This window comes from Cetobacterium somerae ATCC BAA-474, from assembly GCF_000479045.1.
Lineage (GTDB): Bacteria > Fusobacteriota > Fusobacteriia > Fusobacteriales > Fusobacteriaceae > Cetobacterium_A > Cetobacterium_A somerae.
The window spans coordinates 1-47,428 of the sequence record NZ_KI518181.1; the positions used below are offsets into that span (position 1 = coordinate 1).

37 protein-coding genes, 1 pseudogene and 1 riboswitch are annotated in these 47,428 nt (G+C 28.2%); of the genes and pseudogenes, 13 read left to right on the forward strand and 25 right to left on the reverse strand.

Annotation, left to right across the window (positions count from 1 at the left end):
- Window positions 1–272: pseudogene (locus HMPREF0202_RS09640) on the forward strand (mechanosensitive ion channel domain-containing protein); the annotation flags it as partial.
- Window positions 273–314: 42 nt separating this feature from the next.
- Here the strand turns inward: HMPREF0202_RS09640 and HMPREF0202_RS09645 are convergent.
- From HMPREF0202_RS09645 to HMPREF0202_RS09660, 4 genes are read right to left on the reverse strand one after another with little or no spacing between them, the layout of a single operon-like run.
- Window positions 315–1,562 (reverse strand): TolC family protein, encoded by a 1,248-nt coding sequence (locus HMPREF0202_RS09645; protein ID WP_023050623.1) that lies wholly within the window; start codon window positions 1,560–1,562, stop codon window positions 315–317.
- A 16-nt stretch (window positions 1,563–1,578) separates the two neighbouring features.
- Window positions 1,579–2,703 carry an ABC transporter permease gene (locus tag HMPREF0202_RS09650; RefSeq protein WP_023050624.1) on the reverse strand — a complete coding sequence of 375 codons (1,125 nt, stop codon included), beginning with the start codon at window positions 2,701–2,703 and terminating at the stop codon, window positions 1,579–1,581.
- Window positions 2,700–3,521 carry an ABC transporter ATP-binding protein gene (locus HMPREF0202_RS09655; RefSeq protein WP_023050625.1) on the reverse strand — a complete coding sequence of 274 codons (822 nt, stop codon included), beginning with the start codon at window positions 3,519–3,521 and terminating at the stop codon, window positions 2,700–2,702. Before HMPREF0202_RS09655 ends, HMPREF0202_RS09650 begins: the two co-directional genes overlap by 4 nt.
- Window positions 3,518–4,648 carry an HlyD family secretion protein gene (locus tag HMPREF0202_RS09660; protein ID WP_051364156.1) on the reverse strand — a complete coding sequence of 377 codons (1,131 nt, stop codon included), beginning with the start codon at window positions 4,646–4,648 and terminating at the stop codon, window positions 3,518–3,520. Before HMPREF0202_RS09660 ends, HMPREF0202_RS09655 begins: the two co-directional genes overlap by 4 nt.
- Before the next feature lie 203 nt (window positions 4,649–4,851).
- Between HMPREF0202_RS09660 and HMPREF0202_RS09665 the strand changes: the two genes are divergently transcribed.
- The 3 genes from HMPREF0202_RS09665 to HMPREF0202_RS09675 are packed head-to-tail and all read left to right on the forward strand — an operon-like array spanning window position 4,852 to window position 7,950.
- The gene (locus HMPREF0202_RS09665; protein ID WP_023050627.1) at window positions 4,852–6,039 is read left to right on the forward strand and encodes an efflux RND transporter periplasmic adaptor subunit; all 1,188 of its coding nucleotides are present in this window, start codon (window positions 4,852–4,854) and stop codon (window positions 6,037–6,039) included.
- A gap of 29 nt (window positions 6,040–6,068) precedes the next feature.
- Window positions 6,069–7,265, forward strand: a complete 1,197-nt coding sequence (locus tag HMPREF0202_RS09670; RefSeq protein WP_040407148.1) for an ABC transporter permease — start codon at window positions 6,069–6,071, stop codon at window positions 7,263–7,265.
- On the forward strand, window positions 7,258–7,950 hold the full coding sequence (locus HMPREF0202_RS09675; RefSeq protein ID WP_023050629.1) for an ABC transporter ATP-binding protein: 693 nt from the start codon (window positions 7,258–7,260) through the stop codon (window positions 7,948–7,950). Before HMPREF0202_RS09670 ends, HMPREF0202_RS09675 begins: the two co-directional genes overlap by 8 nt.
- Before the next feature lie 44 nt (window positions 7,951–7,994).
- Here the strand turns inward: HMPREF0202_RS09675 and HMPREF0202_RS09680 are convergent, their stop codons facing one another.
- Window positions 7,995–8,690 carry a hypothetical protein gene (locus HMPREF0202_RS09680; protein ID WP_040407149.1) on the reverse strand — a complete coding sequence of 232 codons (696 nt, stop codon included), beginning with the start codon at window positions 8,688–8,690 and terminating at the stop codon, window positions 7,995–7,997.
- A 289-nt stretch (window positions 8,691–8,979) separates the two neighbouring features.
- Window positions 8,980–10,125, reverse strand: coding sequence for a cyclically-permuted mutarotase family protein (locus tag HMPREF0202_RS09685; protein ID WP_023050631.1), 1,146 nt, complete (start codon window positions 10,123–10,125; stop codon window positions 8,980–8,982).
- 164 nt (window positions 10,126–10,289) lie between these two features.
- Between HMPREF0202_RS09685 and HMPREF0202_RS09690 the strand changes: the two genes are divergently transcribed.
- The gene (locus HMPREF0202_RS09690) at window positions 10,290–11,096 is read left to right on the forward strand and encodes a hypothetical protein (protein WP_023050632.1); all 807 of its coding nucleotides are present in this window, start codon (window positions 10,290–10,292) and stop codon (window positions 11,094–11,096) included.
- A 26-nt stretch (window positions 11,097–11,122) separates the two neighbouring features.
- Here HMPREF0202_RS09690 and HMPREF0202_RS09695 read toward each other — a convergent pair whose 3' ends face one another.
- The 9 genes from HMPREF0202_RS09695 to HMPREF0202_RS09735 all read right to left on the reverse strand — a co-directional run bounded on the left by HMPREF0202_RS09695 (window position 11,123) and on the right by HMPREF0202_RS09735 (window position 22,815).
- A complete protein-coding gene (locus HMPREF0202_RS09695; RefSeq protein ID WP_040407151.1) occupies window positions 11,123–12,523 on the reverse strand; it encodes a helix-turn-helix domain-containing protein in 1,401 nt (466 codons plus the stop codon).
- 30 nt (window positions 12,524–12,553) lie between these two features.
- Window positions 12,554–13,942 carry a BglG family transcription antiterminator gene (locus HMPREF0202_RS09700; RefSeq protein ID WP_040407153.1) on the reverse strand — a complete coding sequence of 463 codons (1,389 nt, stop codon included), beginning with the start codon at window positions 13,940–13,942 and terminating at the stop codon, window positions 12,554–12,556.
- Window positions 13,943–14,092: 150 nt separating this feature from the next.
- Complete coding sequence (locus tag HMPREF0202_RS09705; RefSeq protein WP_023050635.1) at window positions 14,093–14,917, reverse strand: Mrp/NBP35 family ATP-binding protein; 825 nt, start codon at window positions 14,915–14,917, stop codon at window positions 14,093–14,095.
- 96 nt (window positions 14,918–15,013) lie between these two features.
- Window positions 15,014–17,836 (reverse strand): DEAD/DEAH box helicase, encoded by a 2,823-nt coding sequence (locus HMPREF0202_RS09710; RefSeq protein ID WP_023050636.1) that lies wholly within the window; start codon window positions 17,834–17,836, stop codon window positions 15,014–15,016.
- Between the two features lie 64 nt (window positions 17,837–17,900).
- The gene (locus HMPREF0202_RS09715; RefSeq protein ID WP_040407155.1) at window positions 17,901–19,439 is read right to left on the reverse strand and encodes an AbgT family transporter; all 1,539 of its coding nucleotides are present in this window, start codon (window positions 19,437–19,439) and stop codon (window positions 17,901–17,903) included.
- Between the two features lie 81 nt (window positions 19,440–19,520).
- Window positions 19,521–19,997 (reverse strand): nucleoside recognition domain-containing protein, encoded by a 477-nt coding sequence (locus tag HMPREF0202_RS09720; RefSeq protein ID WP_040407157.1) that lies wholly within the window; start codon window positions 19,995–19,997, stop codon window positions 19,521–19,523.
- A gap of 14 nt (window positions 19,998–20,011) precedes the next feature.
- Window positions 20,012–20,644 (reverse strand): nucleoside recognition domain-containing protein, encoded by a 633-nt coding sequence (locus HMPREF0202_RS09725; RefSeq protein ID WP_023050639.1) that lies wholly within the window; start codon window positions 20,642–20,644, stop codon window positions 20,012–20,014.
- Between the two features lies 1 nt (window position 20,645).
- Window positions 20,646–21,833, reverse strand: a complete 1,188-nt coding sequence (locus tag HMPREF0202_RS09730; protein WP_023050640.1) for a M20/M25/M40 family metallo-hydrolase — start codon at window positions 21,831–21,833, stop codon at window positions 20,646–20,648.
- 34 nt (window positions 21,834–21,867) lie between these two features.
- On the reverse strand, window positions 21,868–22,815 hold the full coding sequence (locus HMPREF0202_RS09735) for a methyltransferase domain-containing protein (RefSeq protein WP_023050641.1): 948 nt from the start codon (window positions 22,813–22,815) through the stop codon (window positions 21,868–21,870).
- A 384-nt stretch (window positions 22,816–23,199) separates the two neighbouring features.
- Here HMPREF0202_RS09735 and HMPREF0202_RS09740 point away from each other — a divergent pair, with 384 nt between their 5' ends.
- Window positions 23,200–23,793: a sigma-70 family RNA polymerase sigma factor gene (locus tag HMPREF0202_RS09740; protein ID WP_040407159.1), complete on the forward strand. Its 594-nt coding sequence runs from the start codon at window positions 23,200–23,202 to the stop codon at window positions 23,791–23,793.
- Between the two features lie 47 nt (window positions 23,794–23,840).
- On the opposite strand, the gene HMPREF0202_RS09745 is transcribed toward HMPREF0202_RS09740, so the two are convergent.
- Genes HMPREF0202_RS09745 through ppk1 form a run of 3 tightly spaced genes read right to left on the reverse strand, consistent with a single transcriptional unit; the run spans window position 23,841 to window position 29,692 of the window.
- Window positions 23,841–26,297: a plasma-membrane proton-efflux P-type ATPase gene (locus tag HMPREF0202_RS09745; protein ID WP_023050643.1), complete on the reverse strand. Its 2,457-nt coding sequence runs from the start codon at window positions 26,295–26,297 to the stop codon at window positions 23,841–23,843.
- Window positions 26,298–26,309: 12 nt separating this feature from the next.
- On the reverse strand, window positions 26,310–27,689 hold the full coding sequence (locus HMPREF0202_RS09750) for a sugar porter family MFS transporter (RefSeq protein ID WP_040407161.1): 1,380 nt from the start codon (window positions 27,687–27,689) through the stop codon (window positions 26,310–26,312).
- Between the two features lie 17 nt (window positions 27,690–27,706).
- Window positions 27,707–29,692: a polyphosphate kinase 1 gene (gene ppk1, locus HMPREF0202_RS09755; protein WP_023050645.1), complete on the reverse strand. Its 1,986-nt coding sequence runs from the start codon at window positions 29,690–29,692 to the stop codon at window positions 27,707–27,709.
- Between the two features lie 332 nt (window positions 29,693–30,024).
- Here ppk1 and HMPREF0202_RS09760 point away from each other — a divergent pair, with 332 nt between their 5' ends.
- From HMPREF0202_RS09760 to HMPREF0202_RS09780, 5 genes are all read left to right on the forward strand, one after another.
- On the forward strand, window positions 30,025–30,504 hold the full coding sequence (locus HMPREF0202_RS09760) for a nucleoside deaminase (RefSeq protein WP_040407163.1): 480 nt from the start codon (window positions 30,025–30,027) through the stop codon (window positions 30,502–30,504).
- A riboswitch (purine riboswitch) is annotated at window positions 30,491–30,590 on the forward strand. It overlaps the preceding gene by 14 nt.
- 7 nt (window positions 30,591–30,597) lie before the next feature.
- Entirely contained in the window at window positions 30,598–31,929 is a 1,332-nt protein-coding gene (locus HMPREF0202_RS09765) for an NCS2 family permease (protein ID WP_051364157.1), read from the forward strand.
- 95 nt (window positions 31,930–32,024) lie between these two features.
- The gene (locus HMPREF0202_RS09770) at window positions 32,025–33,776 is read left to right on the forward strand and encodes an ABC transporter ATP-binding protein (protein ID WP_023050648.1); all 1,752 of its coding nucleotides are present in this window, start codon (window positions 32,025–32,027) and stop codon (window positions 33,774–33,776) included.
- A complete protein-coding gene (locus tag HMPREF0202_RS09775; protein WP_023050649.1) occupies window positions 33,760–35,502 on the forward strand; it encodes an ABC transporter ATP-binding protein in 1,743 nt (580 codons plus the stop codon). Before HMPREF0202_RS09770 ends, HMPREF0202_RS09775 begins: the two co-directional genes overlap by 17 nt.
- Window positions 35,503–35,648: 146 nt before the next feature.
- Window positions 35,649–36,863, forward strand: coding sequence for a dicarboxylate/amino acid:cation symporter (locus HMPREF0202_RS09780; RefSeq protein WP_023050650.1), 1,215 nt, complete (start codon window positions 35,649–35,651; stop codon window positions 36,861–36,863).
- Between the two features lie 9 nt (window positions 36,864–36,872).
- Here HMPREF0202_RS09780 and HMPREF0202_RS09785 read toward each other — a convergent pair whose 3' ends face one another.
- Together HMPREF0202_RS09785 and HMPREF0202_RS09790 are read right to left on the reverse strand one after the other, a co-directional pair.
- Window positions 36,873–38,555: a cation:proton antiporter domain-containing protein gene (locus HMPREF0202_RS09785; protein ID WP_023050651.1), complete on the reverse strand. Its 1,683-nt coding sequence runs from the start codon at window positions 38,553–38,555 to the stop codon at window positions 36,873–36,875.
- A gap of 10 nt (window positions 38,556–38,565) precedes the next feature.
- The gene (locus HMPREF0202_RS09790) at window positions 38,566–39,309 is read right to left on the reverse strand and encodes a hypothetical protein (RefSeq protein ID WP_023050652.1); all 744 of its coding nucleotides are present in this window, start codon (window positions 39,307–39,309) and stop codon (window positions 38,566–38,568) included.
- 176 nt (window positions 39,310–39,485) lie between these two features.
- Between HMPREF0202_RS09790 and HMPREF0202_RS09795 the strand changes: the two genes are divergently transcribed.
- A complete protein-coding gene (locus HMPREF0202_RS09795) occupies window positions 39,486–41,039 on the forward strand; it encodes a Na/Pi cotransporter family protein (RefSeq protein WP_023050653.1) in 1,554 nt (517 codons plus the stop codon).
- Between the two features lie 57 nt (window positions 41,040–41,096).
- Here HMPREF0202_RS09795 and HMPREF0202_RS15640 read toward each other — a convergent pair whose 3' ends face one another.
- From HMPREF0202_RS15640 to HMPREF0202_RS09805, 3 genes are read right to left on the reverse strand one after another with little or no spacing between them, the layout of a single operon-like run.
- Complete coding sequence (locus HMPREF0202_RS15640) at window positions 41,097–41,225, reverse strand: hypothetical protein (RefSeq protein ID WP_023050654.1); 129 nt, start codon at window positions 41,223–41,225, stop codon at window positions 41,097–41,099.
- A gap of 39 nt (window positions 41,226–41,264) precedes the next feature.
- Complete coding sequence (gshAB, locus tag HMPREF0202_RS09800; RefSeq protein ID WP_023050655.1) at window positions 41,265–43,592, reverse strand: bifunctional glutamate--cysteine ligase GshA/glutathione synthetase GshB; 2,328 nt, start codon at window positions 43,590–43,592, stop codon at window positions 41,265–41,267.
- The gene (locus HMPREF0202_RS09805; protein ID WP_245576459.1) at window positions 43,589–45,004 is read right to left on the reverse strand and encodes an MATE family efflux transporter; all 1,416 of its coding nucleotides are present in this window, start codon (window positions 45,002–45,004) and stop codon (window positions 43,589–43,591) included. Before HMPREF0202_RS09805 ends, gshAB begins: the two co-directional genes overlap by 4 nt.
- A gap of 32 nt (window positions 45,005–45,036) precedes the next feature.
- On the opposite strand from HMPREF0202_RS09805, the gene HMPREF0202_RS09810 reads away from it, so the two are divergent.
- Entirely contained in the window at window positions 45,037–46,062 is a 1,026-nt protein-coding gene (locus HMPREF0202_RS09810; RefSeq protein WP_023050657.1) for an IS6 family transposase, read from the forward strand.
- 245 nt (window positions 46,063–46,307) lie between these two features.
- Here the strand turns inward: HMPREF0202_RS09810 and HMPREF0202_RS09815 are convergent, their stop codons facing one another.
- Both HMPREF0202_RS09815 and HMPREF0202_RS15350 read right to left on the reverse strand, forming a co-directional pair.
- A complete protein-coding gene (locus HMPREF0202_RS09815; RefSeq protein ID WP_023050658.1) occupies window positions 46,308–47,000 on the reverse strand; it encodes a TIGR00266 family protein in 693 nt (230 codons plus the stop codon).
- 147 nt (window positions 47,001–47,147) lie between these two features.
- Window positions 47,148–47,428: hypothetical protein (locus HMPREF0202_RS15350; protein WP_023050659.1), on the reverse strand; the 281-nt coding region annotated here is incomplete at its 5' end.

The following is a 47,428-nucleotide window of genomic DNA, read 5'->3' on the forward strand; positions in this document are numbered from 1 at the left end:
CATATGACACATCTATTGATCAAGTTAAAGAACTATTAACTGATATAGCTAAAAACCATGCTCTAATTCTTAAAGATAAAGATATCTTTGTAAGACTTAGTAAGCATAACTCAAGCTCTTTAGACTTCACAATGAGAGTTTGGACTAAAAAAGAGAACTACTGGGATGTTTTCTTTGATTTACAAGAACTTGTTAAAAAGAGATTCGATCAAGAAGGAATTGAGATTCCATACAACAAACTTGATGTTTATTGTAAAACAACTGGTGAATAATAATATTTTAATAAAAAAACACAGGATAAAACCTGTGTTTTTTTATATTAATAGCGATCTATATCTCTCTAAAGAGTTATATAAAGTTAGCCTTATATTTTCATACTTTACTCTTGATGTTGTCAAAACTTCTTGAGAAATAAGAAAATCCAAAATAGATATCATCCCTTTTTGAAATTTAATTTTATCTCTATTATAATTCTCCTCTGCTTCCTCTAAAGCTTTAAAATAAACTCGCTCTAATTTTGTTAGCTTTACCATATCTAAATATGCTGATCTCACATTTACTCTAATATCATTTTGGGCTAATCTCTCCTGAGATTTTGATTTTTCTACACCTATATGTGCAGCTTCATAATTATCATAATCCTTTCCAAACTGAAATATATTCCAATTTACAATTACTCCACCACCCCAAGAGTTCTCAGTTCTGTGGTCTTCAGTGACATACTCCTTTCCTACAAACCCCTTTACATGGGGTAACATCTCAGATCTTGCTAACATCTTCTCAATATCAGCTTCACTTACATTTAACTGAGCAAAATTTGCTGCTATCCCTGATGTTAAAGCTTGATTTAAATCACTGTCATAATCTATATTTTTTAATATATTTCCATCTATATAGAAGTTCTCCACATCTATACTCTCAGAGTTTGAAAGATTTAGCTTTTGTTTTAATGTTAAAAGTCCAATCTCTATCTGGTTATGAACCTCTAAAATAGATGCTTCCATATCTAAAAGTTGATATTCAGCCTTTAAAAGATCAGCCTTTGTTGTTTTTCCAACTTTCTCCTTCTCTTTCTCATATTTTAAAGCCTCATCTAACTGCTCTTTTGAGATATTATAAGCCTCTAAACTATTTTTAGCTGAAAGTATCCCTGTATATATAGATATCACTTCTAATCTTGTATCTCTTATATTTTTTAAAAGAGCTAATGCTGCCCTTCTCTCCTCTATTTTAGCTTTTTTTATCTTTGCTGTTATAGCTCCCCCTTGAAATATAGGTTGAGATAGACCAATAAAATTAACATATCCACTTTTAGCTGTTTGTATAGGTGTGTTCTCTAAAAATGCACCATCTGTTTTTAAATAACCACCTACATAAAAAAGATTTGGCAGTGCTGTTTTAAATGCAGAGTTTAACTCCTTTTGAGATATATTCAAACTTTTTGCAGATATACTTACCTCCTCTCCCTGTTTTATAGCTAAATCTATAGCTTTATCTATTGTTATAACTTTAGCAAAAAGAGAGATTGTCATTGTAAACATCATCAATATTTTTAACTTCATTATGCTTTTCCTCCCATTAATCTAGTGTCTTTTTAAACTTCTTTATTGAGACTATAATTATTACAATAATCAAACCCATAAGAGCTGCTATTGGTTGAAGAAGTTCTTTAAACCCAACACCTTTTAAAATTATCCCTCTCAATATCTCATTAAAATATGTTAATGGAATAAAGCAACTTATAAAATATATTATTTTTGGCATAGCTTCCCTTGGAAACACAAAACCTGATAATATAACGCTTGGTAAAAGATAAGCTAGTGAAAGATGCATAGCCTCAAGCTGGGTATTTGATACTGTTGAGATAAAAATACCTATTGCTAAAGATGATGTTAAAAATATTGTTCCTAAAGTTATAAGTAGCGTTAAACTTCCCTTTATATCCACGCCAAATATTATTTTTCCAAGAATTAAAGTCATATCTAGTTCAAAAAAAGCTATAAAAACATATGGAATTATCTTTCCAATTACAAGTTCTAAAGGAGTTATTGGAGTCATAATAAGTTGCTCCATAGTTCCCTTTTCCTTCTCTCTAACAATGGAAAAGGCAGTGAGCATTATTGTTATATTTTGTAAAATCAACCCTATTATTCCTGGAATATTAAACTTACTACTCTCTAAAGTTGGATTATATAGTAATAGATTAAATGGCTTTATGCCTTGTCCTTTCTCCTTTGGTTTTATCACATTCTTTTGTAGCTCTTGAGAGTGATGATTTACAATAAGAGCTGAATATGATGACGCAGTTTTAGCAATATATGGATCTGAACCATCTATTAAAAACTGCACATCTGTAGGCTCTCCTCTTCGTAACCTAGTTGTAAAATAGTCTGGGATAATAACACCTATTTTTGTTCTTCCATAATCTAAACTTTTTTCAACTGCATCTGGAGTATCAACATACTCATAAACTTTCAAATACGTTGAGTTATTTAAACTACTAATAAGCTCTCTACTTTCAATACTTTTACTTCCATCATAAACTGATAGTTTTAAATTATCCACATCTGAGCTAACTGCAAATCCAAATAGTAATAGTAAAAAAATGGGAAGTATTAAGGCTATTACAAGACTAGCTCTATCTCTTTTAATATGTATTATCTCTTTTTTGGCAATAGTTAGAGTCCTATTTACATTAATCATAGTTTCCCCTCCTTTTTCCCACTATCTTTTTTCAATTGATCAAAGGATGAGATAACCTCTTTGTGTGAAAGCTCTTTTACATATATTATAAATACATCTTCAAGATTATCTGTATTATATTTTTTATATAAGTTTGCAGGAGTATCTATTGTAACTAGTTTTCCCTCAAAAATAAAACCGATTATATCACAAACAGAAGCCTCATCCATATAGTGAGTTGTTGCTAAAACTGTTATATCTCCATCTTTTATCAAATCTTTTATAGTTGTCCAAAACTCCCTTCTTGCCACAGGGTCAACTCCAGCTGTTGGTTCATCTAATATAAGTAACTCAGGTTTATGAATTATTGCACACCCTAGTGCTAATCTTTGCTTCCAACCACCAGAAAGATTTTTAGATAAAACTTTTCTTTTTTCATTTAAATTTAACATAACTATAATCTCTTCTATTCTATCCTTTAAACGCTCCTTTGGAATAGAGTATATCTCCCCATAAAAAGTTAGATTCTCCTCTATTGTTAAATCCTCATAAAGACTAAACTTTTGAGACATATACCCAATTTTAGATTTTATCTTTTCTGGATTGCTTTTTAAATCATATCCCAGTACTTTTCCCTCTCCAGAAGTTGGAGTTAAAACACCACATATCATTCTAATAGTTGTTGATTTTCCACTACCATTTGGTCCTAAAAAACCAAATATAACTCCCTTAGGTATTGAAAATGAAAGATTATCAACAGCTACATATTTATCAAACTTCTTAGTTAACCCCTTTATCTCTATAGAGTATTCATCTTTATTTACCTCTTCCTTATTCATAGTCCTAAGTCCACCCCCACAAGCATTCCACTTTTTAATCCACCATCATTATTTAAAACTTTTACTTTTATCTCATAAACTAATTTCATTCTATCTTTTTTAGTAACTATATTCATTGGTGTAAACTCTGAATCTGAAGCTATATAAACTATCTCTCCCTCATAGTCTTTATCTATAAAATCACTTTTAACTGTAACTTTTTGATTTAACTTTATTAAAGGTAGAATTTTCTCAGGAACATATATCTTTGTCCAAAGATTATTCATATCTAACATTGTCACAACTGCAATTCCTGGATTAACAACCTCTCCAATTTTTAAATTTACACTTTCAACTAATCCGTCAATTGGTGATACAAGTTTATTTTTATCTGCATATACCTTAGCTAACTCCAATCCTTTTTCAGATGATTGAATTTTAAGTTTATCTGATTCAACATCTCTTTTAGAAAAACCATTTACCATATATCTTAAATTTTCATCTGCTGCCTTTTTCTGTGCTTCATACCCCAATAGAGCCTCTTTTCCATTTTCTAAACTATTTTGAGCTGTAATAAATTGGTTTTGAGCATTTTCATAGTTTAATCTAGCTACATCTAGGTTATACTGACTTTCAAATTTTTTATTAAAAAGATCTTTTGTGTCACTATATATCTTCTTTTTATTTTCTAAATTTGAAACTGCAAATTTAAAACTACTTGTTAAAGTAACTAAGTTTTTTCTTCCTTGATCTACTTGAGTTTCTAACTGCTTAACAACCTCTCTTTGAGCAGCTATCTGCTCCTCTCTTGTTCCATCTAAAGTTTTTTGTAATTGATTTTCTGAAGACTTTAAGTTTATCTCACTATTCTCTACCTTTAATCTGTTCTCTTTATCATCTATTGCCACAAGTTCCTGTCCCTTTTTTACCACATATCCATCATCAACATACAGAACCTCTATCTTTCCAGGAATTTCAGAAGAAACGTTTATCTTATCCATCTCTAAAACACCATAATATATCTTATCCTCTCTCTTAGCAACTATATAATCAACTATAAAATATAATAAAATAGCAATAAGAACACCTATACCTACATACTTCACATCAACTGTTTTAAATTTTTCCATTACTTTTTCCTTTTCCACTGCTCTCACCTCATGTTTTTTTATTCTAGAACTAATACTTTATTTACTTGGCTTTTCTTTTACTCTCATTTACTACTTGCCGTTCTTTTTTCCTGTTTTTATAACAAAATAGTTATTTGACTTTAATATTTCCTCTGGGAAAAAATGAAAGAGTTATTGTTCACCGTATTTACTAAATAATAACTACAGATTGGAGGAATAAAGTGAAAAAGAAATGGATTATGTATCTCACAGTTTCAACTATTTTAATACTAGTGTTTCTATACTTTTACTTTAGAAGCACTAAAATAGATGCTGTAAAAGCAAAAAAACAAGATTATACTGAAAAAATACTTGTTACTGGAACTATACAAGCTAAAAACTTCTCCGTTCTTACCTCTGGTATCAATGGAGTTATTGAAAAAATATATATCCGTGAAGGACAACCAGTAACAAAAGGAAGTATTATAGCTAAACTTAATACTCAAGAGATTGAAGCTGATATAGCTAAAGCCAAGGCACTTTATGAAAAATCTAAGTATGATTTAGAAGTAGTTAGTAGTGTATCTTTAGAAAATGCAAAGGCTCAATTAAAGTCAGCTCAAATTAACTATGATATTAGTAAACGTGAGTTTTTAGACCATGAAAAACTTTATCAAAAGAAATATATAAGTCGATTGGAGTTTGATTCAAAAAAACAGGAGTTTATTAACTCTGAAAAAACCCTAAAAGATGCTCAAATTAATTTTAATACCTTTCAAAATGAGGGTGCTTCTTATAAAAGTGCACTAGAAAATACAAATTCAGCTGAAAGTAACTTAAAATCTTTAGAAAATAACCTTTCAAAATACTATATATCTGCTCCTTATGATGGTTTTATAACTGTTAGAAATGTTGAAGTTGGTCAAACTGTTGCTCCATATACAAGTATGTTTCAAATTTCATCTAATGATGAAAAAGTTGTTAGTATAAACTTAGATGAAAAATATATAAATAAAGTTACCCTTGGTTCACCTATTAAAATATATCCCTATGCTGATACAACTAAATTTTCCTCTGGAAACATCTACTATATAGGTATTAATGTAGATGAAACAAATGGCACTCTTGAAATTAGAGGGGATATTGATAAAACTCTACCTGAATTTCTTTTTAATAGTACCGTTAATACAATAATTCAAGGGGAAAGCTTTAAAGATGCCGTTCTTTTACAAGGGGTATACACTATACAGAAAAAAAATAAAACCTATGTATATCTATTAAAAAATGGTAAATCTAAACTAGTTGAAGTTCAAGGAGTTCCTGTAATTGATGGATTTATTGTTATAAGTGGTTTAGAAAATGATGATATTGTTTTATCACCTAAAAATATAACTGAAAATATTCGAGTAACTCCAATTTTTGAATCTTAAATAAATATAAACTTAAGGAGTGATGAAAAGTGAGATATGAATTTAGAGTTAGTATAAATTTTATGACTCACAATAAAGGGCAATCTCTTTTTATAATCTCCGCTATTGCCCTTGGAGTTGCCATACAGATTTTTATAGCTTCTCTTATAACCTCTTTACAGGCTAGTCTTATACAAAGAATTCTTGGAGATTCTCCACATATCTATATTGATGATGGAAATATGAGAGATAAACTTCTCCTTATAGAGGATAGCCCAATTGTTTATGGGAACTTTCCAACGACTAAAAATAAGATTGAAGAGTTTCAAGGGATTATTGATTACCTTAGTACTTTTGAAAAGATTAAAGTTATTGTTCCAACTATTGAGGGAAATGCTCTTTACACTAGAGATGGAAAAACTACCTCACTTATGATAAAGGGAATGGATTTAAACTCTGGAGATAGACTTTATAATATAATCGGAAGGGTTACATCTGGTTCACCAGTAATTGACTCTGACAATATTTTAATTGGAACTCGTTTAGCTAAAAACTATGAACTTCAAGCTGGGGATGTTATGCAACTTACTCTTCCCAATGGAAAGTTAGAAACCGTTCGAATCTCTGGAATCTTTGATTTGGAAAATGTAGGCTCAAATACCTCTCTTGTTATAATGGACTTTAATAAAGCTCAAAGGATTTTTAATAAAAAAGGAAATGTTACAAATATAAATATTCAAATAGATGATGTTTTTGATGCTCCCAATCTAGGAGAGATTATCCAAAAGCAGTATCCAAACCTTGAAGTTGTCCCTTGGACTAGAGATGCTGACAATATTTTAAAAGCTTTAAAAGCTCAAAGTAGTACAAGTTTTATAATTCAAGTTGTTGTTACACTTGCTACATCTATGAGTATTGCTAGTGTACTTTTAGTCACTGTTTTACAAAAGATGAAAGAGATTGGTATTCTTAAAGCCATGGGAGCTTTAGACCGCTCAACTGGTTATCTCTTTATTATTCAAGGAGCTTTAATCGGTTTTTTAGGTTCTATTTTAGGTCTCTTTTTTGGTTTAGGTGTAATAGAGTTCTATGTTAATTTAGCACAGCCTAACTTCAATATTATTGTCCAACCTGAAAAACTTGTGCTAATAATATTTATTTCAACGCTCTCTGGTATAATCTCAGGTATTATTCCAGCACGAAAATGTATGAAACTTAGTCCTATAGAGGTGATTAAAGATGAATAGAGAGGTTTTACAACTTATAAACATCGATAAATCTTATGGTGAAAAAATAGTTACTAAAGTTCTTAATAATATAAATTTAACATTTTATGAAGGTGAGTTTACTGCAATAATAGGTCAAAGTGGTAGTGGAAAAAGTACTCTATTAAATATAATAGGGTCTCTTGATAAACCCACTTCTGGAGATATACTTTTTAGAGGAGATAATATCTCACACTTTACTAATAATGAAATGGCTAACTTTAGAAATAGATCTATTGGTTTTATATTTCAGTTTCACTTTCTACTTCCTGAATTTACTGTTTTAGAAAATGTTTTAATGCCCACTTGGGTAAAATATGGTTATGACACTGAAAAGGATAAAGAGAGAGCCCTTGAACTTCTTGAATATGTTGGACTAAAAGATTTTATAAATAGAAACTCTAGTAATCTCTCTGGGGGTCAGCAGCAAAGGGTGGCTATTGCCCGTGCTCTTATGAATAACTCTGATATTATTTTAGCAGATGAACCCACAGGAAATCTAGATTCTGAAAGTAGTAAACAGATTTATAAACTTCTTAGAGAAATAAATCTTAAATTTAAAACAACTTTTATTATTGTAACTCATGACTCACGTATTTCTGATATGTGTGATCGTGTTATAGAGATTATGGATGGTAGAATTATTAGAGATGAAAATAAAAAGTAAATAAAAAATGGTAAAATTTTCTTTTACCATTTTTTTATTTTCTATTATTTTACAAGATACTTTTTCTCATAATCATCATATATATCTTTTAAAGTTTTTATCTCCTCTTGAGAGTAACCAGATTCTACTAATCTGTCAAGAATATCATGGTTTAACTCATCCATATAACAGATTGTTTTTTCGTTTAATATATTTATAACCTTTCTATACTTTGAGTAAATTTTTGTAATTTTCTCACCTTTTAATAGATTAGTTTTTAATTCCCAATTCATAATCCCATTTAGAAAGTTTTTATATCTTTTTAAAATCTCACTTCTTAACTTCTCATCTTCAACTAAACTTTCTATTATATAGTCATTTAAGCACTGAACATAAAGCACTCCATTTAGCTTTAAATTATTTACTGATTCTGAAAATCTAATTTCAGATAAAAATTTTTCTATTTTAATAAGGTAGTGATTTTCTACACAGTCTATAGATAGTATTTTATTTATTTTTTCCAACTCTTTTTTCAGAGCTATGTTCTCCTCATGATACTTCTTTAGTTCATCTCCCATTTTTTCCCAATCATAAACTTTTTTACCAGCTTTTTCCTTAGAGATAAACAAATCATTTTTACATTTTAAAAAACCATCTTTTTTTACAATCTCTAAAGATAACCTTTTTATCTCTTTCTCCATAATCTTTTGATCTTTTTCAGCTTCAACAACCTTTTTGCTTTTAAATAATGAACTAATCATAGTATCTCCCCCTCCCATTTAAATTCTTAATAGTTACTACTGACTGTGGTTCTTTTTTCCTGTTTTTTATTAATAAATATTAAAAAATAAATAAGCAGGTACTGGGAATGTACCTGCTTATCTAAATTAGAAAATTTTTTCATCAATTTGAGAGAAAATTGATGAGCATTAAAAGTTCAGTAATTGAATTATATATTAAATCCCTTATTTTGTCGAACTTTTAACTGCTCAACTTATGTTCGTTATTTGATTATTTTTTATATTTTTCTTAACTTTTGTATACTTTTTACTAGTCTTTAATTATAGTTCCTTGATAAATTCTTTCACTTCTAACACCTGGTTTTATCTCTCCATTTATTGAGTAGATTGTCTCTCCAATTTTTACAAGACCTTCTCCACATGGAGCCATAAATGGTACTTGACCTATTGATTTCCAAGTGTTATTAGTTGCATCATATACTAACATCTCTTTATTCCAATTAAAATCTTGTGGATCCATAGTAAAATAGTTATGTCTGTATTTTTCTAGCTCTTTACCTTTTAATGACCCTAACTTAAGGTTTGCATCATCCCAAACATCCTTATTAAATCCACCAATTACTAACATCTCATTACTATTTAATTTTACAGAGTTAGCACCTAAAAGAGATATCCCTTTATTTTTTAACTCTACATTTTTTACTTTTACCCATGTATCTTTAGCAAAGTTATATGCATAACCATCTGTAAATGCTACACCTGTTCCTCCACCAAATACATATAAAAGATCCTCTGAACCATTATTTAGAATTTGTCCAACTGGCTGACTTCTTTCTGTTCCCGGGAACATTTTTAAAGCTGTTGTTTTCCCAGTTGTTAAATTATATTTATAAAAATTCTTACTATCTTTTCCATCCTGCTTTCCACTTACAATATATATATCATCACCACGTAATACTGCTACTCCACTATGATAATTAAATGGTAACGTTCCTATTGTTTTAACTACAACATCTGTTTTATCAGCATTTAAAGTTATAAATAAAACTTCATTTGATATCCCACTTTGATATGTTCCTCCAACATAGTAGATTCCCTTATCTGTAGATATTGCTGTTCCATATCCAATCTCTTTTGGTAGTTGAGTATGCTTAACTAACTCTAAACCATTTTTTACTTTTTTCATTAAATATAAATCTGAATAAACTACCTTTGGTCCACCCTCAAGAACTGATTTATGTGGGAAATTTGCTCCACCAGCTACAACTACATAGTCACCTATGTTTCCAGCTAAAGGTCCCGCTACCCCTTTTTGTACCTCATAACCTTTTGGAACTGGTAAATCTTTAATATATCTCCAAGCTACATCTGTGTTTCCACTAGTTTTTGTTGAAGCTCCAGAGCATCCCGTTAATATTAAAGTTGCCATTGATAAACCTAATATGATTTTTTTCATAATACCCCTCCTCGTTATTAGTTTCAATTCTTTTATATACTTTATCCTTTTTATTTTGTCAAATTTTTTCTAGATGTTTTTATATTTATCTTGGTTTTTTTATATTTTTATACTATAATTTGAGATAGTATTTAAAAAATTTAACACGATTCTAGGAGAGTTTAATGAATTATTTTTTACATAAAGATTTTATAATTTCTGAAAAGAATAAAATTAGAACATATAAATATTTTCAAAGTATAAAAACTATTGAAACTGTTGTTTTCTTAAAAAACAAGGAGTATAAAGCTATTGTTGATGTTGAAAGTTTTCTTCACTTAACAAATTTTGACTGTTTCAATTGTTTAACTAACTGCTGTGTACAGTTCCCATATGAGTTTAATAAGAGATCTAGGAAAGTTATAGTAGAAAATTTAAAAGAGTATGACAATTTAACCAAAGCTGTTTCTATATTAAAGGCTGAAGGGTTAATAGAAAGTGAGATTGTTTCCTCAATAAAAAAGGACAGAATGCTTATTCCAGAAGAGCATGTAAATACAACTTTTGATAGATGTACTTGCTCATGTGTTCATGTTGATAGACATCTTTGTGCTATTCACAAAATATGTATTGACAAAAACTTCTCTTTAGAAGAGATTATTGATACAAAACCTTTATGGTGTTCTATATATCCATTAGAAATTATTCAAGAAGAGGATACACTTTATATTTTTGTTCCAACTAAAAAGAATAACTACTTAGCTATGAACGACTCAGATTTTCCATGTATGGATATTGAAAAATCTACTTCTCCATACTTTAGAAGAGAAAATCCCATTGGATTTGAACTTCATGACTATAAACCTTTTTTAGTATCTTACTACTCTATTTTAAAATATGTTTTAGGAGATACTTTTATTAAAGACCTTATGGTAAATCTTAACTTAAAAGATTCTAAATCAAATGAATTACAATATATACAAAAAATATAGTGAGGCTGACCATAAAGGTCAGCCTCTTATATATTTTCTAAAAATGGTTTTAACTTTAATTTATCATATTTTGTTATAGGAAAATTAAATTCAACTAATCTATCCTCTATATTATACTTAGAAAAATCTATATCTTCAAAAGCTATTACTACCTTAGGATTATTTTTCATTAAATACTCTTCAAAATCAAAAGTAGAAATTAACTTATACATTTGTTCATCTCTTTTAAGCCCAATATCCTCACATAAATCTATTATCATATCTCTATGTAAGAAATTATAAACTATAGCTATATCTTTAACTTTTTCAATCTTATTTTGATTATCTAAATAGATATTTGTTAAAAAAGTCATAGCTAAACTAGCCAAATCAAAACTATCTATCTCTTCAAAGTATTCTTTTAAAAGCTCTGATATCTTTTTATATGGAATTAGATAAGCTTTTCCTATAGCATTATTAAATATATAAAACTCATTTATATTAAACTCTATTTTATAATCTCTAACTATAATTATTAACATTATCCTTGCTAAAAGTTCTTTTGTAATTTTAATGTCTGTTTTCGTACTTTCACCAATAAATCTAATTAATTTCTCAGCCTCTATAGTTTTCTCTGGGTACAGATTCATTAAATTGCCTTTATACTGTTTTCTAGAAGTTTCTATTATCAAATTAATCTCAAAGTTTGTATAAAGTTTTGTTTTTTTTAAAAACTCTCTAAACTTCCTATCCTCTTCAACCTCTTCAATTTTTATATCAGTACTAAAATCTTGATACTCTTTTCTTAGTATAGAGATATATGATTTTAATTCTAAGTTTAAAAAAGCAAAAGTATTATCTTGAATATTCATAAAAGTAAGCATCTCTTTTACAATATTATAGACATTATACTCTTTTTTTAATTCCTGAAACTTTTGAAAGATTCCATCAAAAGCCTTTGGCAAATATTTTTGTTCTATAGATATTTTTATTAGATATAGATTAAAAAAACTTCTTTTATCACTCTCTTTACCCTCTAAAATAATTCCATATCTAGTTAGATTTTTAATCTCTAAATGAAATTTTTCTAAAATCTCCTTTAATTCATTTAAATCATTTGTTAGAGTTCTTCTTGTTACACCAATCTCTTCACTTATTTGACTTAAATTTATTATATCTGCTTTTAAAAACTTTAAAATTACATACATCTGTCTCTCTTCTGGAGTGAAACTCTGTTTTTTTCTTAATTTTTCTATTATTTTAGGTACTTTGTTAATCTTATTATGAATGTTTTCTATAGATTCCTCTTCAAATAAGCATTCTAAATCTTTTAAGTATCTTTTAGCTTTAAATTCAGAAATATTTAAAATTTGCGCCAACTCACTTGTTGAGTAAACATTTCTTCTTAAGCAATACATGATTTTAAAGTGTATTGATGTTACATTCATAACTTCACCCTCTTTTCTTATACCTAAATATTAAACCAAGTTATTTAAACCTTTTTCTATCGCTTTTTTATCTATTTTTTCTAAAACCTTCAGATAGTTAAACGACGATATTTTTTCAACATTTAAGTCTTGAGTTATCTCATCACTTAATATTAAATCATAGTGATTAACACAGTTTAAATAGTTAAATTTCAAATGGAAAGATGGCATAATATCTATATTTATATGCGGTATCTGCTTTTGTAAGTTCTCTTTTAAATATAGATCATGAGGTAGTATTATCTCGTTAAAAAGAAGTAAAATATTACCTATATCTTTTCTATTTTTCTCTATTATGATTTTTTTCAATATACCCAAAATGACAACTTTATCATAAAAATATATCTTAAGCCCTGTTTTCAATAAAGTTTCATCAAGTATTTTTAACAATCTTTTATCATCATTATTAAGTTTAGAAGAATACACCTTTAAAATGTTGTTTTCATATTTAAATAGAGACATATAAAGCTTTTTCAATAAAAGTTCTTTAAATCCTTTTTCAATATTTTCAATATTTAACTGTTTTTTTAACTCTTTCATCAATAATTTCGCACGCTCTATTATTCCCTGCTCAAAAAAGTTCTCTTTATTTTTTAAATTTAATAAAAATGAGAAAATCTGTTGTTTATAGTCTTTTGAATAACTTTCCAACTCTTTTTCTACTAGTTTTTTTATTTCAGCATACTGCTCTAATTTATCATAATCATCAGCAAATTCAAAACCATTAAAAGTATCTACACAAATTTTTAAAGCCAAAGAAAACGCTACAATAAACTTTGTCGCTGAAACTTCTGAAAAAGTAAATATTTTATAAAGTTTTTCTGAAAGTTCATTAACTTGAGAGTCTTTAAAAAGATTGTAATAAATTGTTGATGGGGATATTATAAAATCACATTTTACAAATAGTTTTATAAGTTTTTTACAAAATAGATTTTTATCTTGAAGAGACAAGTGAATTAATCTTAGTCCTTTAGCATTTTCATATTTATAGCTACTATTGTTTTCTGCTAACATATTTTTTACTACTAAAAAATATCTATTTATAGAACTTCTTGAAATTTGAAACTCATTTTTCTCTGATTCCAAATTTATAAAACCTTTAAAAATAAATTTTATATATAAATAATCTATAATATCCTCTGAGCTCATAAACTCTTTAGCATTTAAAATATAACTCCATTGATCCTTTTCTAAATTTAATTGATGTTTTCCATCTCTTACTTCTATCAAATTTAAACCTAAATCATTTAGACTACTATTTAATTGAGATATATTTTTAACCAAAGTTTTACTGTCTACATCTAAGTATAAAGCTAAGTCATTTTGGGAAAAACGCCCATGGTATAATAAATTTAGTATTCCTACATTTGTAGAATTCAAAACAATCACCTCCTTAGTGTAAATTTTAACACAGTTAATATAAAAAAAATATATGAAAAATTTAAATATTTATAACACAAAAACTTCTACATAGAACATATTTTGTACTTTTTTTGTAAAAAAAAAGAGTCTAAATAGACTCTTTTTCACTTAGATTTTATTTAATACATTCTTAGTAATTGGACTAAAAATTTTGTTTATCTCCTCTTTATTTGCATCATATCCCTCAACTGAAAGATTACAAATACTTGATATCATAGGTAGTTCTCCTAATAAATCTAATCCGTTCTCTTTTAAGAAGCTATCTGTTGACTCTCCATTGAACAGCTTGATCTTAGTTTCACAACCTGGGCAAACTACATAACTCATATTTTCAACTACTCCAACTACCTCTACATTCATTTGATTTGCCATTTTAACAGCTTTTGCAACAATCATAGATATCATATCTTGAGGTACTGAAACCATCACTATTCCATTTAATGGAATAGATTGCATAACAGTTAAAGCTACATCTCCTGTTCCTGGAGGCATATCTATTACTAAATAATCAAGCTCTCCCCAGATAACATCTTCCCAAAACTGTTTTACAGCTCTTCCCACTATTGGTCCTCTCCATAATACTGGATCGTTTTCATTTTCAACTAAGAAATTTAAAGAGATTACTTTTATTCCATCTTTTGTTACCACTGGATATATATCATTACCTTTTCCTCCAGCTCTCTCTCCACTTAACCCTAATAATCTTGGTATACTTGGTCCTGTTATATCAGCATCCATAATACCTACTTTATATCCTTGATCAGCTAACTGTTTTACTAATAAAGTTGAAACTGTAGACTTCCCTACTCCACCTTTTCCACTCATAACACCTATTACTTTTTTTATTTTATTTGCAGGATTATTAACAATTCCACAACTTGTAGATTCCTTTGAGCATGACCCTTGAGATGGGCATGAATTACAACTTGACATTTTTGTGTCCTCCTTTTAAGTACATAGATTAAGAAAAATTACATTTTCTTATATATGCACATTTTAGTATAGTTTAATTCATTTGTCAATTTCATTTTATAAATTAAAATAGCTAAATAAATTTGAATCTATCTCATATTTTAACTTTAGTTCATACTCTACTAAAGGTTCTCCTTTTTTTCCTACACTCTCTTTAAAACTTAAGACTTTTTCAACCTCTCCTAAATAGAAGAAATTTTCTCCTGATTTTTTCTTTAAAAATACCTCTATTGTGTAACAGTTGTTTGCAATCTTTCCCTCTCCTGTTAAAACACCATTTCTATTAATACATCTATTGCTCTTAGAAAACCAAGTGAATCGTTGCTGATCATAAAATACATTATCATATGCTACAAATGGTAAGGAATCATCTAAAGTTATAAATATTATTACTTTTTTTTGCTCTTCAAATATTGTATAACCACTTACTTGATAACCATTATTAAAATCTAAGTTCAAATTCCAAAAAGCTTGTTGCTTTGTGTACTCTTTATATTTTAATATTGTCTCTTTTGTACTTTGCTTATAATTTTTTAAAACATAATTTAAATTATAATCAATAAGATCATCTATTAACATTTTAAAATAACTATTTTTTTCATAGCTACTTTTAAAGCTCTTTTTTAAACTATATTTTTTTTCTAATTCAATTATAGGTTCAAACTCCTTTATTGTAGATAAGCTTGTAAAAATATCTTTAGATAGATGCTTCATAGCATTTTCAATATTTTCTCTTTGTTCTACTAAAGAGTAATCTCTTTTTAAAATAATTTCTATATCCTCTATAGACACATCTTTATTTAATAATAATGTTTTTAAAATAACCATCTCATGAACTCTTTTACTTGGAGTAAAAATACTTGATAAAAATGTTAGATAATTTTTTTCAACTTTTGAAAGTTCTCCTAAAAATAGTTTAGGTCTCAATGTCTTTAAAATCTCATCATAATCTTTTCTAAACTTTAATATAACACTAGGCTCTATCATATCTCTTTGGAAAAAATCATTAAGTAGAGGTATTCTTCCCAACTGTTTTTCCAAAAGATTAAAATCATGCTCTATATTTTTTTTAGTTGAAAAATTTGTTTTATTTATATTTTCAAAAATTCTTTCTTTTACAATAGTCTCAAATGTTATACTACTCTCCCCTGGAATCATATTTGTTCCATTTATTAGAAATCTTTTCATAAAATCTCTATCAAAACTATTGTTTTGTGATATAGCTGTTGGTATTAAAAAGTTTTTCTCATAGTTTCCTATAAAATCTAATATTACCACATACTCTTTATTTTCACTTTTTCTAAGACCTCTACCAAGCTGTTGAATATATACTATTGAAGACTCAGTTGGTCTTAAAAAAATAACTTGATTTACACATGGTATATCTACACCTTCATTGAATATATCTACAGTTACTATATACTCAAGCTCTCCCTTTTCTAAGCTCTCTATTGTGCTCTCTCTTTCTAAATCGCTACTTTTTCCACTTAAAGCTTTGCTCTTTATACCCTTTTCATTTAATTTTTCTGCTAAAGCCATAGCCTCTTCAACTTTTGATGCAAATATAAGTCCATGAAGTTTATCACCACTATAACCATAATATCTACTTTTTTCAACTATATGATTTACTCTTTCATCTATCACTAAGTTTTTTACTGATGTTTTTTCATCAATCTCTTTACCATCTATAGATATATCTGAGATTCCAAAGTAATGAAAGGGAGATAATAACTCCTCTTTTAAAGCATCATGAAGTCTAATCTCATAAGCTATATTGTGATCAAACAAAGCGTATATATCAAAATCATCACTTCTTTCTGGAGTAGCAGTCATACCTAATAAAAATTTAGGTTTAAAATAGTTTAAGATTTTCTGGTAACTTTTAGCTCCACTATGATGCACTTCATCTACAACTATGTAATCAAACTCTTCTTTTGAAAATAACTCTAAATGTTTATCCTTACTCAATGTTTGAACCATTGCGAAAACTATATCTTTATCTATTAATATATCTTCACCATATATACACATGTTTTTATCTTTCATTATAAGTTCAAAGCTTTTTTTAGATTTTTCAAGTATTGTTTTTCTATGTGCTAAAAATAAAATTTTTTTAGGGTTTGCTGCTTTTACATCAAAAGCACTTAAATATGTTTTTCCTGTTCCCGTAGCACTTATTAGTAATCCTTTATTTTTGTTTTCTCTTAAGAGTTTAAAAGCTTTTAAAGCTTCTATTTGCATTAAGTTAGGTTTAATCTCTATATTTTTTATGGCTCTTTCTTTTTGAAGTTTTACCATCTTTCTATTTAACTCGTATATCTCTTCATACTCTTTAACCATATCTAAAGTCAATTTAGGTAGAGTATTAAAAGTTCTATTAAACTCATCTAGTATCTCATTGGCAATTTTTCCCTTTTCTAAAGAACTCACTTTTAAATTCCATTCAAAATTTACAGTTAAAGCTGTTTGAGTTAAGTTACTACTTCCTACAATTAGTGTCCAAATATCATTTTTTCTAAAAAAGTATCCTTTAGCATGAAACTTTTCATTGCTTAAAAGTTTTACTTCTATATTATTATATGAAAGTAGTTTTTTTAAAGCTTTTGGTTGGGTAAAGTTTAGATAATCCCCTGTTAAAACTTTTCCTTTAACTCCTCTTTTCTCTAACTCCTTTAGCTGCTCTAATATTAAGGAAATCCCTCCCTCTGTTATAAAAGCTACTGAAATTATAAATTCATCACAATTTTCAAGTTCTTTTCTTATATCTGTAACTATCTTTTTCTCTTTATTTGATAAAAGTTTATGTTGATATTCACTTTTTGACTCTATTCCAAAATTAATAGAGCTCGTTTTTAAACTTTCTACTAAGTATTTTTCCATCTCTCACCTTTTATTACATTTAATTTGTATAGTATATTATAACATATTTTTTAAATACAACAATTTAATAAATTCCAGGTCCTATTGGAAGTTCTAAGTGATACCAAATTGTTAATAAAATTATCAATGAAAATAATATAACTATTGAATATGGTAATGTCAGTGAGAATACACTACCAAATCCTGATCCTTCCTCTCCATCTATTTTATCCTTTTCTTGATATTGGTAAAGTAATCCAAGTACAACTGGTAATGCTGGTTGTAATGGTGAGATTATATTAGTTGCTGAATCTCCTATTCTAAAAGCTAATTGAGCATATGCTGGTGAGATTCCTAAAATACTAAACATTGGAACTACCATTGGTGCTAATAAAACCCATTTAGTTGATCCTGAAGTCATTATTGGATTTATCAATGTTGTTATTAAAATTACCATAATTAATAACAAATAGGAATTCATATTTAAATCTTTTAACTGCATCGCTCCTTTTATTGATAACACCTTAAAAATATTAGATTTATTTAAAAGATATATAAAAATAGAAGATGATAATAAAGTTACCATTAATGGAGCAGCTTGAATTACTCCCTCTTGAAATAATTTCGCCACATCCTTTGACGTTTTTATAGCACCTTTTCCTACACCATATGTTATCCCAATAATTGAAAATAGAAAAAATATTATTGTTGTTATTGACGTCATTAATGGAGATGTTGGTAAAAACAATCCTTGAGGATTTCTAAAAAAGCTATTTTGTGGAACCGTTAAAAAAATCATTATTAGAAAAAATATTATTATTGAATAAAAAGAATATTTCAATCCTCTTTCTTCATCTATATTTAACTTAAATTTAGATAAACTATCTAAATCTTCAAATCTTACATCTCTATCTACATATTTTACAATAAATTTTTCTGTAAAAAGTGTTAAAGTTATCGTTAAAACTACTGTAGAAGCAACCATAAAATAGTAGTTGCATAATGGATTTATAACCTCTTCTTTTCCAATGGTTAATAGTGCTTCTTGAGTTATTCCTGCAAGTAAAGCATCTGTTCCCGCTACAAATATATTTGCTGTAAATCCCCCACTAGCTGCAGCAAATCCAACTATTATCCCCAATTTTGGACTTCTTCCAACAGATGAAAACAATATCCCACCCATTGTTATTGCAAAAATTGTTCCTGCATCTGACATAACATTAGCATTAATTGCAGTAAATATTAAAGCTGCTGTTAAATAACTTTTAGGTACTCCTAATAAATATTTTCTCATAAGAGCATTAAAAAAACCTACTTTTTCTACCAATCCTATCGCCATCATCATTAAAAGAACTATTTTTAAAGAAGGAAATCTTATGTATATATCTGGTATTTTTTCGATTAGCTCTCTTAGATGATTGAAACTTAATAAGTTTTCTACTAATATATATTTATTAGACATTAACGTGTCATCTACACCAAACCCAATTTTATTTAAAACATTCGATAATAATAGTATAATTAGTATAAAAATTCCAAATAAGACAAAAGGATGAGGCAATCTATTACCCCATTTTTCAACTATTTTTATTAAACTAAACTCTTTATCTCTCTTACTTATCAATTTTTTTCTCCTTTTTCTACTTAGCAAAAAAAGTTGTATGAGTTATCTCATACAACTTATAATAAGTATACTTTTTTTATTTTATCTTGATATTTGCAGTATTATTCTTGTTACAAACATGGCCAATGCAGCATCTACTAAAGGAACCATTAACAATAATTTATAATACTTTTTTGAAACACCTGATATTATAACTATTCTAGCATAATGTCCAACAAGTGTCCCCATTAAAATAACTGCTGGATATAATATTGTTGCTTGTTCTTGAGTTAATACCCCCTCCTGAAACAGCATCAAACCTGTTGCCGCTCCTGCAGCTTTAGCAAAGAAGGCTGCTATTATAACCAATGCAGCTTCTCCCGGAAGACCGAATACTCCCATAACTGGAGTTAAAATTTTTGCTATAACATCCATTAATCCTGTTGTTCTTAAAAAAACAATTAACGCATATGCTAAAACCATTGCTGGAGCTATTTGCTCTAAAGTTATATTCAGACCTTTTTTGGCTCCTTTCATAAATATCTCTACAACACTTTGCTTATTTTTTACCTGTTCCACTTTTCTTCCCCCTATTATGCCACACATTCAACATTTTTTCTGCTTCTTTTTACAATTAATCTAACTAAATTAGCTCCTACTATTTTCATCACAAACTGAATCATAATAATTCCTCCTAAAGGAAGTAATGAAATTCCTAAAAGTGGTCCTCCAGCTGATATTGTATTTGTTACAACTCCAGATGATGCATATTGGTAAGCTACAAATATTGCTCTTTCTTCCTCTGTTATATATTTATCATCATATAACTCTCTTGTCATTATTGCTCCTACATCTGAAGAAGTAAAAGAACTTACAAAGGCCAACCCAGCACTTCCTGGAATTCCCATTAACGGTCTTAATATTGGACTAAAAAACTTAGATGCTGCATCTAATGCCCCTAACTCTTGAGCTACTGTTATAAGTCCAGATGATAACATTAATGAAGGAGCTAGTGTTAACGCCACTAAAAATCCTTGTCTTGTCCCATCTCCACCTTTTCCTGTAAAGTTAACTTTATCTGTTATTGTTCCAAACTTACCTAAAAGATAGCTAAAGTCAAAAGCTCTTAATGTTTCATGGTCTTTTAATAATCCTGAAAACATAACCATTAATATAAAAAGTGATGTCCATCCTGTTATCGATTTTTTTTGCTCTGCTGTTAACATTTTAATTTTCCCCCTCAAAATTTTCTGGTAATGTTAATATAGTTTTTACAATTAGTTTTGCTCTTTCAACTAGAGAACTTAATACTGCTCTTTCTCTTATTGTATGATTTTCATATCCTTTTACTCCCATTCCACAAAGAGTTGGAATTCCTAATGTAACACTATGAGCTGCATCTGAGCCTCCTCCTAAATAACAAGAATACGGTGTTCCAAATCCTAATTCTTCTGAATTTTTCTTTAATATTTCAAATAATTTTATATTTTTTTCTGTTTGTTCCATTGGATCAGATAACGATATTTGAGTTATTTCTGCAGTTGTTCCTTCAACAAAAGATGTATTTGTTATTTCTGTTAGAAAATTTTTAATTTTTTCTAAATCACTTAACTTTCTAAATCTAACATTAACAGTTAAAGTACAAAATTCAGGTATTGTATTTTGGCTAGTTCCACCTTCTATCACTCCCACATTATAATGTATTGAATTAAAGTCATTATTTTTTTCTATATTGATTGTCTTATATGCAGCTTCCTTTATTGCACTAATTCCATTTTGCGGTTCATTTCCTGAATGAGCTGCTTTTCCCCTTATAGCAATTTTGAAATTTGTAGTCCCTTTTCTTCCTACAACAACTCTCCCGTCAACAAATCCTGTTTCACAATCAATACATGCTTTAAACCCTTTTAACTCATCTAAAAAGAATTGTTTCCCCTCTCCTAATGTATATCTATGGCCTACCTCTTCATCTCCTGAAAAAGCTAACTTAATCATTTTGTCATATCCTATAGAATTTAAAGCACGTGCAACTAAAGTTCCTACTATTACTCCTCCTTTACAATCTAAAACTCCTGGTCCATAAATCATATCATTTTCTATATCTACTTTAACAACCTCTTCTCCAAATAACCCTTTTTTATGTACTGTATCAAGATGCCCTAAAATTGCCATCTCTTTTTCAGTACTTCCATTATTAAAATAAGCTGTTATACTATTTGGACCTTGACTAAATTTATGAATCTTTGTTTCCATCCCATACCCATTTAGCTTTTCCCCTAAAAACTCTACAGCCTGATTTACTCCTTCTGTATCAATTGATGGACTCTCTACTTTACAAAGGTCTATCCATACCTGCTGCATCTCTTTTTCGTTCTCTTCAATAAATTTAAATGCTTTTTCTAAATTGTACTTCATTGTTCCTCCCGTGATATTTTTTATAAAGTGTGTTTTATTTTATATTTATAACTTTTATTAAAACCATTTTTTGTTTAAATGTTAATTTTAAATCTTTATATTCTAAATCTAATCCCAACTTTGGGCCATTTATTGCAAAATATTTCATTAAATTAAAAAGTACTTCTCCTTCATCTTTATACTTTGCTAATTTTATCCAATCCTTAAAAACTCTTTCTTCTTTCCAGATATCAATTTCTACATTGTAAAAATTCTCCTCTTTTATACTTTTTTTCAATTCATTTAACTTCAAAAATTTATTGTGTGAAAAATCTCTTATTTTATCGAAACTATTTTGCAACTCAGCTTCATCATCTTTTTCAGAAGTAATAATATCCACAATAATTAATTCACCAAAATTCTTTAAAACTCTTTTTATCTCTTTTAAAGCTTTTTTTACATCTTTTAAATGATGAAAAGTTAATCTAGTTATAACTGTATCAAAAAAATTATCTTCAAATTTTAAATTATGTGCATCTCCTTTAACTGGAATCACATTTTTTAGATTATTTTCTTGATTTAATATTTCTATTTTTTTTATCATCAAGTCACTTATGTCTACTGCATATACTTCTTTTGCAAACTTTGAAATCTCTCTTGAGACAAATCCAGTTCCTGCACCTAAATCTAAAACTCTTTTTTCTTTATATGGATATCCTTTATTTATAAGTTGAAGAACACTATTTTTCTGATTTATATACTTTGATTCTTCATACTCCTCTGCTTGTTTATCAAAAGACATTTTATTTCGTTCATTATTTATATTACAATAATTTATAAAATCTATATCCAAAGCTTCTAATATTTTTTTCTCAGAATCAAAACTTATTTTTATTCCATTTTCATAACGATTTATAGTTTTTATACTAACTCCTGACATTTTTGCTAATTCTTTTTGAGTTAACTTCTTTTCTTTTCTTACTTGTATAGTTTTTTCATACATATCTTTCTCTTCTCCATCTTTATTGTTATTATTTTAACAATTAAATTTATGATATTGTTCACTTTAGGATATTGTCAACTTTTTTTTACAACACCTTTATTTTCCTTGAATATTTACAATATTATTTTTTTACTGTCGTATAACTGACCTATTTATTATCTCTTAATTTCAAAGAAATTACTATTTTTTTCCTTTTGCAATAAATACCAAAATAGTAGTTATTTAGTTCGCCTTGCAAACACTAGCTTTCCGATTTTCAAAAAATGTGTTTATATATCAAAAAATAAATAAAAAAAGAAAAATTTGGAATATTTATTTTCTTTTACTTTTTTGATATCATTACAGAGTAAGAAACATATCAAAGAAAGTCGGGGGACGAAAGCCATGATAGAAATTAGAGACATTAAATTAGCACAACAAGGAGACGAGGAAGCTACTGAAAAGATTTTCCACGAGTATCAATCTTCAATCTTAAGAAACAATCGTAAATTTTTCTTAAAAGGTGCAGAATCAGACGATTTACTACAAGAAGGTTATATCGGCCTTATGAAAGCGATTAAATCTTATGATGAAACAAAAAACGCATGTTTTAACACTTTTGCAAATCTATGTATTAGAAGACAGATTATAACAGCTGTAAAAACACATAGTTCTGCTAAATATCAAAACTTAAACTCTGCTGTTATGGGAGAAGAGTATGTTGGATTTGAAGAAGTTACTAAGTATAACGCTCCATCTATAAACTTCTATAATCCTGAAGAGATTGTTTTAGGAAAAGAGTTAGTTAAACTTTTAGAAAATTTCTTAGTTGAAAATTTAAGTGATTTAGAGAAAAAAGTGTTCTATTATTTATGTAAAGAGTATTCATATATTGAAATTGCTGAAACATTAGATGAAACTCCAAAGAAAATAGACAACACTATTCAAAGAATTAAAAAGAAAATACTAAACTATTTAGGAACTTATGTTGAAAAATAGTTATTAAAATAAAAAAGCGGCTCACAATAAAAGTGAGCTGCTTTTTTTTACTTTATCTTTTTTAAAATTATTGAAATAAAAGATAATGGGAACATCCATAAAATGTTATAACCCCAAACATATAAAATATCTCTTATAGTTATTGATTCAACTAGCCAGCCAAAATATGTCATAAATACAACAAAAATTTGGGTTAAAACTATTGCTGAAAATAATTTCCATTGAGGAAATGGCTTTGTAAAAAACCACCCTGAACGTCTTGTTATAAATAGTAATAGATGTCCCCCAACAACTAATTGTAAAAATACTAATGTTTGTAATTGACTAAAACTTGTTATCTGACTCCACCCTTTATCAGCCCATACAACAAGAGCAATACTTTGAACAACAGATATAATTCCTAAAACAAAACTAACTGTGAAAACTCTCTTTTTATTCCAAATAGATGGACCTGAACTTATCTCTGCATTATCATAAGCTATTGTCATTATTGGGATATCATCTAATAAAGCTAAAGATACAAGCATTATTGCTGTTAATGGAAAAAAAGAATCTCCATCTGTTGGAACAACTCTATGAATTAGATACTTTCCAATTAGTGTTACAATAACGGAAAATATCATAATATTAATTGTCATTGCTATACGATAATATATGTAGCTCATCATTCTTGAAAATATTTTCTTAGCTTCATTTACAGCGTTCTCTATTACACTTAATCCTGGATTAGTTAAAATTAGTGCTGCTGCAGCTCTAGCTGCATCTGTCGCTCCTGAAACAGCAATTCCACAATCAGCTTGTTTAAGTGCTGGTGAATCATTAACACCATCACCTGTCATTGCACAAATATGACCTTTAGACTGCAAAACTTTTACAATTTCATATTTATGCTGTGGAAATACCTCTGCAAATCCGCTAGCTTCCTCTACTTGCTTTTGCATCTTTGACGTTATTGTCATATTTTTATCATCTGTTCCAAAAACATCTGTTGCCAATAAAATATTGTCTCCTATTCCTAACTGGTTAGCAACTTCCTTTGCAATATTTTGGCTATCTCCTGTTATCATTTTTACATCTATTCCCTCAGCTTTCAAAGCTTGAACAGTTGATTTACTATCAACTCTTAAAGGATCTGCCAAAGAGAATGTTCCCATATAGCTCCATGTTTCTCCATCACCAATTGCAAGTCCTAAAGATTTAAATCCATGAGATGCTAATTCATCTATTTTGTCTTGAATATTTTTTAAATTATCCCCAACTAACTTGCACATTTCAACTATAACTTGTGGAGCTCCTTTTACTATATGAAATGTTTTCCCATCTTTTTCTACTACTGCTTCTACCCTTTTTATAACTGGATTAAAAGGTATAAATTTATCTATTTTATAGCTAGACAAAGAATCTTTAGACTTTAGAAAATTTTTAATAGCTAAATCTATAACATCCTCCCCTTTAGGATCAGAGGCTAAAACTCCATATGTTGTCATGAGTTCACTCGTTATTCCCTCAACTGGAAAAACTCCAGCTACACTTAATTTATTTTGAGTTAATGTTCCTGTTTTATCACTACAAAGAACATTTACACTTGCTAAGGCTTCTATAGAATTTAACTTAGAAACTATAGCTTTCATCTTTGATAGTTGTAAAGCTCCTAAAGCTATCGTTACAGATATAACCGCTGGCATTGCCACTGGGATAGTTGCAACCATTAAAACCAATACTGTTTTTACTATTCTTAAAATAGTTACTTGATCTAAAGGTCTTATTAAAATCAATTGGAATGTTACTAAAATTATTGAAAGAACTACAGCTCCAATTATTAAAAAATTACCTACAGATGTTATTTCACCTGTTAACTGACTCTTAGCTCCTGCCTCAGCCACTAATTTTGCCGTTTTACCAAAATATGTATTTACACCAGTTGCAGTTACAACGACTATTACACTTCCCTCTTTAGCTATAGATCCTGAATATACTACGTCCTGTATATTTTTTGTAACTGGTAAACTTTCACCTGTTAGGGCCGATTGATCAACTGTTAAATAATCTCCACTTAATATTTGAGCATCAGCAGGAACTACATTCCCTAAAGCAATTGCAACAATGTCACCCACAACTAAGTCTGAAGCTGGAATCTCTTGCCATTTAGAGTCTCTTAAAACATTAGCTTTTAATGCTAAATCATTCTTCAATGCTGCCAAGGCATCCTGTGCGCTTTTATCTTGTCTCCATCCAATAAAGGCATTTAGTAGTAATAATAACAATATAATTATAAAATCCTTTATATCCATTGTTATTAATGAAAGTACAATTGCAGCTTCTATCATCCAAGGAATAGGTCCCCAAAAATACGGCATTAATTTTTGTAAAAGAGTTACTTTTTTCTCCTCTAATGCATTTTTTCCATCTCTTAACAATCTTTTTTGTGCTTCTGAAGTATTCAATCCATTTTTCTCATCTGTTTCCAATTTTTTCAACAAATCATCATTTGAGATTTTATCCATAAATTCATCCTCCTAGTCATCTTTTAAGCTCCAATACTCTGAAATTTCATGCAATGATTTTCCTTTTGTCTCTGGTATTGTAAATACTAAAATAAAAAATATAAATCCAAAAACTGAGTAGATAAAAAATATTGAAGACCCTTTAAAAATTCTATTTAAAAAAATACTGTTTGCTATAATTGGAAGTGTCCATGATACTAAAAAATCACTAGCCCAGTTTACAATTCCTGCAAATCCAAGACTATATGCTCTTAAAGGAGTTGGTGATAACTCTCCTATATATAAAAATCTAATTGCTCCAGCTGAAAAGTTGTATGAAAATATAAATAGGTATACTAAATAGACAAGAAGCATTGAGTAGGAGCTTAAATATATATGTACTCCTATTATAAATAATGATGCGGACATGATGAAAGTTCCTATAAATAACAAAGTCTTTCTTCCGAATTTATCTACAGTTAACATTGATACTAAAGATCCTATAGTAAAAAAGACACCATTTATTATACTTTGGTAAAATGCTGTATTAGGTCCTTCTGGCATAATCTTTCTAAAAATATCTGAAGAGTAATAAATCAATGGATTTATTCCACAAAGCTCTGTTAATGCTGCCATAAAAAATGATATAAATATAAGTTTTTTTAATTTCCCACTTTTTTCCATTTGGTGTTCTATATTTTTACTTTCATCATCATTTCTATTGTACTTACTATGTGTTTCTATAAATTTGTCACAATCAATATCTGGCCAAATATCTTGCATTATTTTTTTAGCTTCATCATCTCTGTTCTTCATTAAATACCAAACTGGACTATGAACAATATAAAATAAAAAAATTAAGTATATTGCAACTACAACAATCTCTGTTCCATAAATTGTTTTCCACATCCATAAGTTATCTTGAATAATATTTTGATATTTTAACATATTAAAAGTTACAAAGTATCCTAAGATTATCCCTAATCCAGTTGTAAATTGTAATATTGATCCCAATCCACCTCTTATACTAGGAGGAGAAATCTCTGTGATATAGGACGGTTCTGAAGAAAATAACAGTCCCATACCTGCTCCTGCTATACCTCTACATAGTAGAAATAATTGAAATTTATCACCAAATAAATATACACCTATTGCTCCTATTAACATAAAAATAGTTCCTATAATTAAAGCTCTTTTTCTTCCAAGCTCATCATTTATTTTTCTTGTAAAAATACTTCCTAAAACTGCTCCTACTATAAAAACTGATAATGCAAATCCTTCCCATGCTGAATTAAGATTAAAATGTGTGGCTACATTAGTTATCGTTCCTCCTGATATTCCCATATCATAACCTAAAACAAATCCAGCGCTTCCTGCAATAAAAGCTGAAATTATGGCTTTTTTATACTTCATACCCGGCCCTCCTTTTCTCAAAATTTATTATCTAAATAATAATTTTGATATGAGAACTCTTTTTCATCCTTATTAGGTTTTATCACAGAGTATGTTCCATCTTCGTTTTCTTTCCATCTCTTCATATTATCCTTTAGGATATTTTCAAAATACAAATCTAGTTGTTGTCTATTTTTACTATTTTTTACAGGAAACATAAGCTCTACTCTTCGTTCTAAATTTCTAGTCATCCAATCTGCACTTGATAAAAAGTATTCTTTCTCTCCATTATTTTCAAAAATATAAACTCTGTTATGCTCTAAAAATCTTCCAACTATACTATAAACTTCTATATTTTCGCTCATATTTTTAACTCCAGGTAATAAACAACATGCTCCTCTAACAATTAAAACTATTTTTACTCCTGCATTTGAAGCATCATAAAGTTTATCTATCATACTTTCATCTGTTAATCCATTCATTTTAGCAATAATTCTTGCTTTTTTTCCTTTTAAAGCATTACTTATCTCTCTATCTACAAGTTTTTTAAATCGCTCTTCTAACTCTTGCGGTCCCACCCCAATCTCTTTCCAGTTTTGTCTTTCCTGTGGACTTATTAAATTAGAAAATAGATTGGAAATATCTTCACCAATTCCTTCATCTGCTGTAAATAAAGAGATATCAACATAAGGTGCTTTATAGTAGTTTCCAGTTCCTAACTGAACATATCTTCTTATTTTTTCATTTTCTTTTCTTAAAATTAAAAGAGTTTTTCCGTGAACTTTTAAATCTTTTATTCCATAAATTACATGACATCCCACTCTTTCCAATTTTTTAGCCCACTCTATATTATCTCCCTCATCAAATCTGGCCTTAGCTTCAACTAATACTGTAACTTGTTTCCCTTTTTTACAAGCTTTTTCTAGTGCATCAATTATTGGCGAGTCATGATGTTTTACTCTATATAAAGTTTGTTTTATACCTAATACATCTGGATCATCTGCTGCTGTATCAATTAGCTCTGTAACTGCTTCAAAAGACTCATAAGGATGTAGTAACAATTTATCTTTTTTCTTTAAAGTTTCAAATATATTTTCTCCCTTCATCTTCTTTAAAAATTTTTCATTTAATGATTCATATCTATATTTTTCATACCCTTTTAATCCCTCTATTGTCCATAGAAAATCTAAGTTTATAGGTCCTGATATTTCATATATCTCTGTTGTTAAAAGACTAAAGTTTTTTGTAATAAAATCCTTCATCTCTTTAGATAATTTTCTATCATATTCAATTCTAATAACTTCACCCCACTCCCTCTCCTCTAATTGATCTTCAACTTCTTTTATTATATCTGCATTTACTTTTGAATCCTCTAAAATCTCTACACCTTCATCTCTTGTTAATCTAAAAATTCCAATCTCTTTTATTTCAAAATCTTCTAATTGAGAACTTAAATTACCTTTTATTAATTCCTCTATTAAAATAAAATGATTTTTATCCTCTTCGAGTTTTATAACTCTTTCAAACTCTCCTCTTAATTCAACCATAATAACTTTTTTTTCTTTTGTTTTTTTCTTTTCAATCATTCCTAATAAAACTAAATTTCCAGAAGCTATTCTTGGTATCGGATGAAATGGGTCAATCTCAATTATTTCTAATATTGGCTGAATCAATCTATTAAAATAATCATCTGCTAACTCTTTCTCTTTTTTACTTAAATTTAAATACTCTTTTATTTCAATATCTGTTTCTTTTTTTAAATCCTTTAAATATAAACTATACTCATTATAAATATTATCCACCATTTTTTTTATGGAATTATAAATTTTTTCTCTCTCTTTTTTTTCTCTTTTTTTAGGTATTCTAACCATGAAAAATTCATCTAAATTTGTTGATGCTATTGCTAAAAACATAGCTCTTTCTAAAAGTGGATTTCTTCCAGATTTTGATTCATATACTACCCTACTATTAAACTCTAACCAACTTAAGTCCCTATTATAAAGTTCTTTTTTCTTTTCTTTCATAATAAACCTCCTAAGTATTTATTTAAACAGATATAGAAAATATCTCTTACCTTTCCTTTGTTTTTAATTCATTTTTTCTGCTATCTTTAAATAGTTATCTCAAAGTATATTCTAAAGTAAGTCAAGATTTTAATTGACAAATGTAAAATTTTCGGATATTATTACTGTGTAAATTGAATAAAGTTGTACTTTAGTGCAACATGGCGCCCACAAGAGACTCATTAGGTTGTTTTATAACAGCTCATCTTGCTAGGGTGAAGTGTATCGTTAGCAAAGGTAATCCTAGGATTACCTTTTTTTATTTATTATTTTTTATCAGGAGGAATTTTATTATGGATCACAAACTTTACTTAAGAAGATGTATTGAAATTGCAGATGAAGCAGTTGCTAGTGGAAATAATCCATTTGGAGCACTTCTAGTAGATTCTAAAGGAGATATTATCGTAGAATCTGGAAATATCGAAATTACTGAAAAAGATTGTACAGGTCATGCTGAAACAACAGTTATGAGGAAAGCTACTAAACTTTATTCTAAGGAGTTTTTATGGGATTGTACTCTTTACACAACTGCTGAGCCTTGTTGTATGTGTACTGGAGCTATCTATTGGGGAAATGTTGGAAGAGTAGTATTTGGAATAACAGAAAAGCAACTTCTTGAGCTTACTGGTAGCCATGAGAAAAACCCTACCTTTGACGTTCCGTGTAGAGAGGTTTTAGCTAAAGGACAAAAAAATATCGAAGTTATCGGTCCAATTAATGATGTTGATTTACAAGAGGAGATAGTTAAGATACATAGAACTTTCTGGAAATAGATTGTTTAGTATAAAGTTGATAATAGGGATCAAATGTTTCTACAGGCAGCCGTAAATTGCCTACTACTAAAAAAATCGGAGGAATTCAAAACAATGGAAAAAGTATTAAATCAAAATGTTAAAACTAGAGCTTATGATAAAATAGATAGTTATTTTCAAATAAGTGAAAGAGATAGTAGCTTAAAAAGAGAAATTTTAGGTGGATTTACAACATTTTTAACAATCTCTTATGTTATTTTTGTTAATCCAACTATTCTTGCATTAACTGGTATGGATAAAGGTGCACTTGTTACTGTTACATGTTTAGCTACAGCTATTGGATCTATTTTAGGGGGAGTTTTAGGTAATGTTCCTATCGCTCTTGCACCGGGTATGGGATTAAATGCCTTTTTTACCTTTACTCTTGTTATGGGAAATGGCTTAAGTTGGCAAGACTCTCTTGGTATTGTTTTTCTATCTGGAGTTTTCTATTTAGTTTTAGCTTTTGGAGGAATAAGAGAAAAAATAATTAGTGCTATTCCTAAAAGCTTGGGTATAGCTTCTACTGTTGGAATTGGACTTTTCTTATCTTTAATCGGTTTAAAAAGTATGGGTGTAGCTATTCCTAATGCTAGTACTCTTGTAGCTTTTGGAAAGATTACAACACCTGTTGCACTGTCTATTTTGGGATTATTTTTAATGTTTATATTTGATTTAAAAAAAGTTAGAGGTGGAATGCTTATTAGTATAGCTATTGTTTCACTGTTAGGAGTAATCTTTGGGGAGGTTTCTCTTCCTAGTATGATTTTATCATCTCCACCTAGCATAGCTCCTGTTGCAATGAAACTTAATATTATTAATGTTTTAAGACCATCTCTTCTTGGAGCTATATTCTCATTTATGTTCATAGATCTTTTTGACTCTTTAAGTGTTCTTTTATCTTGCTATAAAGAGATTCCTTTTAGAAATGAAGAGGAAAGAAAAAAAGGTCTTGGAAGAATGCTTTATGCTGATGTTATCTCAACTATGATTGGTTCTTTACTTGGAACAAGTACAGTTACTACTTATGGTGAGTCTGTTGCTGGTATTACAGCTGGAGCTAGAACAGGTTTAGCTTCAATTGTTACAGGTTTATTATTTTTACTTTCACTTTTTGTTTCACCTTTAGTTGAAAGTGTTCCTGTATTTGCTGTTGCTCCATCTTTAGTTATTGTTGGAATTTTTATGTTTAGAAAAGTTTCATATTTAAACTTTAAGGATATGAAAGAGGCTATACCAGCTTTTATGACAATTATTCTTATGCCTATGACTCACAGTATTGCCATTGGTTTAAGTTTTGGATTTATTTCTTACATTATCATTAATGTAGTTTGTAAAGAGTATGATAAAATTTCTAAAACTCTTTGGATTATTGGAATTTTATCTTTTGTTAATATAATTTTATAAATCTAAAGGAATTTTTTATTTAAGTTAGTAAAGTAGATTGAGTAGCGGGTACTCCTTATGGTGTACCCGCTAAATTTTTAAGGGGGTTATATAATATGAAAAATCAGATATTTGAAACTTTAAAACCTTACCTTGGAAAAGTAATCTCTGCATTAACTCTTAAATCTACAGAATCTGTAATCGATTTGACTCTTCCTCTTATTATGGCTGATATTATCGATAAAGGTGTTATGAAACAAGATATTAATTATGTTATATCTAGAGGGTTATTTATGATAGTAGTTGCCACCTTAGGTTATATTAGTGCAATTATTTGTAACTACTATTCTATTCAAGCTTCTCAAGGTTTTGGAAAAGATTTAAGAGAAAAAATTTTTATAAAGATACAAGGCTTTAACTTCAATCAATTAAATCGTTTCACCCAAGCTTCTCTTATAACTAGAGTTACTCAAGATGTAACCCAAATAGTTATGACCTCTTATATGTGCATGAGAATGGTTGTTAAAGGACTCGTCACAGGTATAGGAGCTGTTATTATGTCATTTATAATCAATCCCTCCCTTTCTACAATACTTCTTATTATAGTTCCTACAACTGTCTATCTAACATATTTTTATATGAAAAAATCTATTCCACTTTATACTGAGCTTCAAATAAGACTTGATAAACTTACACAAATAATAAGAGAAAATTTAGTTGGAATTAGGGTTATAAAAGCTCTTGTTAGAGAAGGAGTTGAAAAGAAAAAATTTGAAGATAGAAACACTAGCTTTGCTGAAAAAAATATAGAGTCACAAAATCTTATAGACTCTAGAAGTCCATTTATAGCTCTACTTTTAAACTTAGGTGTTTGTGCCATTCTTTGGTTTGGTGGACAAAAAATAAGCTTAGGTTCAATAAAGGTGGGAGAGGTTGTCGCTTTTGTTAACTATATGAGTATGATTCTTTTCTCTCTCAATGCTCTATCTTTTCTTTTTAGTCTTTTAAGTAAAACAGTTGTCTCTTCTGAAAGAATCAACGAAGTTTTAGAAGAATCTACTGAAATTTCTGAAGAAAATGAAGTTTCAAAAGATATAAATTCTAATTTTACAATAGAATTTAAAGATGTATATTTTTCCTATGAGAAAACCTCTCCTTGGGTTTTAGAAAATCTAAACTTTAAAATAAAAAAAGGTGAAATTGTCTCTATAATAGGTGGAGTTGGTTCTGGTAAAAGTACTCTTATAAATTTGATTCCACGATTTTATGATGTTTCTAAGGGTTCTGTTTTAGTTGATGGAATAGATGTTAAAAAGTATAATCTTAAAATTTTAAGAGAGAAAATAGGCCTTGTTATGCAAAAAACCTTCCTTTTCTCTCAAAGTATTGAGGATAATGTAAGATGGGGAAAACCTATAGCTTCTCAAAATGAAATTGAAACTATAGTGGAAAAATCTCAAGGAAGTGAATTTATTAATAATCTTCCTGAAAAATATAAAACTAAAGTTGCTAAAGGAGGAATGAATTTTTCAGGAGGACAAAAACAAAGAATCTCTATAGCTCGAACTTTAATTAAAGAGTGTGAAATTTTAATTTTTGATGATAGTTTTAGTGCTCTAGATTTTATAACAGAAGCCAAATTAAAAAAAGAGATTTTAAGTTTAAAAAGAGATAAAACAATTATAATAATCTCTCAAAGAATATCCTCTATTAAGAATTCTGATAAAATAATTGTTTTAGATAATGGAAAAATATGTGGCATCGGTACCCATAAAGAACTTTTAAAATATTGTGAAATTTATAAGGAGATTTGCCAATCTCAAGAAATCTGTTCTAAAGAGGGTGAGTCTTATGAAAATAAAAAATAAAATTTTGAAAAACCTACTTCCGTATCTTTTAGAACATAGAAAAAAATTAATTACTTTAAGCTTTATTGCCATCTTAGGAAATGGATTAACTTTAATAGGTCCATATCTCATTGGAAAAGGAATAAATATACTTAAGCTTCAAATGTCTCACACAGATATTATATCCCTAGGAAAAATAACTTTACTTCTCGGAACAGTATATACTCTTGGAGCTTTTTTAACTTTTATACAAAATATAACAATGAATAGAATCTCTCAACAAATAGTTTGGCGTATGAGAAAAGAAAGCTTTGAAAAACTTCATAAATTTTCTTTAAAGTTTTTTGATAATAATTCTCATGGAAATATCATTAGCATAATGATTAATGATATTGATAATATAAGCAGTTCTATTTCACAAATTGGAACTCAAGTTGTTGTTAGCATTCTTACTATTATTATAACTTTAGGAATTATAACTTATATAAGTCCCACACTTACACTTGTACAGATAATCTTAGTTTTTGTAACTGGAGGTTTTCTACGAAAATTAACTCTTAAAAGTCGTGAAAAAATGAGAGAACAGCAAAGATACTTAGGAGAATTAAGTGGATATGTAGAGGAGATGCTCATGGGAGAAGCTGAAGTTAAATCCTTTACTTATGAAGAAAATGCTATTAAAAATTTTAAAAGTCTCAATGAAAAATATAAGGAGAATGCTATTAAAGCATATTTTTTTACAGGTTTTAGTTATCCCTCTTTAAACTATATAGGAAATATAGGATATGCTCTTATAGTACTTATTGGATCTATTTTTATTTTAAATAATGAAATTACCTTAGGTGGTCTTTCCAGTTTTATAATCTATTCTAGAATGTTTAACCGACCAATAGCTAATATCTCAGATGTTTATAGTATTATTCAAACTGTTCTTGTTAGTGCTGAAAGATTCTTCACTTTAGTCAACCAAGATGAAGAAAAGGAAACAGGAGATAAAAAAGTAATTCTAGAGCAAGCAAAGGGTGATATACAATTTATAGATGTAACATTTGGATATCAAAAAGAACAAAAGATTATTGACAAATTTACCTTTGAAGCTAAACCTGGAAATATGATTGCAATAGTTGGACCTACTGGAGCTGGAAAAACTACTATAACTAATCTTTTAATGAGATTTTACGATATTGATTCTGGTAAAATTATAATTGATGGAATAGATATAAGAAGGTATTCAAGAGGTGAACTGAGAAAACTCTTCGGAATGGTGCTTCAGGATACTTGGATTTTCACGGGCACTATTAAAGAAAACATAGTTTATGGAAATGAAAATGTTACTGAGGCAGAGATTATAAATGCAGCAAAACTAGCTTGTGCTCATGATTTTATTATAAAACTATCTCAAGGTTATGAAACAAAAATTAGTGAAGATAATATAACTTTATCCCAAGGTCAAAAACAACTTATTACTATAGCTCGTGCTATTTTAAGAAATCCTCGATTTCTTATTTTAGATGAAGCTACAAGTGGGGTAGATACAAGAACAGAGATGAGACTTCAAAAAGCTATGGAAAACTTGATTCATGGAAGAACTAGCTTTGTCATAGCACATCGTTTATCTACTATAAAAAGTGCTAATCTTATTTTAGTTATAAAAGATGGAAAAATAGAGGAGCAAGGTACACATAAAAAACTCATGGATAAAAAAGGATTCTATTATACAATGTTTAACGAACAATATACAAATTAAAAAAGCAGTTAGTTTTTACTAACTGCTTTTTATATATTCTTATTTTTGAAAAACTTTTTTCAATATTTTTAAAATTAAAATTTTACTTTTTATTTATAATGTGATAAAATTAACAATATAATTTTACAAATAGGAGAAAAAATTTTATGAAGAAACTTAGTAACAGTACAACTATAATTATTTCTATGTTTTTAGGTATAATTGCTGGAATTCTTTTACAGGATAAGGCAGCTATATTTGCACCATTGGGAGATATATTTTTAAAATTAATTACAATGCTTATAGTTCCACTAGTATTTTTTAACATCATTCTTGGAGCAATATCTTTAGGTAAAACAAAATCCGCTGGAAAAGTTGGACTTTTAACTTTAGGATACTATTTATTTACATCGTGTATCGCTGTTGTTATTGGAATTGGAGCTGGATATATATTCAATCCTGGAGTGGGAGTTATAGTTCCTGCATCACTACTAGCAAAAGAGGGTGCCTATGCAGGTGCGAACTCTGGATTAGATTTTTGGGGAACTATTATCAATATAATACCTGATAATCCTTTTAAATCATTAATCGAAGGAAATATTTTACAAATTATTTTCTTTTCACTATTCTTTGGACTATGTTTATCTAAAGTATCTGATGAAAAACAAAAACCAATTATAGATCTTTTAGAAACAGTTAATGAAACTTTAATAAAAATGATTGAAAAGATTCTTCTTTTGGCTCCACTTGGTGTTTTTGCACTGATGGCTAACTCTATTGCACTTTTTGGTATCAATATACTTTTATTAGTTACAAAATTATTTTTAGTATTCTCTTTAGCTCTTGGTTTAATACATTTTATTATGTTACCAGGGTTTGTTAAACTGTTTACTGGAATATCACCAATTAAATTTATTAAGAAAACTGCTCCTGCACAGATTTTAGCATTTTCAACTGCTTCATCTATGGCCACACTGCCAGTTAATACTGAGTGTTGTAAAAAACTTGGAGTAAAAAACTCAACTGCTTCATTTATATTACCTTTGGGAGCTACTGTTAATATGAATGGAAATGCTATGCTTTATGGACTTGTAACAATGTTCTTTGCTCAGATGTTTGGAGTAGATCTTGGGCCAAGTGAATATGTAGCAATAGTTCTTACATCTGTTCTTGGAGCTGTTGGAACTGCTGGTGTTCCTGGTCCATCACTGCTTGTTGTTGCTGTTTTAGCTGCTGCTGGTGTTCCTGTTATAGCTCTTCCACTAGTATTTGGAATTGACAGAATAATGGATATGATGAGAACTTCTACTAACATCTTAGGAGATGCTTCATGTGCAGTTATTATGGAAAGCATATTAAACAAAGAAAAAGAGGTTATATAACCTCTTTTTTTAATCTGACAATATTTTTGTTATATAATCCTCAATGTTTTTCTCTGTAGCTAACTCATCTAACCCTTTTATTTCATCACATTTTTTAGAAAAATTTGTAATTTTTTTTACAACTTTAATTTGATTTTCCTGTTCCTCTCTTGAAGTTAATATTAAAAATATATTTTTAGTTAATTTCCCATCTAATGAGTTCCAGTTTATAGGATTTTCCAAACGTGCATATATTATTTTAGTTTTAGTTTCATCCTCTATATTTCCTTTGGGAATAGCTATACTATTCTGTAATCCAGAACAAACAATATCCTCTCTGTCCAAAACATTTTCTAAAATATTAGCTTCTCTATATTCTAATTTCAATAAATCTAAGAGTTTACTAATTGCTTGCTCTTTATATTGAGCTTCTAACTTTATACCTGGATACACTAATACTTCGAAACTCTCTAAATAATTAAAACGCTTAGATGCAATTGCTAACCAAGGACCATTAATTATAGATGATAAAATTGCTGCAAAAACTATGGCTACAAAAAGTTCTTTATTTAATAATCCAAAGCTTAAAGCTATCAAACTTACAACTATATGCATCTCTCCTCCAGGAGTATGAGCTATTGAGATTATATTTCTATACTTTATATTCTTCGATAAAGTTGAACCAATCCATGCTCCTAAATATCTTCCTGTAACACCTACAAGTGTTATAAAAAGAGCTAAAAACAGATTAAAACTTTCAAAGAAATTAATCTTAAGTCCTATATTTACAAAGAACAGAGACGCAAATATAGAGTAGACAAAATTATGTACAGTATTTCTAGCACTTTTTGTAAAAATTGGTGAATCTCCAGCTACAATTCCAGCTATAAAAAAACCAAAAAGTGTATGAATCCCTATCTCTAAAGTTATCAGTCCAAAAACAACTCCAGTTGATATTAAAACAGCTAATACTCCTTGAACCCCATCACTATCTTGATTTACAACTTTTGAAAAAAACCAGTTTACAACTTTTTTTCCTATATTTAAAGCTAAAACTGTAAATACACCTGTATAAAGAGTTATCTTTACAGCTATCTCCCAATCAAAAAATTTCATTGAAAAAAGAGAAAGTAAAAGAGTAAATACAATCCAACCTATAATATCGTTAATTGTTAGTGCTGATATTATTAAAAATCCCAAATCACTTTTCATTATTCCAACTTCTCTTAAAGCTCTAATAGCTATGGGCAGAGCACTTATAGTCATAATAACTGAGATAAAAAATGAGGTTATAAACTTATTATCACTAAATTCAAAATACCTACTTGGTAAAAAATATATGAAAGCCATTGAAAATACTATCGGTATTATTATATCCAAAATTGAAATTACTAAAGCATTTTTCCTTTGTTTCCAAATACTTGAAAAATCTACCTCTATTCCAGTTGATAAAAGAACTAAAAATAGCCCAAACCATCCTAATGTATCTAACATAGCTACTTGAACAAGATTTTGGGGAAATATAAAGTTATATATTTTAGGAAAAAATGACCCTAATATAGTGGGACCTAAAATAATACCTACTAATAGATCTCCTGTTATAGTTGGCTGATTATTTTTTTTCAAAAAACTGTTTACAAAATTTGTTAATATAAAGATTATAGAAAGCTGAAGTAGTAAATAAAATATATTAGCCTCATCTATTCCTATCATGTTACGCCTCCTAACTTATAAATATATTAGTCTTTACTCTCTCTAAAATTTGTACTCCTAATTTATTCATAACTTTTTCTAGAAAAAATCTTTTACTTAAATTTCCCATTATTAATAGATCTTCCTCATCTATTTTTTCAATAAATTCATTTAAACTATTCTCTTTTGGAAAATACTTATAAAGTTCAACTTTTATATTTTTACTCTCTATTAGCTCAATTAAACTGTGATCTAATTCAGTATAATTCCATGTTAATACATCTATTTTTTTTATATCCTCTTTATAAAAGTTTAAATAAAAATCATGAAAACTTTTATTTATTTTTACTCCATTATCACTTGTTAATACAACATTATCAAAGCTTAACTTCTTTCCCTTTAAAATAATCATTGGTTTATATAGCTTCTTTAAAATTTCTAATATAAAGTTATTTAATCCAGGTTCTTCACTGATTAGGATAATATCAGTAGTTTTCAACAACTCTTTTACTGAATTACTATTTTCATCTATTAAAGATATATACTCATCTGTTAAATTTTCCTCTCTTAATTTTATGTTTAAATTTTTAAAAAATTTATCCTCAACTTTATTAACTATATCTTTTAAATTATCTTTACTTAAATCAATAATTGCAGGATTTACCATATATACTGGTTTTATAACATAACCATAATTTTCTTTTAAAAATTTACAACTTTCTATTAGATAGTTTAAATCATTTGTATTTTTAAAAATAACCATCGCTTTTTTCATTTTTCCTCCCTGCCATACGTTTTAAAATTATACTTATTTTATTTATTACTTTAGAATAAATAATAATCTTTTTTTATTTAGGCCTTTTTACAAGGATTTTTATTTTTTCACTTGAAAAATTATATCAAGAAAAACTTTTAACTAGATACTTACTATAATAAAAATGTGAGGTGCGTATGATTTGGGCTATTTTAATTGATTTCATAGGAAGTTTAGGAATATTTTTATATGCACTAGAATTAGTGTCAAAGGAAAGTCAAAAAGTTTTTGGAGAAAATATAAAAGAATATTTAAAAAGATTAACTGAAAATAAATATAAGGCTATTGCTACAGGAGCTATTGTAACAGGTATAGTTCAGTCCTCTTCAGTTGTATCAGTTTTAATTGTTAACTTGGTAAATTCAGGAATTTTAAATTTAAGAGATTCAATAGGATTAATTTTAGGAACGAACATAGGAACTACAGCAACAGGATGGATATTTAGCATTAAAATAACAGCTTTTTCAATACCTCTAATAGCTGTGGGTAGTATAGTTTATTTTTTCTCAAATAAAGAGGTCGAGAAATCAAAAGGAAAGTTTATCTTTGGATTTGGGTTGCTACTTTTAGGGCTTCAATATATGAGTAGCTCTATAAACCCACTGAGAAATGATCCTAACTTTATAGCTCTTTTTACACTTTTCAAAGCTGACACATATTTTAATATAATAAAAGTTGTTGCCATAGGAACAGCTGTAACAGCTATAATTCAATCCTCCTCAGCAGCAGTGGGAATTATTTTAACACTTGGTCTTCAAGGATTAATAAATTTAGAAACAATATTAGCTTTAATATTAGGAGCAAACATAGGAACAACTATAACTCCTATTATATCATCTTTAAACAGCAGTTATGAGGCTAAGAGAACAGCTATGCTTTGTTTTTTTGTAAAGTTTATTTTAGCTATATTTTTTATTCTAGTATTTCCTGCCTATGTAAAGATTGTAGAAATTTTAACAGCATCTAGTGGTGTAGCAATAAAAACTGCAGTAGCAAATACTTTTGTTAATGTAGTAAATACTATTATATTTCTACCCTTTTTTGGAACTATAGAAAGAGTATTTTCTAATATTTATAAAGGTAAGATTGATAAAGTATCCATTTCAGAGACAGAATTAAATACATTTTTAGAGATAACATCAAATACAATGATAAACATCTTTAACAAAGAGATAATAAAAGTTATGAAGATTATTGAAGATATTTTTTCAAAAAATGAAGAGAGTGAAAGCTATAAAAAAATAGTGCTAATAGATAACGAGATTACGGAATACTTTATTTTAAAATCAGGTACTTTAGAAAAAAATATAGATAGTTTTAAAATATATCGGTATATTAAAATTTTATCTGAATTGAAAACCATTGCTAAATATTTACTAAAAATAAAGAAAAATTTATCAAAAGAGAATCAAAAAAAAGAGATTACAAATTTTTATAAAATCTTAAATATTATCTTTAATGATATTAGAGAATCTTATGAGGATAAGAAAAATAATGGATTAGATGATACTTTAGAAAATATAACGTTTTTAGAAAAAGAGATAGTAGCTTTTCAAGAAAAAGAGACAAGTTTAGAAAATTTAAAAATATTAACACTATATAAGCGAGTAATAGTTCACTTTAGAGATTTAGTAAAATTATATATAGAAATTAAAGATATCAAATTTATAAAAAAGAGCTTTAGAGTTTAGTCAACTTTAAAGCTCTTTTTCTTTAATAACTTTCTTATCCCATATTTAAATTATAAATTATTCAATAATCTCTGTTCTAGGTAGCTCTACTGGTATTTCATGAATATATCCTCCACCTGAAAATCTAGTTGCATATGGTGCAAATCCAGCGATTTCAGATGAACTTCCTAGTTTTAAATAATTCATTCGAGTTTTTTTATCTTGAACAATAAAAATTCCTAATAGTTATTCTTCAATATATCCCAATGCTTTTAATATCTTTTCTCCTAGGTTTCTATTTTTTCCTTTATATGGATAGCAGTGGATGTGTATTGCTGGATTAAAATTTAACTCTATTATAGCGTAGTTATCAATTGGATTCGGATTTTTTATATCCTCTATCATCATATCTACCCCGCATATTTTAGCTCCCACAGCCTTTGATGCTTTTATAGCAATCTTTTTATAAGCATCTAAAATATCATCAGTATAATCTAAGCTATCCCCTCCTGTACTTATATTTGAATTTTCTCTTAGGTATACAACTTCATCCTTTTTAGGAATATACTCTATAGTTAATCCCTGTCCTTTTAAAAATAGTTTTTCTGGGTCTTCCAATCTTATCTTCTCTAAAGGAGTTTTATATCCAACACCCCTTAATGGATCTAAATTTTTCTCTTCTACAAGCTCTTTTATGCTTCTCTCTCCATCTCCTTTTACATTAGCAGGAACTCTATGTAAAATACCAACTACTTCATCCCCCATAACAAAAATTCTATACTCTTTTCCTTTTATAAATCTCTCTATAAGAATTGAATTATCCTCTTTAAAAGCTATTTCCAATGCTTTTTCATAATCCTCTTTTGAAAACTCCTCTTTAAATATTGTAATACCAAGTCCAAAATTTGTAGACTTAGGTTTTATAACTATTCCAGCTCCATATTTTCTATAATCACTTTTAGCCTCTTCAATATTAAAATAATCTTTTCCTTGAGGAACTATAATATTCTCTTTTTCCAAAACTTTTTTTGTTACAACCTTGTTCTCCATAATAAGCATAGTCACATATGAATCTAAAGATGTTTTAGTAGCTTGTTTCACATACTCCACTTTCTTATCTTTTTCCAAAACTATAAAATTCTCATCTCTATCTAAAATTTCAAACTTAACTCCATTTTTTATAGCTGCTTTTAGAAGTATTTGGGTAGATAACTCTAGATCTTCAAAACCTTTAAGAGTATATGGTGTTTTTTTCATTTCATTTAAAAATTCTTTTGCTTTATCTATATGAAACTTTACAAATCCCTTTTGCTTCACCTCTTTTAAGACTAAATCTGAATATAATCTATTTGATAAAACCTTATTTTTTTGATACTGTAAAACTTTCTCATCCTTATTTGTAAAGGCTCCTATAGCTTTTAAGTGCCTTTCTATCTCCTCTAAAATAACTATTGAATACTCTTTTGGAGAAACATTTTTATCCTCACAACAAATTAATCTAAATTCATCTGAATTACCTTTATTAGCAAGAATCTCTTGATTTTTTAAATATCTAAAATAGTCCTTTTCTTCAAAAGGTTCGTCATCTTTTAAAAATAGAAAAAGTATAAATAGATGTAAAAACTCTAAATCTGTTTTCTCTATACCTATCTCTGAAAAAGGATTTAAATCTATTGATCTAAACTCTAAATATTCAATTCCACTGTTTTTTAACTCTAGCAATATCTCTTTAGGATTTTTTGTTTTTAACCTAATTGGACTATAGTACTCTTTTGCACTTGAAATACTCTCTTTTTCTATTAATCTTTCTAAACTTTCAACATATTTATCTACACTTTCATAATTTACAAAAAAATCTTTTTCATTTCTATAACCACAGCTACCATTTCTAAAAGAAACCAAATCTTCAAAGTAGTATGTATCCTCTGTAAATTTTTTCATTTTGTCTATACATTTTTGAAGGTATGTCTCATGAATAACAGGGCTTGCACCTAATAGATATATAATCATCCAACCATATTTAAAATAATTTCTAGATATTTTTAAATAAATATTATTTTTAAACTCTTTAAATGATGTTTTCTCCTTAGATAACTCATATAACTCCTTTAAAAATTCATCGTCAAAAGAAAAATTAAAATGTATTCCTGATAAAAGTTGTTTTTTTCTACCATATTTTAATGCTAACTTTTCCCTATATTTCTCCAATTCTTTATTTTGAGGAAACTTTCCCAGTGGAATTAACTCCTCAGATGGTAATATCGGAGGTACACTTTGAGACCATAAATATTCATCTTTTAAATTTGTTGCAACTATCTCATGAATATTTCTTAAAAAATCATAGGCCTTTTCTACACTACTCTCTGTAGGAGTAATCATCTCTATTTGGCTTTCAGAAAAATCTACTGTTATATATGGATTTTTTATTTTATCTCCAAAAAATTTAGGATGATTAGTTAGTGCTAACTCTCCATTTTCATTCACTCTTAAACTCTCTTTTTCAATACCAAATCTTCCTTTTTTTATATCTAAACCTAAACTATTTTCTTTTATAATTTTTTCTATTGTATTCATTTTTTATCAACTCCCTCATTTAAGTATTTTTTAAAAATCAATGGTGATAAAACTCCCTTTACTACACTTGACAATGATATACTTATCCAAACTCCATTTAATCCAAAATACTCTTCTTTTGATAAAATTAGAGCAGCTGGTATTCTTAAAGATGTAAATATTATACTTATTATCGATGGAACTTTAGGTTTTCCCACCCCACTAAAAGCACCATTTGTTACAATTTCATAACACATAAATAGTTGAGATAATCCAATTATTCTCATATAATTTATTGCTATCTCAACAGTTTCTGGTTTTTCTACAAATATTCTAACTAGATATTCTGGGAAAAATACAAATACTCCAGTTGTTACAACTCCAATTCCTGTACAAAGATGCATTGCTTTTTTATATCCCATTTTTATTCTATTTTCTAGACCTGCTCCATAATTTTGACCTATAAAACTCGAAATTGCTCCTTGTAATCCAGCTATAGTCATAAAAGTTATAGACTCAATTTGAAGTCCTATCTTTTGTGCTGCAATTGCATCTGGTCCCCACTGAGATATAATTTTTGCAATAGTTATTCCAAATCCAGTAAACAATACTCTTTGAAGAGCAATAGGGGTTCCTAAAGACATCATCTCTTTCATCTTACTCCAACTTTTAGATATATAGCTTTCAACTTTAAAATAATCTTTTGATTTTTTTACAAATAAATATGTATTAATTCCCTCTGCTAGAACTGTAGCTATAGCTGCTCCTGCCACTCCCCAATCAAATACAAAAATAAATATAGGATCTAAAATTATATTTAAAATAACTCCTACACTACTTATTTTAAAAGGTAGTTTACTTTCTCCATAGCTATTTAAAATTCTTGTATATAAAAAGTTAAAAAACTTAAAAATTAATCCTATTCCACCAATAATTAGGTATATTTGAGCCATTTTTTCAACTTCATTTTCTAAGTTAAAAAATCTTACTAAATTTTTTGAAAAAATTATAATTGGAAGAATGAATGATACTGCCATTAAAAAATTTAATGTACATGATGCTTTTATATACTCTTTGGTATTTTCAATATCCTTTGCTCCTATTACATGAGAAATCTTTATTCCAGCTCCTATTACAATCATTGAGTTAATTGCATAACCTAAATTTATAAAAAAACTAGCTGTTCCAACTGCTGCTACAGCATTGCTTCCTATTTTGCCCACCCAAAACATATCTACCAATCCATATATCATCTGTAAAAATGATGACCCCATTATTGGAAAAGCTAATGAGAGTAATATTTTTTTTATATCTCCTGTTGTTAAATCTACTTTTTTCATAAAATCTCCTTCAAAGTATATTGTTTCTGTTAACTTAAAATTTATTGAAACTGCTCCAATCCTTTGAGGTATAATAGTTATTCGACCAACCAATATCCCCCCCAAGAAAGGAGCAGTTTTTAACTATGTATATTAATAATATTTCTTGTCCTCGTTGTTTCTCTAAAAACCTTTATCGTTTTGGTAAAAACAATCTTGGACATCAAAAATATCAATGCAAAGAATGCGCTAGACAATTCTCTGCTAATTCTAAACCTGGTGATAATAGGCGTTCATATCCTAAATGTCCTATTTGTAATTCAGGAACATATTTACATCACGATTATCTTTATTATTCTAGATTTAAATGTAACTCTAGAAAGTGTACTCATATTCATATTGCAGTAAAAAAGACTTCTGATTTTAATAGTATTTCTTCTGAATTTAAATCTAAAACAATTAATATTAAAAGACTTAGAACAAATATCAATGTTGTCATTGATGCTTTGTATATGTATTTTGTTCATTCAGCTACCACAAGAGCTATTTCACAATATCTTTTAGATCGTAAAAACATTAAAATTTCTCATGTATCCATTTACAAATGGATTAAAGGTTTTGGAGGTATTTTTAAAGATATCGTTTCTAAATATACTCCGCAAAATTTAAATCTATCTGATGAGTGGCATGTTGATGAAACTGTAATTAAAATCAAAGGTAAAAGATATTACATATGGACTTTAATTGACTCTGAAACTAGATACGTTATTGATTGGTATCTTACAACATCAAGAGAAGCAACCTCTGCTTTTCACCTATTTGATAAGGTCAAAAAGCGATTTGGAGCACCTCAATCAATAGTATCTGATAGATTACCTAGCTACAATATTCCAACAAAAATAGTATTCTCAGAATCTAAACACATTAAAGTTCAATCATGGTATGACGAAGTAACTAATAATCTAATTGAAAGCTTTTTTAAAAGATTTAAACATAAATATAGAACAACCCACGGTTTAAAGTGCGAAACAAGTGTAAACGCACTATTAGAAGGCTTCTTTTTCTTCTACAACTATATTACACCGCATAAAGGACTAAGTAATCTAACTCCGGCCAAAGTTGCTGGCGTAGAATATAGCGAAATTAGTAGAAAAAATCTACTGCTATTTTAACAAAGAAAAAGAATATTCTTTATGAGACATAGACAAGCTATGTCCTTTTGTGATATCATTTTTTTATAAAAATATTTCAAGTCGAAAATCTTTATCCCTTTTCAAAGAATTGGACCTATTTTTCATCTTTAGTTAACAGATTCAGTATATTAGTTTTTTCTAATATGAATTTAACACTTTTTCATATCTTTGTCAAACTAATTAAAATAAAAAAAGATGTGATTTCTCACATCTTTACGAAACACTTAGTTTTTATCCTGCTTTGGGAATGGTATATAATCAACTAAAATATCTACAAAAGATTGAATATTTCTAGTTTGAATAATCACTTTTCCCTTTCCTTTAAAAGTATTTAATAGTCCCTCTCCAGATTTAAATCCAAATAGTCCACTTGCTATTTCTAATCTATAATCTAATGTCTCTTGCCAACATACTACATGCCCGTTGTCAATTTGAAAAGATTGAGAACCATCTAGTTCTATTTCAATTAAATCTCCAAATCCATTAACTAAAAGCTCTCCCTCTCCTTTAGATTTTAAAATAAAGAAACCACCTGTTCCTCCTAAAATAGAGTTCAACAGTCTTTTTTGTCTAGTCGATGTATAATCAACTGAAGTATTACATGCTAAAAATGCTCCGTCATTAATATACCATTGATTTCCTGAAGATACATTTAAAACTTTTATATTTCCAAATCCCTTTGGAGCAACTGCAACTCTTCCTGAAGATTTAGCTGTAGCTACAGATGTAAAAAAACTCTCTCCTCCTAAAAAAGCTTTTCCTATTGCTGCAAAAAAACCTCCATTTACTTTTCCTTCTAAATTTATGCACCCATCTTTATAAACCATGCACCCTGGTTCTATTCTTATACTTTCTCCTCTTTCTAACTGAAATTCAACAAGAGAAGCGCTTGTTGATGATGTTTGAACTATTTTCAATTTTTTTCACCTCATATTTTTTTATAAATTGTATTAAATTTAATTTTATTATAATTTTATTATAATTTTAAAACTTTTTTAACTACTTTAGTAGTCTAAAGTTTATAAGTGTTAAAAGATAAAAATAATTAATCCCTAAAAAAGCCTCTAATTCGTAGAGGCTTTTCTCCTTTTTAAATGATTTTCTAAAATCTCCTCATGAATGCTCTCAACAATATCATTTAAATTAAGAATATTTATAATTTTTATATTTCCTTTTAAACTTGGTTCGTCACTTAATATTAAATCAAAATTGTTACTATAAAACTCTCTATTTATTTTATAAAAAAATGATGGTTCAACTGTAAACTCATAATTTTTAAAATGTCTTTTCAATTCATTTCTCAAAAAGCTATCATCTAATATATTTACTTCATTAAACAATAATA

Excerpts from the sequence above, each read along its gene's own strand:
- HMPREF0202_RS09760 (WP_040407163.1), top strand. The coding sequence starts at position 30,025 with ATGGATCACAAACTTTACTTAAGAAGATGTATTGAAATTGCAGATGAA.
- HMPREF0202_RS09740 (WP_040407159.1), top strand. The coding sequence starts at position 23,200 with ATGATAGAAATTAGAGACATTAAATTAGCACAACAAGGAGACGAGGAA.
- HMPREF0202_RS09795 (WP_023050653.1), top strand. The coding sequence starts at position 39,486 with ATGATTTGGGCTATTTTAATTGATTTCATAGGAAGTTTAGGAATATTT.
- HMPREF0202_RS09685 (WP_023050631.1), bottom strand. The coding sequence starts at position 10,125 with ATGAAAAAAATCATATTAGGTTTATCAATGGCAACTTTAATATTAACG.
- HMPREF0202_RS09790 (WP_023050652.1), bottom strand. The coding sequence starts at position 39,309 with ATGAAAAAAGCGATGGTTATTTTTAAAAATACAAATGATTTAAACTAT.
- HMPREF0202_RS09710 (WP_023050636.1), bottom strand. The coding sequence starts at position 17,836 with ATGGAAAAATACTTAGTAGAAAGTTTAAAAACGAGCTCTATTAATTTT.
- HMPREF0202_RS09725 (WP_023050639.1), bottom strand. The coding sequence starts at position 20,644 with ATGTTAACAGCAGAGCAAAAAAAATCGATAACAGGATGGACATCACTT.
- HMPREF0202_RS09780 (WP_023050650.1), top strand. The coding sequence starts at position 35,649 with ATGAAGAAACTTAGTAACAGTACAACTATAATTATTTCTATGTTTTTA.
- HMPREF0202_RS09680 (WP_040407149.1), bottom strand. The coding sequence starts at position 8,690 with ATGATTAGTTCATTATTTAAAAGCAAAAAGGTTGTTGAAGCTGAAAAA.
- HMPREF0202_RS09770 (WP_023050648.1), top strand. The coding sequence starts at position 32,025 with ATGAAAAATCAGATATTTGAAACTTTAAAACCTTACCTTGGAAAAGTA.
- HMPREF0202_RS09645 (WP_023050623.1), bottom strand. The coding sequence starts at position 1,562 with ATGAAGTTAAAAATATTGATGATGTTTACAATGACAATCTCTCTTTTT.
- HMPREF0202_RS09775 (WP_023050649.1), top strand. The coding sequence starts at position 33,760 with ATGAAAATAAAAAATAAAATTTTGAAAAACCTACTTCCGTATCTTTTA.
- HMPREF0202_RS09735 (WP_023050641.1), bottom strand. The coding sequence starts at position 22,815 with ATGTATGAAAAAACTATACAAGTAAGAAAAGAAAAGAAGTTAACTCAA.
- HMPREF0202_RS09730 (WP_023050640.1), bottom strand. The coding sequence starts at position 21,833 with ATGAAGTACAATTTAGAAAAAGCATTTAAATTTATTGAAGAGAACGAA.
- HMPREF0202_RS09765 (WP_051364157.1), top strand. The coding sequence starts at position 30,598 with ATGGAAAAAGTATTAAATCAAAATGTTAAAACTAGAGCTTATGATAAA.
- HMPREF0202_RS09745 (WP_023050643.1), bottom strand. The coding sequence starts at position 26,297 with ATGGATAAAATCTCAAATGATGATTTGTTGAAAAAATTGGAAACAGAT.
- gshAB (WP_023050655.1), bottom strand. The coding sequence starts at position 43,592 with ATGAATACAATAGAAAAAATTATAAAAGAAAATAGTTTAGGTTTAGAT.
- HMPREF0202_RS09705 (WP_023050635.1), bottom strand. The coding sequence starts at position 14,917 with ATGTCAAGTTGTAATTCATGCCCATCTCAAGGGTCATGCTCAAAGGAA.
- HMPREF0202_RS09655 (WP_023050625.1), bottom strand. The coding sequence starts at position 3,521 with ATGAATAAGGAAGAGGTAAATAAAGATGAATACTCTATAGAGATAAAG.
- HMPREF0202_RS09750 (WP_040407161.1), bottom strand. The coding sequence starts at position 27,689 with ATGAAGTATAAAAAAGCCATAATTTCAGCTTTTATTGCAGGAAGCGCT.
- HMPREF0202_RS09810 (WP_023050657.1), top strand. The coding sequence starts at position 45,037 with ATGTATATTAATAATATTTCTTGTCCTCGTTGTTTCTCTAAAAACCTT.
- HMPREF0202_RS09675 (WP_023050629.1), top strand. The coding sequence starts at position 7,258 with ATGAATAGAGAGGTTTTACAACTTATAAACATCGATAAATCTTATGGT.
- HMPREF0202_RS09650 (WP_023050624.1), bottom strand. The coding sequence starts at position 2,703 with ATGATTAATGTAAATAGGACTCTAACTATTGCCAAAAAAGAGATAATA.
- HMPREF0202_RS09690 (WP_023050632.1), top strand. The coding sequence starts at position 10,290 with ATGAATTATTTTTTACATAAAGATTTTATAATTTCTGAAAAGAATAAA.
- ppk1 (WP_023050645.1), bottom strand. The coding sequence starts at position 29,692 with ATGAAAGAAAAGAAAAAAGAACTTTATAATAGGGACTTAAGTTGGTTA.
- HMPREF0202_RS09695 (WP_040407151.1), bottom strand. The coding sequence starts at position 12,523 with ATGAATGTAACATCAATACACTTTAAAATCATGTATTGCTTAAGAAGA.
- HMPREF0202_RS09785 (WP_023050651.1), bottom strand. The coding sequence starts at position 38,555 with ATGATAGGAATAGATGAGGCTAATATATTTTATTTACTACTTCAGCTT.
- HMPREF0202_RS15640 (WP_023050654.1), bottom strand. The coding sequence starts at position 41,225 with ATGAATTATTTAAAACTAGGAAGTTCATCTGAAATCGCTGGATTTGCA.